52 protein-coding genes and 1 tRNA gene (1 of these 53 running past the window's edge) are annotated in these 57,671 nt (G+C 59.5%); 25 read left to right on the plus strand and 28 right to left on the minus strand.

From position 1 onward, the window contains the following. Positions 1–2 precede the first annotated feature (2 nt). The 9 genes from HRF49_08220 to HRF49_08260 form a co-directional block, all read right to left on the minus strand. Positions 3–410, minus strand: coding sequence for a carbon storage regulator (locus HRF49_08220; protein ID MEP0814632.1), 408 nt, complete (start codon positions 408–410; stop codon positions 3–5). Between the two features lie 46 nt (positions 411–456). After that, positions 457–939 (minus strand): flagellar assembly protein FliW, encoded by a 483-nt coding sequence (locus HRF49_08225; protein MEP0814633.1) that lies wholly within the window; start codon positions 937–939, stop codon positions 457–459. 4 nt (positions 940–943) lie between these two features. Then, entirely contained in the window at positions 944–1,375 is a 432-nt protein-coding gene (locus HRF49_08230; protein MEP0814634.1) for a hypothetical protein, read from the minus strand. A 3-nt stretch (positions 1,376–1,378) separates the two neighbouring features. Then, on the minus strand, positions 1,379–4,108 hold the full coding sequence (gene flgL / locus HRF49_08235; GenBank protein MEP0814635.1) for a flagellar hook-associated protein FlgL: 2,730 nt from the start codon (positions 4,106–4,108) through the stop codon (positions 1,379–1,381). A 6-nt stretch (positions 4,109–4,114) separates the two neighbouring features. Then, positions 4,115–5,947, minus strand: coding sequence for a flagellar hook-associated protein FlgK (gene flgK, locus HRF49_08240; GenBank protein MEP0814636.1), 1,833 nt, complete (start codon positions 5,945–5,947; stop codon positions 4,115–4,117). Positions 5,948–5,981: 34 nt separating this feature from the next. Further along, entirely contained in the window at positions 5,982–6,494 is a 513-nt protein-coding gene (locus HRF49_08245; protein ID MEP0814637.1) for a flagellar protein FlgN, read from the minus strand. Further along, on the minus strand, positions 6,472–6,768 hold the full coding sequence (flgM, locus tag HRF49_08250; GenBank protein ID MEP0814638.1) for a flagellar biosynthesis anti-sigma factor FlgM: 297 nt from the start codon (positions 6,766–6,768) through the stop codon (positions 6,472–6,474). Before flgM ends, HRF49_08245 begins: the two co-directional genes overlap by 23 nt. A 3-nt stretch (positions 6,769–6,771) precedes the next feature. Then, positions 6,772–7,182: a rod-binding protein gene (locus HRF49_08255; GenBank protein MEP0814639.1), complete on the minus strand. Its 411-nt coding sequence runs from the start codon at positions 7,180–7,182 to the stop codon at positions 6,772–6,774. A gap of 70 nt (positions 7,183–7,252) precedes the next feature. After that, entirely contained in the window at positions 7,253–7,591 is a 339-nt protein-coding gene (locus HRF49_08260; protein MEP0814640.1) for a cupin domain-containing protein, read from the minus strand. A gap of 70 nt (positions 7,592–7,661) precedes the next feature. Here HRF49_08260 and HRF49_08265 point away from each other — a divergent pair, with 70 nt between their 5' ends. The 12 genes from HRF49_08265 (at position 7,662) to phoU (ending at position 19,119) form a co-directional block, all read left to right on the plus strand. Then, the gene (locus HRF49_08265; GenBank protein MEP0814641.1) at positions 7,662–8,072 is read left to right on the plus strand and encodes a twin-arginine translocase TatA/TatE family subunit; all 411 of its coding nucleotides are present in this window, start codon (positions 7,662–7,664) and stop codon (positions 8,070–8,072) included. Further along, positions 8,065–8,811, plus strand: a complete 747-nt coding sequence (gene tatC, locus HRF49_08270) for a twin-arginine translocase subunit TatC (protein MEP0814642.1) — start codon at positions 8,065–8,067, stop codon at positions 8,809–8,811. Before HRF49_08265 ends, tatC begins: the two co-directional genes overlap by 8 nt. Before the next feature lie 161 nt (positions 8,812–8,972). Continuing rightward, on the plus strand, positions 8,973–9,704 hold the full coding sequence (locus HRF49_08275; GenBank protein ID MEP0814643.1) for a hypothetical protein: 732 nt from the start codon (positions 8,973–8,975) through the stop codon (positions 9,702–9,704). Positions 9,705–9,731: 27 nt separating this feature from the next. Then, positions 9,732–10,631, plus strand: coding sequence for a sigma-70 family RNA polymerase sigma factor (locus HRF49_08280; protein MEP0814644.1), 900 nt, complete (start codon positions 9,732–9,734; stop codon positions 10,629–10,631). A 67-nt stretch (positions 10,632–10,698) separates the two neighbouring features. After that, entirely contained in the window at positions 10,699–12,015 is a 1,317-nt protein-coding gene (locus HRF49_08285) for a COX15/CtaA family protein (GenBank protein ID MEP0814645.1), read from the plus strand. An 86-nt stretch (positions 12,016–12,101) separates the two neighbouring features. Continuing rightward, positions 12,102–12,788: a response regulator gene (locus HRF49_08290; protein ID MEP0814646.1), complete on the plus strand. Its 687-nt coding sequence runs from the start codon at positions 12,102–12,104 to the stop codon at positions 12,786–12,788. Next, the gene (locus HRF49_08295) at positions 12,785–14,581 is read left to right on the plus strand and encodes a PAS domain-containing protein (protein MEP0814647.1); all 1,797 of its coding nucleotides are present in this window, start codon (positions 12,785–12,787) and stop codon (positions 14,579–14,581) included. Before HRF49_08290 ends, HRF49_08295 begins: the two co-directional genes overlap by 4 nt. A 207-nt stretch (positions 14,582–14,788) precedes the next feature. Further along, positions 14,789–15,763, plus strand: a complete 975-nt coding sequence (locus tag HRF49_08300) for a PstS family phosphate ABC transporter substrate-binding protein (GenBank protein MEP0814648.1) — start codon at positions 14,789–14,791, stop codon at positions 15,761–15,763. A gap of 89 nt (positions 15,764–15,852) precedes the next feature. After that, positions 15,853–16,776: a phosphate ABC transporter permease subunit PstC gene (gene pstC / locus HRF49_08305; protein MEP0814649.1), complete on the plus strand. Its 924-nt coding sequence runs from the start codon at positions 15,853–15,855 to the stop codon at positions 16,774–16,776. After that, positions 16,777–17,640: a phosphate ABC transporter permease PstA gene (gene pstA, locus HRF49_08310; GenBank protein ID MEP0814650.1), complete on the plus strand. Its 864-nt coding sequence runs from the start codon at positions 16,777–16,779 to the stop codon at positions 17,638–17,640. After that, entirely contained in the window at positions 17,634–18,431 is a 798-nt protein-coding gene (gene pstB / locus HRF49_08315; protein MEP0814651.1) for a phosphate ABC transporter ATP-binding protein, read from the plus strand. Before pstA ends, pstB begins: the two co-directional genes overlap by 7 nt. Positions 18,432–18,444: 13 nt before the next feature. Beyond that, positions 18,445–19,119: a phosphate signaling complex protein PhoU gene (gene phoU / locus HRF49_08320; protein ID MEP0814652.1), complete on the plus strand. Its 675-nt coding sequence runs from the start codon at positions 18,445–18,447 to the stop codon at positions 19,117–19,119. Positions 19,120–19,132: 13 nt separating this feature from the next. On the opposite strand, the gene HRF49_08325 is transcribed toward phoU, so the two are convergent. Beyond that, positions 19,133–19,411, minus strand: a complete 279-nt coding sequence (locus tag HRF49_08325; protein ID MEP0814653.1) for a hypothetical protein — start codon at positions 19,409–19,411, stop codon at positions 19,133–19,135. A gap of 185 nt (positions 19,412–19,596) precedes the next feature. Here HRF49_08325 and HRF49_08330 point away from each other — a divergent pair, with 185 nt between their 5' ends. The 5 genes from HRF49_08330 to HRF49_08350 all read left to right on the plus strand — a co-directional run bounded on the left by HRF49_08330 (position 19,597) and on the right by HRF49_08350 (position 25,505). Beyond that, a complete protein-coding gene (locus HRF49_08330; protein MEP0814654.1) occupies positions 19,597–21,096 on the plus strand; it encodes a hypothetical protein in 1,500 nt (499 codons plus the stop codon). 1,077 nt (positions 21,097–22,173) lie between these two features. Continuing rightward, positions 22,174–24,627 carry an AAA family ATPase gene (locus HRF49_08335; GenBank protein MEP0814655.1) on the plus strand — a complete coding sequence of 818 codons (2,454 nt, stop codon included), beginning with the start codon at positions 22,174–22,176 and terminating at the stop codon, positions 24,625–24,627. Between the two features lie 28 nt (positions 24,628–24,655). Further along, complete coding sequence (locus tag HRF49_08340) at positions 24,656–25,114, plus strand: PIN domain-containing protein (protein ID MEP0814656.1); 459 nt, start codon at positions 24,656–24,658, stop codon at positions 25,112–25,114. A 6-nt stretch (positions 25,115–25,120) separates the two neighbouring features. Further along, positions 25,121–25,288, plus strand: a complete 168-nt coding sequence (locus HRF49_08345; protein ID MEP0814657.1) for a hypothetical protein — start codon at positions 25,121–25,123, stop codon at positions 25,286–25,288. A gap of 25 nt (positions 25,289–25,313) precedes the next feature. Continuing rightward, positions 25,314–25,505, plus strand: coding sequence for a hypothetical protein (locus HRF49_08350; protein MEP0814658.1), 192 nt, complete (start codon positions 25,314–25,316; stop codon positions 25,503–25,505). Here HRF49_08350 and HRF49_08355 read toward each other — a convergent pair. The 4 genes from HRF49_08355 to HRF49_08370 form a co-directional block, all read right to left on the minus strand. Beyond that, on the minus strand, positions 25,502–26,974 hold the full coding sequence (locus HRF49_08355; GenBank protein MEP0814659.1) for a right-handed parallel beta-helix repeat-containing protein: 1,473 nt from the start codon (positions 26,972–26,974) through the stop codon (positions 25,502–25,504). The genes HRF49_08350 and HRF49_08355 overlap by 4 nt on opposite strands. Positions 26,975–27,064: 90 nt before the next feature. Next, entirely contained in the window at positions 27,065–27,967 is a 903-nt protein-coding gene (locus HRF49_08360; GenBank protein MEP0814660.1) for a 2-hydroxyglutaryl-CoA dehydratase, read from the minus strand. Then, positions 27,964–29,232, minus strand: coding sequence for a 2-hydroxyacyl-CoA dehydratase (locus tag HRF49_08365; GenBank protein MEP0814661.1), 1,269 nt, complete (start codon positions 29,230–29,232; stop codon positions 27,964–27,966). The genes HRF49_08360 and HRF49_08365 overlap by 4 nt, the downstream gene beginning before the upstream one ends. Before the next feature lie 328 nt (positions 29,233–29,560). Beyond that, the gene (locus HRF49_08370) at positions 29,561–30,352 is read right to left on the minus strand and encodes a hypothetical protein (protein MEP0814662.1); all 792 of its coding nucleotides are present in this window, start codon (positions 30,350–30,352) and stop codon (positions 29,561–29,563) included. 286 nt (positions 30,353–30,638) lie between these two features. Here HRF49_08370 and bshC point away from each other — a divergent pair, with 286 nt between their 5' ends. After that, positions 30,639–32,261, plus strand: a complete 1,623-nt coding sequence (gene bshC / locus HRF49_08375; GenBank protein MEP0814663.1) for a bacillithiol biosynthesis cysteine-adding enzyme BshC — start codon at positions 30,639–30,641, stop codon at positions 32,259–32,261. Between the two features lie 39 nt (positions 32,262–32,300). Beyond that, complete coding sequence (locus tag HRF49_08380; GenBank protein MEP0814664.1) at positions 32,301–32,696, plus strand: hypothetical protein; 396 nt, start codon at positions 32,301–32,303, stop codon at positions 32,694–32,696. Between the two features lie 212 nt (positions 32,697–32,908). On the opposite strand, the gene HRF49_08385 is transcribed toward HRF49_08380, so the two are convergent. From HRF49_08385 to HRF49_08405, 5 genes are all read right to left on the minus strand, one after another. Further along, positions 32,909–33,373 (minus strand): hypothetical protein, encoded by a 465-nt coding sequence (locus HRF49_08385; GenBank protein MEP0814665.1) that lies wholly within the window; start codon positions 33,371–33,373, stop codon positions 32,909–32,911. A 133-nt stretch (positions 33,374–33,506) separates the two neighbouring features. Next, the gene (locus HRF49_08390; GenBank protein MEP0814666.1) at positions 33,507–36,659 is read right to left on the minus strand and encodes an efflux RND transporter permease subunit; all 3,153 of its coding nucleotides are present in this window, start codon (positions 36,657–36,659) and stop codon (positions 33,507–33,509) included. After that, positions 36,656–37,921 carry an efflux RND transporter periplasmic adaptor subunit gene (locus HRF49_08395; protein ID MEP0814667.1) on the minus strand — a complete coding sequence of 422 codons (1,266 nt, stop codon included), beginning with the start codon at positions 37,919–37,921 and terminating at the stop codon, positions 36,656–36,658. Before HRF49_08395 ends, HRF49_08390 begins: the two co-directional genes overlap by 4 nt. Positions 37,922–37,959: 38 nt before the next feature. Continuing rightward, complete coding sequence (locus HRF49_08400; protein MEP0814668.1) at positions 37,960–39,477, minus strand: TolC family protein; 1,518 nt, start codon at positions 39,475–39,477, stop codon at positions 37,960–37,962. After that, positions 39,474–40,070 (minus strand): TetR/AcrR family transcriptional regulator, encoded by a 597-nt coding sequence (locus tag HRF49_08405; protein ID MEP0814669.1) that lies wholly within the window; start codon positions 40,068–40,070, stop codon positions 39,474–39,476. The genes HRF49_08400 and HRF49_08405 overlap by 4 nt, the downstream gene beginning before the upstream one ends. Positions 40,071–40,502: 432 nt before the next feature. On the opposite strand from HRF49_08405, the gene HRF49_08410 reads away from it, so the two are divergent. Further along, a complete protein-coding gene (locus tag HRF49_08410) occupies positions 40,503–43,001 on the plus strand; it encodes a PKD domain-containing protein (GenBank protein MEP0814670.1) in 2,499 nt (832 codons plus the stop codon). An 83-nt stretch (positions 43,002–43,084) separates the two neighbouring features. On the opposite strand, the gene HRF49_08415 is transcribed toward HRF49_08410, so the two are convergent. From HRF49_08415 to plsX, 6 genes are all read right to left on the minus strand, one after another. After that, positions 43,085–44,212, minus strand: a complete 1,128-nt coding sequence (locus HRF49_08415) for an NAD(P)/FAD-dependent oxidoreductase (GenBank protein ID MEP0814671.1) — start codon at positions 44,210–44,212, stop codon at positions 43,085–43,087. A 77-nt stretch (positions 44,213–44,289) separates the two neighbouring features. Continuing rightward, positions 44,290–45,534 carry a beta-ketoacyl-ACP synthase II gene (gene fabF, locus HRF49_08420; protein ID MEP0814672.1) on the minus strand — a complete coding sequence of 415 codons (1,245 nt, stop codon included), beginning with the start codon at positions 45,532–45,534 and terminating at the stop codon, positions 44,290–44,292. Between the two features lie 39 nt (positions 45,535–45,573). Further along, positions 45,574–46,332 carry a 3-oxoacyl-ACP reductase FabG gene (fabG, locus tag HRF49_08425; protein ID MEP0814673.1) on the minus strand — a complete coding sequence of 253 codons (759 nt, stop codon included), beginning with the start codon at positions 46,330–46,332 and terminating at the stop codon, positions 45,574–45,576. A 14-nt stretch (positions 46,333–46,346) separates the two neighbouring features. After that, entirely contained in the window at positions 46,347–47,342 is a 996-nt protein-coding gene (gene fabD, locus HRF49_08430) for an ACP S-malonyltransferase (protein ID MEP0814674.1), read from the minus strand. Further along, on the minus strand, positions 47,339–48,334 hold the full coding sequence (locus tag HRF49_08435) for a ketoacyl-ACP synthase III (protein ID MEP0814675.1): 996 nt from the start codon (positions 48,332–48,334) through the stop codon (positions 47,339–47,341). Before HRF49_08435 ends, fabD begins: the two co-directional genes overlap by 4 nt. A 15-nt stretch (positions 48,335–48,349) precedes the next feature. Further along, the gene (plsX, locus tag HRF49_08440) at positions 48,350–49,399 is read right to left on the minus strand and encodes a phosphate acyltransferase PlsX (GenBank protein ID MEP0814676.1); all 1,050 of its coding nucleotides are present in this window, start codon (positions 49,397–49,399) and stop codon (positions 48,350–48,352) included. Positions 49,400–49,650: 251 nt separating this feature from the next. Between plsX and lepA the strand changes: the two genes are divergently transcribed. Beyond that, entirely contained in the window at positions 49,651–51,462 is a 1,812-nt protein-coding gene (lepA, locus tag HRF49_08445) for an elongation factor 4 (GenBank protein MEP0814677.1), read from the plus strand. Between the two features lie 21 nt (positions 51,463–51,483). Beyond that, positions 51,484–51,786: a hypothetical protein gene (locus HRF49_08450; GenBank protein MEP0814678.1), complete on the plus strand. Its 303-nt coding sequence runs from the start codon at positions 51,484–51,486 to the stop codon at positions 51,784–51,786. Between the two features lie 229 nt (positions 51,787–52,015). Here HRF49_08450 and HRF49_08455 read toward each other — a convergent pair whose 3' ends face one another. Beyond that, on the minus strand, positions 52,016–52,417 hold the full coding sequence (locus tag HRF49_08455) for a DUF393 domain-containing protein (GenBank protein ID MEP0814679.1): 402 nt from the start codon (positions 52,415–52,417) through the stop codon (positions 52,016–52,018). A 339-nt stretch (positions 52,418–52,756) separates the two neighbouring features. Here HRF49_08455 and HRF49_08460 point away from each other — a divergent pair, with 339 nt between their 5' ends. Continuing rightward, a complete protein-coding gene (locus tag HRF49_08460) occupies positions 52,757–53,200 on the plus strand; it encodes a YbhB/YbcL family Raf kinase inhibitor-like protein (protein MEP0814680.1) in 444 nt (147 codons plus the stop codon). Positions 53,201–53,224: 24 nt separating this feature from the next. Here the strand turns inward: HRF49_08460 and HRF49_08465 are convergent, their stop codons facing one another. After that, on the minus strand, positions 53,225–54,577 hold the full coding sequence (locus HRF49_08465; protein MEP0814681.1) for a hypothetical protein: 1,353 nt from the start codon (positions 54,575–54,577) through the stop codon (positions 53,225–53,227). A gap of 282 nt (positions 54,578–54,859) precedes the next feature. Further along, positions 54,860–54,932: transfer RNA gene (locus HRF49_08470), tRNA-Val, on the minus strand. 177 nt (positions 54,933–55,109) lie between these two features. Between HRF49_08470 and HRF49_08475 the strand changes: the two genes are divergently transcribed. Both HRF49_08475 and HRF49_08480 read left to right on the plus strand, forming a co-directional pair. Further along, positions 55,110–55,766 (plus strand): cytochrome c3 family protein, encoded by a 657-nt coding sequence (locus HRF49_08475; protein ID MEP0814682.1) that lies wholly within the window; start codon positions 55,110–55,112, stop codon positions 55,764–55,766. After that, positions 55,763–57,671: the 5' portion of a TAT-variant-translocated molybdopterin oxidoreductase gene (locus tag HRF49_08480; GenBank protein ID MEP0814683.1), read on the plus strand. Its footprint extends 1,154 nt past the window's final position; only the first 1,909 of its 3,063 coding nucleotides appear in the window; its start codon is at positions 55,763–55,765; its stop codon lies beyond the right edge, outside the window. Before HRF49_08475 ends, HRF49_08480 begins: the two co-directional genes overlap by 4 nt.

Below are 57,671 nucleotides of genomic sequence, written 5' to 3' on the forward strand. Positions count from 1 at the left end.
GGTTAAGTCTTGGAGTCGGGCAATTCCGGCACATCGCCGTCCCCCGTCAGCGCGGCCTCGCGCATCTCTTCCGCGATCTTCTCGTACACCTCTTCCCGCAGAATCTGCACGTGCTTTGGCGCGCGCAGCCCCAGCTTGAGAACGTCGTTCTTGGCCGAGACTATCATTATCCCGATCTCCGCGCCCAGCATCACCCATGCGTCCGTGTGAACCTCGATCTCCACCCGCGGCCAGGGCGCGCCCGGAGACGCAACCGGCTTTACGAGCGGCACGTCCGAGGGCGGAAGGTAAACGGGCAGCGGGGTCGCGATTTCCAGCAGCGCGCGCCCGCCGCCGCTTTCGAGTGCGGTCAGGAGCACAGCCGGACCGATACGGACCCGCTCGCCAACTCTCCTTGTCAGAACGAGCAACGCGGCACCGCGGCCATTATAGGGCGGGACGCGGGACGCGTCAAAATCACGCCCGCTTGGCCTCGGGGACGAGCGAAAGGTCGGGCGCGCGGCCGGACTCGGCCGCGGCCGCGAACAGCCGGTGCTTGGTCTCGTACGGTGAATCGTCCATCACGAACTGGTAGCCGACGCGGCGGATTTTGTTCAGCACGAGCGGGCCGAGCAGGTTCACCGTACTGTCGGTGAACTCGGGCGCGATGTTGACTATCCCCAAAACGAGCAGGTCGCTTACCGATGCGAATTCGGATTCCATGACGCGGTCGAGCTTGACGTTCACCTCGTAATCCGGGAAGAAAAGAAACGGCTCGACGACGAAAAAGCACAGCCGCGGCTCCTCCAGCGACTGTAGCCACATGAACGGCGCGAGCTTTTCCTCGCGGTAAATCGCGTATCGCCGGTACTCCGGAAAGCCGATCAACCCGAACGGGAAATCGAAGATGTCCTCCGGAGCTATCGTTATCTCACCGAATCGCGCAGTCTGGAATTGCATGGCGTTATGTCCCCCCGGCCGCGCGGCCGTAGCTGATTTCAATTGCGCCCGGATGGACGACGATGCGCGCGGGCGTGAACTCGATATTTATCGCCGGCGGCGAAAGCGGGATAAATCCGGAACCGACTGGCGCGTCGCCGGGCATGTCGAAAAGCCTTTCGGACGCGATTTCCGCGAACGCGTCCGGATTGTCCGCCGGGCGCGCGAACAAGTCGCCTTCCCGCGCGACGCGCGCGACACCCGATAGGAGCGCGGATTTGGAGTCGTCCCGACGGAACGCGACCTCGTCGTGCCAGCCGCGGTAGCCTGCCTCCGCGCGCGGCTTTGTCGAATCCACGGAGATGCGCGTGCGCGCGTTCTCGATCTCGATGCGCGCGGGCGTTGTCCTCACCTTGAGGGCGACAATCGCCGTGCCGTTTGTTCCGGTTACGTTCAACTTTTACCTCAGGAAATCGAACAGCGTGGACTGCAGGATGCGCGCCCCCGCGGAGAGCGCCGCCTGCAGCACGTTTTCCTGCTCCTTCAAATGGATAATAACTTCGGTGAGGTCGGCGCCCTGGACGCCGAGCTTGACCTTTTGCAGCTCCAGCGAAAAGCTGTCGCTCTGGTCGAGCGCGAATTCCAAGCGCCGCACCGCGCTGCCCGCGCGCGACCGGAAGTCGAGCGTCGTGGTGAAGTCGCGGTCCACTTCGCCAAGCCGCGGCTCGGATAACAGATACACGCGCTCCTCGTCCACGAGAAACGACGAGAACTTGGACGATAGCGGAAGCACCGTTCCGGAAAGCGACTCGAACGCATCGTCGAAAACGGCGCGCGAGCCGCCGCGCGGATCGAACGCCTTGATGCTAATCGAAGGAACGGGCTGGTTGGAAATGTTCTCGACTTGAATGCGCCCGTCGCCGGTCACGGAAACCACAGCGCCAATGCCGAGGAAATCCGAAAGCTCCGCTGCGAGGTCGCCGAGCGTCGTGAATTTCTGGACGTAAAACCTGCGCGTGTTCGCTCCGGACGTGAATTCGATTCGGTCGCCGGGCGCGAGACCCAGCAATTCGCCGTCCGAATTCTGCAGATCCACGAGGAGGCTTTTCTTGTAGCCGACCGTCAAAAGGTCATCGCGGATTTTGAGAAGCGTGTCGAGAAGGTTGGCCGACTCGATAATCGTCCCCTGCCCGTCCGAGCTTCCCGCGCCCGGAGTCGTCGGCCCGGCCAGTCCCAGGTTCGCGAGCGTGCCCGGAAGCACGTCGGCGAGGACCAAATCGGACGCGTCCACGCGGCTGCCCTTCGCGAGCGTCTGAATTTGAATGAAGTCGAACCCGCCGATGTTGACGACCGCGGCCTCCACGTTGTTCGCCAGCACGTCGTTTGAAAGTATCTCGCTGTTGATCGCGGCGGCAAGCGCGGCTGCGGTCGCGTACGCGCCGGCCGCGATCGTAATCGCCTGGGGCGCGGGATCGCTGTAATCGCCGCTGGAAAACGGTGCGAGGTCAATGCTGAACGTGTCGTCCACGCCCGCGGTGATCGTCAGCCCCGGAGGAAACGGCGCGGTCGAAAGCACGAACGCGGGGGAGGGGGTGTTGACTATCCCCAGCGCGGCCAGAGTGCCCGCGTTCACGTCGGAGAAAGCCAAATCCGTCCCCAGCACGTCCGCGCCGGTTTTGACCGTTTCGAATGCGAGCCGCCCGCCCTCGTCGTACGCCTCGACAAGCCCCGCGAGCCTGCTGTCGCGTATGCTCGCGTTGATGCTGTCAACTAAATCGGCCAGCGTCGCGACGGAATCCCCGTCTATGTCTATGGTTACCGGATCGAGGTCGGCGCCGTCGAAGTGCGCCGAGGCTCCGAGATCTATCGCGAACTTGTCGTTGCCGTCCGTACCTGCGCTGTCCGCCTGCTCCGGGCCGCCCGCCAAAGTGAGTCCCAGCAAAATGCTTGCGGTGTCCAGATTGCCCTGCGAGTCGAAACCACCTACAACCAAATCGCTCGCGGTAATCGCCGAGCCGCTCTCGTATGTTTCGATTTCGATAGCGCCCGCGTTTTCGCGCACGATTATCTTGTTCAGGCCGAACGTCGCGTCGACGCGCTCCTGAATCATATCCGCAAGATCCGCTACGGTCGAGTAGTTTCCGCGGACCAGGTTAACCGACAGCCGCTGTTCCTCGTTGTTGTTGGCCGCGCCTGACAATCCGAGTACGAGCCTGTCGTTCGAGTCGTCTATCGTGATTCCAGGATTCGGCGGCGAAGGGAACGGCGCCAGCACCGCGCCCGTCTTTATGGCTCCCTGCGAGTCGGTAATCGGAAGCGCGGGCGCGGCGGACGCGATGTTGAACGCGCCTCGCGGCATCAGTCCGAGATACTCAAGGATTTTGCCGCCCGTGTCTTCGAGCCTTATTTCGCCGCGCGCCGACAGCGATTCGAGCGTGAGCACGAAATTGGGCTCCATCTTTGCGACGACGCCGATGTCGGGCGTGGAGTTGATCCTGTCCTTTATTTTCTGAAGCGTATCGGTCGCCGAAACCGAAATCGTCTTCCCGTTGATGCGGAAAAATCCGCTGTAGCCCAGCGCGCCGCCCGATACCGCCCGCCCCGTGCGCGTCTCGGTCTGGGAAAGGAAAACGTCTTTTCCGGTGAAGTTGACGTCTATGTCGGTCATATTGCCGATGTTGCGCGCGATGACTCCCTTGTCGCCCGCGTAGTTAACGTCCTCGACGAACGAGCCCGACGCGGAAAGCGCCAGCTCAAACGGCGGCTTGAGCGTCTGGTATCCCGCGTAAAGATAACGCGCGTTGTAGTCGGCGTTCGCGAGCGTGACGACGCCGCGCACGATTTGGTCTATTTCAAGAGCGATGGCGCGCCTGTCGTTCGCGGTCAGGTGCGAGTTCGCGCCCTGCACGACCAGCTCGCGCGCGCGCTGCATATAGTCGCCGACCGAGCGCAGGCTCTCGTCCAGGTAGCTCATCCGCGATCGCCCGTCTTCCATATTCCCGCGGTACTGCTCGAGGTGCATAAGTAGCGTGTCTATGTTCAGCACCTGGCCCGCGCCGGCGGGATCCTGGCCGAACCGGTCGAATTTGTTGCCCGTCGATACCTGCCGCTGCAATTCCGCAAGGCGCGTGTCGAGGCCGCGTAGCTGGGAGAGAAAGTTGTTGATCAGGATACTCTGCGTGATTCTCATCCGCCGCTACCTCCCCACGATCCCCATGCCGTTGATTATGCGGTCGAGCACCTGGTCGAGCGAGCTTATCATCCGCGCCGCGGCTTCGAGAGCGCGCTGGAAGCGGATCATGTCCACCGCCTCCTGGTTCAAGTCCACGCCCGCAACGGCCTCGCGCCGGTTGTCCACCTGCTCGATAATCAGCTCCTGGTTGGAAGAGATACGCGTCGCCTCCTGGACGCGGACGCCGAGACCGGTCACGACGCTTCTGTAGTAGCCGAAAATCGAGTCGCCCTCGGCGAACTCGGCCTGGTTTTTGAGATCGGCCATCGCGAGCGCTATCCGGTTGTCTCCGGGGCCGGAGAACAGTCCGTCGTCGGTGCCCTGCGCCGCGCCGATCACGTTCAGGTTGCGCTCGATCAGCGGATTGAGCCTTATCGTTTTCGCAATGTTTATGAAAGTCGGATCCTGCGGAACCACCACTTCGCTTGTCGGGACGAGTCCGAGCGAGGACAGGAAATTGGAAGTGCCGGCTTTTGCGCTTATCGCGTTGTAAAAGCCCAGCTCGGAATTGGGATCGTTCACGTCGGGCGGATTGTGCAGCGAGAGCCGCACGATGTCCGTACCCAGCACGTTTTCGAGGCCGCCGCGCACGCGCGCGTCGGTCGCGTTCGATATCCGGTTCAATATGTCGCGCAGCGTCGTCGTGCTTCCCGAGCGGACTTCATCCTCGGTGATCTGGATGCGCGCTTTGCCTATAAAGAAATCGCCGGACGTGACGCCAAGCTCGAACAACGTAGTATCTAGGCCGGTCGCGGAAGGAATCGCGGTCAGCCCGTCCAGCCTGCTTGTAACAACATCCACGAAATAGTCGCGGCCCGCGATGCCGTCAAGCCCGAAGCCCTGCCGGTGCAGTTCGTTGACGCGGTTCACGACCGCGCTCACCGCGACGTTGAAGTCGTGGCGCACCGCGGAAAGCGCCTCGTCGCGGAATTGAATAAGGCCGGCCAGTTCGCCCTGCCGCAGGTCGAGGTCGAAGCCGCTGTCGAGCTTGACGTTCACTTTCTCGCCGATGAGCGTCGCTTCGCTTTCCAACCTCAGTTTCGTCGAAAACCTGTCCTGAACGAGAGGATGGCCGGCCACGCTTACTGTGTAGAACCCCTGCGGATCTTCGTGAACGTTGATATTGATGAGCCGCGATAGCTTTGAGATGATCAGGTCGCGCCTGTCGCGCAGGTCGTTCGCGTTCTTGTTTCCCGTACCTTCGATTGACGCGATTTCCGCGTTCAAATCCGCGATTTGGCTTGTGAGGTTGTTTATTTCGGTGACTTTGGTCTTGACGAGGTCGTTGACGCGCCGGAATTCTTCGTCGAACCGGCCGTCCATATCGCGGATCGTGTTGATCAGAGTCTGCGACACTTCGCGCAGATTCGCGCGCGCGCTTTGGCCTTCCGGCTCGAGCGAAAGCACCTCCCACGCGTTCCAGAACTGCTCGAGGACGTTGGCGAAACCGTTCTGACCGGGCTCGTTGAAAATGCTTTCGACGCGCTCCAGGCCGTCGCGCAGCACTTCGATGCGCCCGCCGACTCCGTTCTCGCGCCGGTAAATCTGCTCCAGGAATTGGTCGCGGATTCGGATGAAAGCGTCCACCGTTACGCCGGTGCCGACCTGCCCCGCCCCCGTTCCCATCAGCACGCCCGGCACGGGAAGCGGAGGAGACGCGACCTGGACGACGCGCTGGCGCGAGTAGCCTTCGGTGTTAGTGTTCGCGATGTTGTGGCTTACGGTGTCGAGCGCGCTCTGCGCGGCGGTCATGCCGCGAAGGGCAGCTTCAATTCCGAGATACGTTCCGCGAATCATAAAAAACCAGTTGCAGAGTTATCTAGTTGCCGGGCTACGCCTTGCGGTCCACCAGGTTGCGCCTGAGACCTTCGTACTCGAAGCCGCCCTCGGCGCCGTAGTTGGGATGCTCGGTCGTGATCGTGACCATGCGAAGGATCTGCTCCGAGTAAATGGCAAGGTTGCGCGCCAGAACCGCGTTCGAAAAGTTCACCTCGCGAACTTCCGACATTTTCGCTGCGAGCTTTTTGCCGAGGCTGGCAAGGGGATGGCCGGTCGCGGCGTCCGCGCCGGCCAGAATCTCCGAAAGCGTCGCGTCGTCGTCAAGCCCCAGTTTCACCGCGATGAACGTGGTCAGCGCGTATCTGTCGCGCTCGCGTTCTTCCAAGCGCGCCAGCGCCTTCTCTTCCGAGGCGATGAGCGGGGGCAGCCGATCCAGCCGCGATTCAAGCAGCAACGCGCGCTTTTCTTCGAGTATGTCCTTGAGCCTCCCGGCCAGAACCAGGAGATCGCGCAGGATCGTTTCAAGGCGCGCAAATTCCGCGCTAACCGCGTTTGATGTCGTCAAAGTAGCCATTCTCGTCGAGCCCGCGGGCGACAGCCTCCTCGTCGATTCGGTATTCGCCCCGTTCGAGCTGCGACTTGATCTCCGCGAGCTTCTCTGCACGCGTCCGAGGATCCGTCGGCGCGAGATTTTGCGAAAGCCTGGCTCTTGCATTGTCGCTAATCTCCACCTTGTCCGGCCCGACCTTGGGCGCGCCGCTTGGGCGCGCTACCTCGGATGCTCCGCGCAGTCTCGCGTTCACAATGCTGAAAAGCCGCTCGATACCGGGAATGCGCATACCTCACCTCTCTCCCGCGGGCCGCGGGAACGCCCGCCCGGGAAAAGCGCCCGCGCCAAGCACAGCACGCACGCCAATTCCGTTATCGGCGGGAACGCGGTATTCCTTAGATAATCCGGAGCGCATTATAGCCTTCTCAACCGCTTCCGCGATACCCGTACCCGGTTTGGAGCGCGCCATGCGCGCCGCGACTTCCTCGAAGAACATATCCTGGTAGAAATCGCTGGCCAGATTGTTGCCGAAAAGCCCGCTTTTCATCACCGTTGCGCGCATCTGCTTGAGCAACATGGCAAGCAGAACCTGCTCGAAATCCAGCGCGGCTTCATGCGCGCGCTCGTCCTCGCTCTTTTCGCCCGAAACCGGGCCGCGAAGCGTATCCAAGTAAGTTAGGGACGCGCCGCTCAGGTCCATCAAAGCGGTTATCGGACGACGGACGCGCGGTTTGAGCCTTCGAGTAAAACGGGGATACATCGGGCGCCGGCGGTTACTTCTTTGGCGCGCTGTCCTCTATCGTTATAAGGTTGCTCGTTTCAAGCATCATTATGATCGTCCGCGTATCAGCGACGATCCTGTGGATTGTCCACGCGGGCACGATTCCTATATCGCCCGTGTTGAATTCCTGCGTTCCATCCTCGGTTTCGAGCACGAGCGAGCCGCGGTGAACAAGAAATAAAGTGTCGTGATCGTGGTGGTGCCAGGGAAATTCGCCCTCGCACTCCATCATCTTTAGCGAGAAGCCGTCCACTTTCGCGAGTGTTTCCGGCACGTAGTTGCCGCGGAGCGAGTTGATCGCGTCCCGGAGGTTGAATCTAACCAGCGTCATCTTGCCATCCCTGTCTGCATCCGAGCCGTCCCGGATTATATCACCGCGGCGCCTGTTATAATTTGCGCCGGTGTTCAATATAGGCCTGGGCGAGCTGCTCGTCGTCTTCCTCTTCGCGTTGATTTTTTGGGGCCCCGGCTCTCTGCCGGAAATCGGCCGCAACCTGGGCAGGTTCACGCGCAAAGTGCGCGACTTCGCGCTGGACGTGCGCGCGTCGCTTGGCCCCGCAACGAAGGAGTTCGACGAGCTGCGAAGCACCGTGGACGAGATACGGAATCCCGTCGCTACGTTCGCGCGCGAGGTGTTTTCACCCGAATCCGGCGACTACCGTCCGCCGAAGCGCAAACAGGAGAACATAAAGGCGGAAGCCGCGGACGGCGCCGCAGAAGAAGCTTCCTACTCCGATGCCGCATCCAAGCCCGCCAGGCCCGCGCGCGAAGCCGAGCCGATTGACGACTACCTGGGGAGCGGCGATGGATAGCCCGGAAATCGAAAAAACGGGCGGCGAAACGGGATGCTGGCAGGAGATGAAGCCGCATCTGGTCGAGCTTCGAAACCGGATACTGGCCACGATCGCGTTTTTCGCGCTGGCGTTCGCCGCGGGATTTTACTATGCAGAATTCATTTTCGATTTGTTGGTTTACCCGCTTCCGGAAGGGCTGCGGCTGAACTATTTCGGAGTGGCGGAAGCGTTTTTCACGGATGTCAAATTGGCCGCGGCCGCGGCGCTGATTGTATCCACGCCCGTGTTCCTGTTTCACGTATGGCGGTTCGTCGAGCCGGGGCTGAAGCGGCACGAAAAAAGGATCATCCTGTCCACAGTGCCGTGGGCGATGTTCCTTTTCGTCGCCGGCGGCGTGTTCACATACTTCGCGGTTGCGCCGGCCGGGCTTAAAATCCTTTTGGGATGGGGCGCCGACAGGTACGATCCCGTGCTGTCCGTCGGACGGTACACCAGCTTTCTAATCGGATTGTTGCTCGCCGGAGCGCTGCTTTTCGAGCTGCCCGTCGTGCTTGTCGGACTTGCCAAACTCGGCTTCGTCACAAGAGCCAGCCTGATAAAGCATTCGCGCACCGCGGTTGTCCTGATTCTGATTCTGGCAGCCGTGCTTACGCCTTCCCCCGACGCGTTCACGATGCTCGTCCTGTCCGGGCCGATTATTCTTTTATACTTCCTAAGCGTGCTTTTCGTGGGCTTTGTGAAACCCGCCGGGGAATGATTCGGGTTGCTGGAACAAGAGCACTTTTGTCACGTCATATAGTTTGCGCGATGTTATCGGCGTCGCGCGGGTAGTAATCTAGGCGGAACGCCGATTTAACGGCATTCCGCGGACCGAAAGGACCGCGGACGCGGATTCGGCGGCTTCGCGGGGAGCAAGGAATGCGCAAAGTACCAATTGTTGCTTTGTTTTTGATGGTTTTTGCCTTCGCCGCGCCGGGTTGGGCGGCGTCCACAGGCGAAATCACGCTCACGCTCGACTTTTCGGGTCTGTCGTCGCATATGACCAAGCTTTTCGGGATGATGGGAGCGGCGCCGCCGCCGGAAGCGGATTCCGGCCGGCCCATCGCGGTCACGTTCAACGGCCATATCTTCATCCAAGGCGACAACCTGCGCATAGCGTTGGCCGATCCGACGGGCGCGTCCGCGGGCGCGGTTCCGGCGATCGAGATAATGGTCAACAAAAGCGACAACAAGCTGTACTTTTACTATCCCGACACGCTAAATGGGGTCGCCGTCGACCTAGGCCAGGCGGAGAGCTCCGGGCTGGCGGAAAGCGGCGCGCTTACCGGCAACCGCAATTACCGCGACCTGCTTGGAAACGTGAACGCCAAGTCCGTGGGCAAAGAAACCATCCTCGGCCACGAATCCACCGGATACGCGTTCAAAATCGCGCGGGAAGGCGGCCGGACGGTAATGGTGGATATGTGGGTGGCGGACGATCTGGGATTCCCGATCGCGGTCCGCACGCGGTCGGATATGTTCAACATGACCTGGGAAGTGAAAAACCTGAAAACGACGCCCGACAAAGGCGTCGGATTTTTCCGCCCGCCCCAGGATGCCGCGTTAAGGCAGGATTCCGCAGCGTCCATTTTGGGGATGGCGGGCATGTGACGGAAACGGGGGCGGGGGTTGGAGGAATTGAACGACAGAAATTCCGGCGAAGTGCGGGACAAGGACGAAGCCGTCCTTGAGAACGCTCTGCTTCAGTACCTGAATTACATCAGCTCGATCAACCTCCTCACAAAAGACGAGGAATACCGTTATCTGAACATCTATCACAGTCCGGACAGCACCGAAGAGGAAAAGCTGGCCGCGCGCGAAGCGCTGATAAACGCGAACTTGAGGCTGGTCGTAAGCATCGCCAAGCGCTACCGGATGCTCAACGTGCCGATGACGGATTTGATAGGCGAAGGCAATCTGGGGCTTATCCGCGCCATCGAAAAATTCGACACTAGCACCGGCTTCAAGTTTTCCACCTATGCCACTTGGTGGATCAAGCAGCGCATACTGCGTTACATAACAAAGAATCAAAGCCAAATACGCGTACCGGAACATGTGCTGGACATAATGCGCAAGCTGAACCGTGCGACGTACGACTTTCGCGCAAAGTATCAGAGGGAACCTACCACCGCCGAGCTTTCCGCTGCGTCCGGTTTTTCGCCCGAAGACATAGAGAAATACACGAACCTCGTTCCGTACGTTCAAAGTCTCGACTCCGGATTCGAGTACAGCGACGGCGGCCAGGGCGACGACCAGCGCGACCTTAAGGAGCGCGTCTCTTCCGGAGAAGACCTGTTCTCGGATGCGATGACCGCGCTTGAAGTGAAGGCGCTGCTCGACCGGCTTGAGCCGAAGGAGCGCCACGTCGTGATGCGCCGGTACGGACTGGAGCCGAGCGGCGAAAAGAGCCACGGGCCGGTTTTCACGCTGGAGCAGATCGGCGGGGAGCTGCATATGAGCAGGGAGCGCATCCGCCAGATCGAAGCCAAAGCGATACGCAAACTCAAGCAATACGCGAGGCAGATAAAGCGGTATTGATTGCGGCGGATTGTGGGATAATGCAGCGGCTGTTGTTTTTCGCGCCCGGCGCGCAAAGGGAGTAAACGTGACTTCAACCGCCGCGAGGCGACATTTCGTGGACGTGATCGCGATCGGCTTCGGCGCGACCGCGGCAATGTGGGCGGCCGGATATCTCTGCAGGCTGCCGGCCGTGATGGCGCCTGCGTGGTTGCTTTTCGCGATTTTCGTTGTATGCATCTTCGCGGGCGGCTATGCCGCGGGCGCGTGCGCGGGGCGCGGGATTTGGGGAGGCGCGGCATGCGGCGCGGTGACAGCTCTCTTCAACCTGCTCATAATCGGCAGCCTGATTTCCGATGCCGATACGTCCGGTCTCGCGCCCTCCGCGCTAATCTGGATTCCCGGCTCGATCTTGGCGGGGGCGGCAATCGCGGCCATCGGTGCGACGGCCGCATCCCGCAAGGCGCGCACGGCGGCGCAACGCGACGCGCGAAGCTGGACCGGCGCGTTCGCGAAAGCTCTTGCGGGAGCGACGTTTTTGCTGATCACGATGGGCGGCGCGGTCACCTCCGCGGACGCGGGTCTGGCCGTCCCCGACTGGCCCAGTTCGTTCGCGTACAACATGTTCCTCTTCCCGCTGTCGCGAATGACAGGCGGGATTTATTTCGAGCATGCGCACCGGCTTGCAGGCATGCTTGTGGGGCTCGGCTCGATTGTGCTTTTCGCTTTAGTTTTGATTTACGAGCGGCGCGTCTGGATTAAATGGCTTTCGCTCGCGACGTTTCTGCTCATTTCGGCGCAAGGTTTGTTGGGCGGGCTGCGCGTAATCGAAGGTATGGAACCCGGAGCGGCGGCCAAGTCCGCCGCGGAGCGCGCCGACGTCTGGATGGCGCTGGGACATGGAATCCTGGGCCAGCTTATCTTTGGACTTGTCGTGGCGCTTGCGGTTTTCCTTTCGGATGCGTGGCTGAACCAAGGCCTGAAAACAGCGGCGCGTTCCGCGCGCGCGGATCGCGCGATCACCGGCTGGCTCATTCCGCTGGTAATTCTTCAAATCGCGTTCGGCGCCGTATTACGCCATGTCGCGGGCGGTCTGCACATTCATATCACTGTTGCCGTGATCGTCGCCGTCGTCGCGGTCATGGCAGGCGTCCGCGCATGGGGGATATACAAGGATTCGCCGATCCTGCAAAAATCCGGCCTGGCGCTTGCGCACACGCTCGGATTGCAGCTTCTGCTTGGAATCGCGGCGCTGATTTTCACCGCGGACATCCCCGGCAGCGCGTTCATCGACGGCGGCAGAATTATCGTGCCGACAATCCACCAGGCGGTCGGCGCGCTCCTTTTGGCGCTTTCGGTGAACCTCGCGCTTTGGACGCGCAGGCTTCTTGCCGATCCGTCATAACACAAACCTGGCCCGCGCCAAACGAAAACTTAATACGTCCTGCACAAAATGGAAATCCCATCTCCGTTTTGAAAGAGGGCATACGAATGGCCAAAAAACAAATCCTTGTCGTGGACGACGAGGAAGACATTCTCGAGCTGGTGCGATACAATCTCGTCAAAGAGGGATACGCGGTGCAATGCCTAAAATCCGCGGAAAGCGCGCTGTCATACGCGCGCGCCAATCATCCCGACCTGATTTTGCTCGACATAATGCTGCCCGGAATGAACGGCCTGGACGCATGCCGGGCGCTGAAAAGCGATCCCTCAACAGCGAAAATACCGGTGATAATGCTCTCCGCCAAGGGCGAGGAGGCCGACATCGTGGCCGGACTTGAACTCGGCGCGGAGGATTACATCACGAAACCGTTTTCGCCGCGCGTGCTTGTCGCGCGGCTGCGCGCGGCGTTCAGGCGGCGCCTGATGGAGGCCGAAGGAGCGGACAAAGTGATTAAAATCCACGGATTGGTCATTCATCCGGGCCGCCGCGAGGTCGCCGCCGGCGACCGGAAATTCGACCTCACCTTCAGCGAGTTCGGCATCCTGCACTTCCTCGCCTCCCGTCCCGGCTGGGTGTTCACGCGCTACCAGATAACCGACGCTGTGCGCGGCGACGAGTACGCGGTCACCGACCGCTCGGTTGACGTGCACATCGCAGGATTGCGAAAGAAACTCGGCGAATACGGAAACCTCATCGAAACCGTGCGCGGCGTAGGATACCGCTTCAAGGAATGACCGTGCGAAAAAAGAAGCGCCTTCTGCGGCATCTTGTCACCTTTTATTTTGTCGTGATCGCCGCGTCGGTCGCCGCGCTGTCGCTGTCCTACTCCGGAACTTACCGCAAGGCCTATCTAAGCAGCCTTTCGTCTTTCCTGGAGGAGCGGGCGCGGTTCGTCGAGGCCGAAATAGAGGGCGAGGGCGGCTTCTGGGACGAGCCGTCGCACGTAGACGCTTTGTGCAAGCGGCTGGGCGAGCTTACGGTTTCGCGGATAACGGTGATTGACAAGAACGGAAAGGTGATGGGCGATTCCGACGCGGATCCCGAAACGATGGACAATCACTCGCTTCGGCCGGAGGTGTCGGCCGCGCTTGCTGGCGGCACAGGTAGCTCGGAACGGTTTTCGCGAACCATCGCCGAGGAAATGCTGTACGTCGCGATTCCGCACGAAGAACGCGGCGAAGTGCGGGCGGTCGTGCGCGTCGGGATGCCCGTGACCGCGATTACCCGGACTCTTGGCGCTTTGAACCGCAACTTGCTTGCAGCCGGCGCGATTGTGGCGCTGCTTGCCGCTGCGGCAGGGCTTGTATTCTCGCGCCGCACGGCCGCAATCATTCAGGAAATGCGGGACGGCGCGGCGCGAATCGCGGAAGGCGACCTTACGCACCGCGTCGCCGTGCCGGACGTGCTGGAACTCGCATCCCTGGCGGACGCGGTCAACAGTTTGGCGGAAGAGCTTGGCGCGAGGCTTGCAAAGGTTTCGGAGCAAAAAGCGGAGCTCGAAGCGGTGATGTCGGGGATGAGCGAAGGGGTAATCGCGGTGGACGGGTCGGAAAAGATCATCCGCATAAACGCGGCCGCTGCCGGACTTGCCGGAATCGATCCTGCATCCGCAGCCGGAAAATCCGTCCCGGAAGCGATCAGAATAACCGCGATCCAGAAATTCATTTCGCGCGCGCTGGGCGCGCGAACCGCGATCGAGGAAGAGTTTACGCTGTACGATGGGCGGGAAAGGCATTTCAGCGCGCACGGCTCGCCGCTTCACTTAGCGGGCGGCGCGCATTCCGGAGCAGTGGTTGTGCTCACCGAAATCACGCGGCTTAAAGAGATGGAGAAAGTTCGCAAGGATTTCGTCGCGAACGTTTCGCATGAGCTCGGGACGCCAATAACGGCGATAAAAGGATTCATCGAGACGCTGCGGGAAGGCGCGATCGAAGATCCCGAGGCCGCGTCGCGATTCCTGAAAATAATGGAAAGGCAGGCGGAGAGACTGCATTTGATATCCGACGACCTGCTGAAGCTCGCACGCATCGAGCAGCAGGCCGACGAAGGGCGGATTGCACTTTCCAAAATTAAGATTCGCGATATTCTGGAAGACGCCAAAGATTCCTGTGCCGCGCTGTCGTCGGAAAAGGGCATACCCATTGTCATCAAGTCCGACGAAGAAATCGAAATCGAAGCGAACGCGCCGATGCTTGTTCAGGCGGTTGTGAACTTGATCGACAACGCGCTCAAATACTCGGGCGCGTCCGAGCCTATCGTCGTATCCGCAACACGCATCCGCGATTGGATCGAGTTGTCGGTTGCCGATAAGGGCTCGGGAATATCGAAGGAACACCTGCCGAGGCTGTTCGAGCGATTTTACCGGGTAGACCGCGCCCGCAGCAGGGAATCGGGCGGAACCGGTCTGGGGCTGGCGATTGTCAAGCATGTCGCGCTTGCCCACGACGGAATTGCGGAGGTTGAAAGCGAGCTTGGAAAGGGAAGCAAATTCACGATAAAGCTGCCCGCAAGCCGAACGAAAAATTAATCTATGCGATACGCCGTCTTAATTTGTTCTTAACACAGCGCTTGTTTCATGCGGCCGGCGCGAGCGGCATCGGATCGCGGCGCCGGAGGAAATCAGATGAAGGAATTCAGGCATTTCATTTCGCCTGCCGTTTTAATGTTTGGGCTGTTTGTTTCGGTTTTATCGGGCTGTCCGAGTTCGTCGGGCGGCGGCGACGAATCGGCGGATATGAAATCCGGCGGCTCGCAACCGGCCGCTACGGGAAGTTCGGAGACGCTCGATATTTCGGGTAAGGTCACGGCCGACGGCTCAAGCACCGTATATCCCATAACCGAGGCGGTCGCCGAGGAGTTCCGCTCGAAGGCGCCAAATGTGCAGGTGACGGTCGGAATCAGCGGCACGGGCGGAGGATTCAAGAGATTCTGCGCGGGCGAAACCGACCTGCAGAACGCTTCCCGCCCGATCAAACCGGAGGAGGACGCCAAGGCCAAGGAAGCAGGCGTCGAGTATATCGAGCTGCCGGTCGCGTACGACGGATTGTCCGTCATCGTCAATCCCAAGAACGACTTCGTAGACCACCTGACCGTGGATGAGCTGAAAGCAATTTGGGGGCCGGGCAGCACAATCAAGAACTGGAAAGAAGTCCGCAAGGGATTCCCCGATTCGCCCCTGCATCTGTTCGGCCCCGGTACCGACAGCGGCACCTTCGACTATTTCACCGAAGTGATCAACGGCAAGGCCAAGGAAAGCCGCCCGGACTACACGGCGAGCGAGGACGACAACGTGCTTGTTCAGGGGGTCGCGGGCGACGTGGGCGCGCTTGGATATTTCGGATTCGCGTACTACGAGGAAAACGCGGACAAGCTGAAGCTGGTTCCGGTGGACGGCGGCTCCGGGCCGGTCACACCTTCAAAGGAAACCGTGATGGACGGCACTTACAAGCCGTTATCCAGGCCGTTGTTCGTTTACGTAAACGTCGCGAGCCTGGACAAGCCGGAAGTCAAGGAGTTTGTCCAATTCTACCTGACGAACGCGAAGGAGCTGGTTTCGGACGTGGGATACATCCCGCTGCCCGACGCGATTTACGCGGCGGCCGCGCAGCGGCTTGCTTCCAGAACAACCGGCACCGTATACACGCAAGGCGAAGGCGGAGGCAAGTCACTCGCCGAGCTTTACGGAGTGGCGGGCCAAAACAAATCGTAGGGGAGCGGTTTGCCCGCTCGCGCGCATAAAGATGGGCGGGGGCAAACCCCGCCAGTACATTTAATTTCAACCTTGCGCCAACGAAGGAAATGAAATTGGACAAGTCCGTCGCGGCATCGCTTTCGAAACGGGGACATGCGAGACTAAAGGAATGGTTGATCCAGGCCGTCCTGTTCCTGTGCGCGCTTTTGTCCGTAGCGACAACCGCCGGAATAATCCTCGTGATGGCGGACGAGACATTCCAATTTTTCCGCGAAGTGCGGATTGCCGAGTTCCTGTTCGGCACAGAGTGGCATCCGCTGTTCGCCCCCGCCAAGTTCGGCGTGCTGCCACTGGTCAACGGCACATTGCTTGTCGGCGTCGGCGCGGGGATATTCGCGATGCCCATCGGGCTGTTCACCGCGATTTACCTGTCGGAATACGCGACATCAAAGATTAGAAGCTGGCTCAAGCCGGTGCTCGAAATCCTCGCGGGCGTACCGACCGTCGTGTACGGATACTTCGCGCTCACTTGGGTAACGCCCGCGCTGCAAAAAATAATCCCCTCGACCGAAGTTTTCAACGCGGCGAGCGCCGCGATCGTAGTCGGGATAATGATCCTGCCCACCGTCGCTTCGCTTTGCGACGACGCGTTCCACGCGGTGCCGCGTTCGCTTCGCGAGGCCGGTTACGGCCTGGGCGCGACCAAATTCGAAGTTTCTCTCGGAATAGTCCTTCCCGCGGGGCTTTCGGGCGTGCTCGCGAGCTTCGTCCTCGCGTTCTCGCGCGCGATTGGCGAGACGATGGCGGTCGTAATGGCCGCGGGCGCGACGCCGAAGATGACGCTCAATCCGTTCGAGTCCATCCAGACGATGACCGCGTACATCGTGCAAATCAGTCTGGGCGACACGCCCGCGGGCACCATCGAATACAAAACGCTGTTCGCGGTCGGAATGCTTTTGTTTCTGATGACGCTCGCCATGAACCTGGTCGCGAACTGGATATTCCGCAGGTTCCGGGAGGTGTACGACTAGATGCTGCGCGACAACATCGCCAGGCGGCGGATGATCGGCGCGATTTTGCACGGGCTGTTCCTGGCCTGTACGCTGGCGGGCGTGATTTTTCTCGTGATTTTGCTGTGGCAGGCGACCGCGCCGGGATGGAGCCACCTGAACTGGGATTTCCTGAACAACTTCCCTTCGCGCAGGCCGTCGCAGGCCGGAATCAAAGCCGCGCTCGCGGGCTCGCTTTACATGATCGCGATCACGATTTTGCTTTCGGTTCCCATCGGAGTCGCAGCCGCTATTTATCTCGAGGAATACCAGAAGAAGGGCTTCGTCAACACGCTGATAGAAATAAACATCGCAAATCTGGCGGGCGTGCCGTCCATTATATACGGACTGCTGGGGCTCGGACTTTTCGTTCGCTGGATGGCGCTCGACCGCAGCGTGATTTCCGGCGCGCTGACCATGACCATCCTCGTGCTTCCCGTGATCATCATCGCGGCGCGCGAGGCGCTGCGCGCGGTGCCGGATTCGCTGCGCCAGGCCGCGTTCGCGCTGGGCGCGACGCGATGGCAGACCGTGCAGCACCACGTGCTTCCCGCGGCGCTTCCCGGCATACTGACCGGCGTGATTCTTTCCATATCGCGCGCTCTGGGCGAAACCGCGCCGCTGATCACGATAGGCGCGCTGACTTACGTCGCGTTCGTTCCGACGAAGCTCACGGACGGGTTCACCGTCCTCCCGATACAAATATTCAACTGGGCGTCGCGCCCGCAGAAGGAATTCCTGGAGGTCGCGTCCGCGGGTATCATCGTCCTTCTTGCGGTGCTGCTGTTGCTCAACTCGGTGGCGATACTCATCCGCCACAAGTTCGAAGGCGGCAAAAAATGGTAAATGAGGCGACCAACGCAAACGGAAACGGCGCGGGCGAGAACGGCGCGGCCGTGCTGTCCACGCAGAATTTGTGGATCAGGTACGGCCAGAGCGCCGCGGTCAAGAACGTGACGCTTTCCATCCCGAAGCATTCGATCACCGCGATAATCGGCCCGTCCGGCTGCGGCAAAAGCACGCTTTTACGCGCGTTCAACCGGATGAACGACTTCATCCACGGCGTCTCGATGGAAGGCCGGGTCGAGTTCCTGGGCACGAACATATACGACAAAGCTGTTGATCCCGTCGAGGTGCGCCGCCGCATCGGAATGGTTTTCCAGAAGCCGAATCCGTTTCCGAAATCAATTGCCAAGAACGTGTCCTGGGGGCCGATGATTAACGGCTACAAGGGCGACGTGCGGGAGCTTGTAGAAAGCTCGCTTAAACGCGCGGCGCTTTGGGACGAGGTGAAGGACAAGCTTGAAGAATCGGGGCTTTCGCTTTCCGGCGGCCAGCAGCAGAGGCTTTGCATCGCGCGCGCGATAGCGATGGAGCCGGAAGTTATCCTGATGGACGAGCCGTGCAGCGCGCTCGATCCGATTTCCACGACGCGTATCGAGGATCTGCTTATCGAGCTAAGAAAAAAATATACGATAGTCATCGTGACCCACAACATGCAGCAGGCCGCGCGTATTTCGAAGTACACCGCGTTCATGTACGAAGGCGAGCTTGTGGAGTACGGCGATACGAAGAAAATATTCACCAAGCCGGACGAGAAGAGAACGGAAGATTACATCACGGGAAGGTTCGGCTAGGCCGGAGGCAAACATGATGGCGATACACCTGCAGCGCGAAATTGAAAAGATAAAGAAGCAGCTTTTGCACCTCTCGGCGCTTGTCGAAGAGGACTTCAACAAAGGCGTGCGCGCGTTCGAAACGGGCGACACCAAGCTGACCGGCGAGGTCGTGGCGGGCGACGAGGAAATAGACCGGCTGGAAGTGGAACTCGAAGAGAACTGCCTGAAGATACTCGCTCTTCACCAGCCCGTCGCGATAGACCTGCGGTTCATCATCGCGGTGCTGAAAATCAATCCCAGCCTCGAGCGCATCGGGGATTTCGCGGTGAAGATCGCGCGCGCGGCCGAGTTCACGCAGAAGTACGGACGCGACAAGAACTTCAGCGACTTCGTCCAGATGGCGGAGATGACCCAGCGCTCGCTCAAGCGCAGTTTGGACGCGCTGGTCAATCTCGACGCGGCGCTTGCAGAGGAAGTGCGGCGGGAAGACGCGGAAATCGACAGAATGAAATTCCGGCTGAACGACCGCATCCGCGAGGAGATGAAACTGGACCCCGCGCAGATCGACTTTTACGTGAAACTTCTGGGAGTGTCGCGCTACTTCGAGCGCGCGGCCGACCACGCAAGCTCGATAGCCGAAGACGTGATTTACCTCGTCAGCGGCGAGATCGTGCGCCACCAGGACGAAGCGCCGGGCGAGGGGTAGTTACCGCGTTTTTTCAGTGCCCATGCGCGTGGGCGGCTTCGTCCGGCGCCGCGTCCGCATGCGCGTGCCCGCCGCCCGCGGCCGCCGCCGCGAATCCGATCAGCCTGTTCATTTCCGCTCCTTCCGGCGATTCCGCCGTTCCGTCAATTGCATCCGCCCTGCGAGGAAAGCTGCACCTTCCATCCGCAGGACAAATAGGCTTACCCGCCGCGCCTGCTTCGCCCGCCCACCGGACGCGCTGCCCGCGCAAGTTCCAGGTGTCGCGAGCCGGAAAATCGGGTATAATCCCCATGGATCACCCAAGGAGGGTTTTCCGATGACGGGAGATTCTGAGCTTTCCTTCATCCGCCGCGGCGCGTGCGATACGGCGCCCCGGACGCGGCGTTTCGCCCGGATTCAGGCCAATAATCCGCCGAAAGCACAAATAAAACATCTCCCGCTTCGTTTCCAAGTCGCTTTTCAAGGGAGGTTTATGCAATGAAGCGCTCCAAATCAAATGATTATTTCCTCGCGCTTTTCGCTTTCGCCGCGATGCTGTGCGCTTCCTGCGGGGGCGGGGGAGGCCCCGCGCCTGGGCCGGGACCGCAGCCCGGTCCGTCCTATCCGCAGGGCATCACAAACTTCGGAATCAGCCCGGCGCGCGCATCCTATTTTTCGGGAGAGATACTCACGATAGGCGTGCGAGCCGTGGCGCTGGATGGCGGAACGCTGAGTTACGCGTGGTCGCTTGGCGGCTGGGCGGAAATCCAGGGCGATCCCGCGAAAGACGCGATTCAGGCGAAGCTGGTCGGCGAGCCGGGTTCGTACAAAGGAAGCGTAACGGTGACCGAAGTGCGTGAGGGAAAGACCCCGCGCACGGCGTACTGGGAATTTTTCGTGACGATTTCGGGAACGATGCCCGCGCCGGAGCTTTCCGGCGTGTCCGCAGCGCCATCGAAGGACGTTTATTACTTCGGCGAGGCTGTCACGTTTTCCGCGGTAGGCGCAGAGCCCAATAGCGGCGGAGAGCTTACGTACGAGTGGGATTTCGGCGAGTGGGGCGGCTCCGACTCCAATCCTACGAACGCGGTCGAGGCGGTTTCGCTTTTGCGGGCTGCGGGCGATTTCGTTTGCACGTTGACCGTAATCGAAACGACGCTGGGACACGCGCAAACGACTGCGTCCGCGGAAATCGCGATCCGCATCGAGGAGCCGCCGTCGGGCGCGCCCATCGTAAGCGAAGTGCGGCTTGAAGGCGGAATGCTGGTCGCGACTTACAGCGACCCGGACGGCGACGCGGTGAGCGTTGCTTGGGAGGCGGACGCGGGATGCGTATTCCCGAAGAGCGAGACGGCGAACGAGGCGAGGGCGAGGTTCCTGCCGTGGCTGGCGCCGGGGCCGTCGCGGGTGACAGCTACGGTGACGGACGAATTCGGGCTGTCGGATTCGGAAACGATCACGGTGCTGTACGACAAGGAGCTGGCCAATCCGATCGCGGAGGACAGCTTGTTCATCTGGCCGCAGAAGCTGTTGGTAGAGGCGGGAGAGGAAATCTACGTCGCGCTTTTCGTCAACGGCAATGAGCAGCCGATCGCGGGATTCAACATACGTATAATTGTCAATCGCGATCTCGCTTCCGGAGCGTACATATTGGAGCCGCCGCCAAACGATCCGGGCTACGCGTATCCGATGGCGGCGTATCCCGCGTTTTGGCTGCCGCCGCCGCTGTATCCGCAGCCGGAATATGTGGATTTGCGCGTCGACTTCAACGAATTCCAGCAGGTGCTGTTCGGTCCCGGCTCGCAGGGCTGCCTTGCGTTTGCAGCTTTCCGAATCGGCGAGGAGCTGACGCCCGGCACGGAAATATCGTTCGACCTCGATGCCGCAAACACGTACTATTGGGACACGCTTGAAAACGAGTACGCGTTCGGCGCGCTCGGAAAAGACTACGACGGCAACGGCAGCGTGGAAAGCGAGGTGGTGATGAGGGTGAGGTAGGAGGGGATGCCTGCACTCTATTCATAAAGGAAACACAACTCATTGACGCAAATCCTTCGCCGGGTAGCCGGCGGTTAACGACGGGGTGTCGAAAATGAAAACAAGCATGAATTGCTTGGAGTCATTATTTTGCCCGCACTTGCTTTGATTCTCTCCGCGTGCGGGCAAAGTGGCAATCCGCATAGCTCCGGCTCGGCGGAAGGTCCGCAAATAGAAAGCATCATTAGTACGCCCGAGCGCGACGTGTATCAGACGGGCGAACTTGTGGTTTTTGACGTCGTGCCGAAATAAGTAAACGAAGGTTGGATCAACGCGGGCTGGATTTTTGGCGACTGGGCGGAATATGAGGAAGATCTCTGGGGATATGGCTTGGTTTCTCCGGACCATGTAACTCCGGGCACTCATCCGGGAACCTTCAACGCGGCTGCGGTTTTGGTTCAATCGTTCGATTACATTTGGAACAAACCCGATGTAACCCTGACGAAATCCGTTCCCATTACAATCGGCGCTCCTCCTGAAGGAGCTCCGCTGGTCCGGATATTTGTTACGACGGCAATACCAATCTATTTGCAGCAGAGTACACGTACACAGGCAATGGAGAAAACACCGTGGTTTGGACGGCGACAGACGGAGCGATTGCCCCCACAGGCCTTGAAGAGGGAAAGGCCTTTGCGGAGCTGTCACCTCCAGGAGGACGTGATAGCCGCTGGCCCTTAACGGACATTACGATAACTATTTCAAATGAATCCGGCCTGGCAACATCCCGTACGGAAAGGTTTGGCGGCCAATCAAGAGGAATTCAGTTTCAGTAATAATCCCCAAAACTCCGAATCTTGCCGCCTGATCCGAAGGAAAAAATGGCGATGGTGCAATTTGACGCTATCCAAAGACAATAAACCCAAATTGCTCCATTCTTCACAAGCAATATCTGACAGCAATAATATCAGATTATCTTAGCGTAACTATATCAATATCGCTCTTTCCGTGGTATAATCATTCGGTTGCGGCAGGGCGTCGCCTTTCCGCGTCCGGAGATTTGGGATTTGCAAACCACAAATTTGGGGTGTCAAGATGAAAATAAAGTGGGAACTTTTTACGGAGAAGGCGCGGGAGGCGCTCGAAACCGCGCAGGAGGTGCTGGCCCGGCTTCATCAAAGCCAGCTCGACACCGAGCACATTTTGTACGGCCTTACGTATGTGGAAGGCTCGATTATGGACGGAATTTTCGCCGCTGCAGCGAAACTTGCAAGCGGAAAAGAGGCCGAGGCGCTGGAACCCGCAAGGGCGAAGGAAAAAATCCGCGCCCTCGTCGTGCAAAGCCAGGTGCTTGACAACGTGACGAGCGGCGACACGACGCAGATTTACATCACGCCCGACGCGGCCGCGGTGCTTTCGGGCGCGGAGGACGAGATGGACGCGCTCGGCGACAAATTCGTCGGCACCGAGCATATTCTTCTGTCGCTTATCGAGCGGCGGCACACGCGCGCGGCCGCGCTTTTGCGCTCTCTCGGCCTCGACCGCGAAAAGGTTCTGGCGGCGCTGAAGGAGCTGCGCGGCGCGCACACTTTGGATTCCGAATCCGGCGAAGCGCAATACAAGGCGCTCGAAAAATACACAACCGATTTGACCGAGCGGGCGCGCCAGGGGCGCATTGACCCGATCATCGGCCGCGACGTGGAGATAGATCGCGCCGTGCAGATCCTCGCGCGGCGCACCAAGAACAATCCGGTGCTGATCGGCGAGCCGGGCGTGGGAAAAACGGCGATCGCGGAAGGGCTTGCGCTGCGCATTTCGGAGGGCAAAGTGCCCGAGGTGCTGCGCGACAAGCGCGTGCTCGCGCTTGATTTGGGCGCGCTCGTCGCGGGAAGCAAGTTCCGCGGCGAGTTCGAGGAAAGACTCAAAGCGGTGATGAACGAGGTCAAGGCCAAGCGCCGCGGCGTGATTATTTTCATAGACGAGCTTCACACTGTGGTGGGCGCGGGCGCGGCCGAAGGCGCGATGGATGCTTCCAACATCCTCAAGCCAGCGCTCGCGCGCGGCGAATTGCAGTGCATCGGCGCGACGACGATAAAGGAATACCGCAAGCACATAGAAAAGGACGCGGCGCTGGAGCGGCGGTTCCAGCCGATATTCGTGGACGAGCCGTCCCCGGACGAGGCGAAGGCGATTTTGCGCGGAATACGCGACAAGTACCAGGAGCATCACAAGATAACCATCAGCGAAGAGGCGATTGATGCGGCGGTGGATTTGTCCGTGCGCTACATCAGCGGGCGGTTCCTGCCCGACAAGGCGATTGACCTGATAGACGAGGCCGCGGCGCGCGTGCGCATTGATTCGACCGGCGCGGCCGGAAAACTCCGCGCGCTCGAAGCCGAAATCGAAAAATTGAACCAGGAATCGCGCGAGGCGACTCTTGCCGCCGCATACGAGAAGGCCGCGCAGATAAAGCAGAAGCTTATCGGCCTGGAATCGGAGCTCGCCGCGGAGCGCGAGCGGATTTCCGGCGAGGAAGCGGACACGACGGTGGACGCTGACGACATCGCGAAAGTCGTCGCGCAGTGGAGCGGCGTCCCCGTCGAAAAAATGAGCGTCGAAGAAGGCGCGCGCTATCTGAAGATGGAAGAGGAACTGCACAGGCATCTGATAGGCCAGGAGCAGGCGGTGAGCGCGGTAGCGGAGACGATCAGGCGCGCGAAAGCCGGCCTGTCCGACCCGCGGCGCCCGCTGGGCAGCTTCCTTTTCTGCGGGCCGACCGGCGTGGGCAAAACCGAGCTTGTGAAGGTGCTCGCGGAATTCCTTTTCCAGAGCCGAGACGCGGTCGTGCGTATAGACATGAGCGAGTACGGCGAAAAGTTCTCCACGACGCGGCTTGTGGGGGCCCCCCCCGGCTACGTCGGATACGAGGAGGGGGGGCAGCTCACCGAGGCCGTGCGCCGCCGGCCGTACTCGATAGTGCTGCTCGACGAAATCGAAAAGGCGCATCCGGACGTGTGGAATGTGCTCCTGCAGGTGCTGGACGACGGGCGGCTGACCGATTCGAAGGGCGTCACGGTAGATTTCAAGAACACCGTCATCGTCATGACGAGCAATATCGCGTCGGACGAAATTGCCGCGTTCACAGCGGACAAAACCGAGGAGCAGCTTGACGCGAGTTACCCGATACTCGTTTCGCGCGTGATGGATCGGCTCAAGGACACGATCCGCCCGGAATTCCTTAACCGGATAGACGAAATTGTGGTGTTCCATACACTCACGCGCGGCCAGGCGGCGGACATCGCGCGGCTGCAGGTGGCGGAGCTTGCGGCGCGGCTTGCCGAGCAGGGGATAACACTGGAAGTAACGGACGCGGCGTACGCGGAGCTTGCGGAGCGCGGCTACGACGCGACGTTCGGCGCGCGGCCGATGCGGCGGGTGATCCAGCGCGACGTCGCGAACGCGATCGCATCGAAGATGATAGCGGGGCTGGTCGCGAAAGGCGCGAAGGTGCGCGTCGACGCGAAGGACGGGGAACTGGTCGTTTCGGCGTCATAACCGCCCGCGCAAGGTGTAAAATTGCTGCGTGGCGCGCAGAATCCGGCCGCTTCGTGTGTACGTGGACACCTCCGTCTTTGGCGGAGTGTTCGACGCGGAGTTTGAGAGGGCGAGCAGGGAATTTTTCAAGCAGGCTCGCTCCGGGCGATTCAGGGCGGTATTGTCAGGCATTGTAATATCGGAACTTGAAAACGCTCCGCCAAATGTCTTTGAATTGTATAGGCAAGTGGCGTCGCAATCCGAATTTGTGGATTTGACACAAGATGCCGAAACGCTGGCCAAATCCTATATTCTGGCCGGAGTAGTGGGTAGAGGCAGATTGATTGACGCCACGCATGTTGCCATTGCGACCGTTGCTGGATGCAACGCAATAGTGAGCTGGAACTTCCGGCACATCGTTCATTTGGAAAAAGTGGCTCTTTACAATGCAATCAATCGAATTCACGGGTATCATGAAAAATCGAGATACGTTCTCCGCGCGAGGTGATCAAGTATGGCGACTAAATCGGACAAGGCCTTCGACTGCGTCAAGATGAAGGACGCGGCGCAAAAGGCCGTGCAGAAGCAGATAAAGGGATTGTCACAGAAGGAGCGATTGGCGTTTTTCAACCGCAAGGCTGAGGCCGCGAGGAAGCGGCAGGCTGGATTGCGAGAAAGGTGATGCGCTGCTTTGGAGATTTTTCGGCATGACAAAAGGGATTTCAAAACCTGAATATAAGCATGATATTCCATCCGATCACGACGAGCCGAACGACGCGGCGCAGGATGACGCGGCAAACGTGCTGAAGGGTGAGCCCCAAGAAGTGCGCATCGCCGCGCTCAACCGCAGGGCGGCCGCGGTGATGAAAACGAAGGCCAAGCGGAAGAAGAAGCGCTAGCCAGCTTCCTCGTACGCGCCGATGTCCGGCCCCGCTCCTTGCGGGCGCGGTGTTCCTTCCAAATCGTCCGCGGGAACCTGCGCGACGCCGCCCACCGAGCCCGCGTCGATTCCCGGGCTGCCGGGGAGCAGATGATAGTCGCCCGGCGTACCCCAGCCGCGCATCGCGAACTCCGGCTCAGCGCAGATATTGCCGAATCCGAGCAAATCAAGCTCCGACGGCAGATACTCCCGCCCGTTCGCCTCGACGACGGGGAGCGACGGGTCGCCGCTCCTGTACAGCAGGCAGTGGTCGAAAACGGGCGCAACCGCCGGGCCAAGGTAAATCGTGCTGTACCCGTGCGCGATTATGCAATTGCGGAATCTCACGTTGATTGGCGCATGCAAATCGTACTGCATGTATACGGGATAGTTCCCGCGCTGGACGTTGTCGTCCACGGTCACGTTCACGAATTCGAAATCGCCCGGCTCGATGGAGTCCACTACGATGCTGGCCCACGGGCCGTTATCCGGGTCGCCGTCGCCGCATCCGTAGATGAGCACGTTTTCGACCCGCGTCCCCCCTCCCCATAGCTTAAGCCCGTCGCAGCGGTTGTTCGCAATCACCGTGTGGTGCACGTACGTGTTGCGGGATTTCGAGTCCACGCCGTCGCCGCGGCCGTGCGAAAACGTGCAGTGCGAAATCTCGACCGGCCCCTCGGATTCCTCGATTCCGAATCCGTCCGGCCTGTCCCACTCCGAGAATTGGTCTCTCCCCTGCCAGTACCATCCGACGTATTCGACGTTCGTGTTCCGGATGACGACGCGCTGCCAGCCCTTGCCGCCCGCCGAGTCCGGCGCGTTTATCGCGCTGCCCGCCGTGCGCGAAATCGTGCAGCCCTCGATCAGCGAATCGGTGAAGTCGCCCGCGCAATTTATCGCCGCCTCCTCGACGTGGTGGATATACAAATTCCGAAGCTCGATGTGGCCGCTCGGCGCGCCGCCCGCGGAGCCGCCCGCCTCCACGCCGCCGCGGAACCCGCCGGAATACGGATCGTCAAGCATGCTCGTTATCTCGAAATTCTCGACGCGGATGAACGACTTGCCGCCAAGCTCGACCGCCGCGATAAGGTTGTTGCGCCCGACGAGCGCGGGCCGGTCGTTCGGGTCCTCGCCGCGGATCGTTATCCACGCGCCGGGCGTCCCCGATGCTTCGGGCGTGATCATGTCGTCCCAGTACTCGGACATGAAATACACGCCCTTTTTGACGATAAGCGTATCCCCCGGCTGGAGCAGCTTGGACGCGTATCCCGGACTGGCGAACGGCTTGTCCGCCGTGCCGGGATTTTTGTCGCTGCCGGACGGGGAGACGTAGAAGGTGCGCGGGGAAGGCGCGGCGAGGGCAAAGTCGGCCTTCAAATTGCAAAGCAATGTGGTCAATCCTAAAAGCGCAATCAGCGCCCACGTTAAATCGAATCGTTGTCTTGTCATTCCGGCACCTTGGCACCTGCAGGCCAAAATTAAAGGGCAGGTCCAATTAGATTACCAAAAGCAGGAATGGACGCTCGCCGACCACTTGCATCAGATTGTCCTCGCCACAATCGCCGAGCCGAGCGCACCAATCAGTTCGGGATCGGCCGGAATCCGGTGATTGCATTTCAGCCTATCCCCGACGGACTTAGCAAGCCGGGCGTTGCGTGCGCCGCCGCCGGAGAAGACGACGACGCGTTCCATCGGCACCGCGCCTGACGGCTGCGCCACTCTTGCCGCGAGCGTCGCGATGCGCTCCGCGGCGGACTCGATAAGCGCCGCGGCTATCGCGGACTTCGGCGTTCCGCGCGAAAGCAGGCTTATCACCTCCGATTCCGCGAACACCGCGCACATATTAGAGATGCGGACGGGAGGCGATCCGGATTTCCGCGCCGATGTGGAATCTGACTCGCCTGGACAGACGGCCGCGCCGGATTCTATTTCGACGGAGGCCGGTATGGCTCCGGCTTCCGATACTTCGCACGCGTCAGCCCCGTCCGCGAGCGCGGAAAGTTCGCCGACAGGCACGCCAAGCGCTTTCGCCATCACGTCCAAAAACCTGCCCGTGCCCGCCGCGCAGCGGTCGTTCATCTGGAAGTTCAGCGGCCTCCCCCCCTCCCCCAGCCGGATCGCCTTCACGTCCTGTCCGCCGATGTCGATGACGAGCCGCGCATCCGGGAACAGGAAATGCGCGCCCCGGGCGTGGCAGGAAATCTCGCTTACGGTTTTATCCGCATCGTGCACAAGGTCGCGCCCGTACCCCGTCGCGACGATGCGCGCGGGCGCGCCCTCGGGAAAAAGCTCCGCGCGCGCCCGCGCGATATCCGCCGCGTAATCGCCCGACACCGGCGCGATGTAGCTTCGCACCGCGCCGCCGCTCTCTCCGGCAACCACGCCCTTCACCGTCGTCGATCCGATGTCGAGCCCCAGATATTCCAATTCCGTACCAGTCACGCGAGTGTCTCCAGAAACGCCTTGACCCGCGTTTCAAGCTGGCCCGCGTCGCCCATCGAGTAGTCCGTCTCGATGTGCATCACCGGCACTCCGGCCGCGTCAAGCCGCTCGCGCAAAAGCTCGTGCTCGATGTTGTAGCAGTGGCAGAAGCTAAGCGTGTAGTCGATCACGCCGTCCGCGCGCCATTCGCGCGCGTAGTCCGCGATGTTGTCGAGCCGCTCGGTATTCGGCGTGAAACACGCGCACGGCGTTTTGACGTAGCGGTCGGCAATCGCGACGAGCATTCCTTCGATCGTTTTCACGTTCTCGTCCACAAGATTCGTGAAGTACCGCGTCCCGGTGCAGGATTCCTCGCAGACGACCTCCGCGCCGGAAGTTTCGACGACGTGGTGCATCTTCCAATTCGGAATCGCCATCGGGCATCCCGCGAACACTATCCGTTTCGCGCCGTCCCTCGGCGCGGCCGCGGCTTTCACGCGCTCGTCGAGCTCGTTGCAAAGCTCGTTCACCTTCGCGGTGAAGCGCTTGATATCGTCGTAGAACGCGATCTGCGAAACCAAAAGCGCGTCCTTTCCGCTTATCGGCGAAGGGACGTTTTTGCGAAGTTCGTACAGCCGCGCCAGCGCCCTGCGCTTTTCGTTGACGAGGCTGATTCCTTCGGCGAGCGAATCTTCGGTTATCTTTCGCCCCGCGGTTTCCTCCAGCTTTTCCTTGAGCGCGATAATTTCATTCAGCCAGATGCCCTGCCTGCGATTCGACACCTTCTGCGGTGTTTCCATCACGTACATCGGAACTTCGCGGCCCAAAATCTCCCACGCTTTCTTTTTGCCGTCGCAGGTCGTCTCGCCGATAACGATGTCGCAGCTTTCGAAATACGGGCAAAGCCGCGCCAACTTGAATCCGACAGCGCTCTTGACAAGCGGGCAGATGTTGCGCGGAAGTACGCGTTCGCCGTCCGCGGCGGGAAAGTCCGTCCCCGCGCACAGCCCGACGCACTCCCCGCCCGCGGCGAGTATCAATTCCTCCGGGACGAAAACGCAGAACGTGCCCGCGACGAACCCGCCCGCCGCCTTGTGGTCAGACAGCTCTTTCACGCGAAGCCCGTGGACTTCGCTTATCACGAAATCGAAATAGCCCATTCCCGCCGGGCGGTTCTCCTGCGAGAGATAGACCGCGGGATAGAACCGGCCGAGCAGCGCCATAAGCTCGTCGTGGCGCTTCAAATCTAGGCCGAGGCCGGCCCACATTTCCCTGTAATCGGACATGGTTTCCTCCTTATCCGGAAGTAATCATTCGGAATTGTCCGGCGCGCCACGAAACGCTGCCATCGCCGGGATGCGGAGGAACGGTAACGCGGTAGAATGCGGGAAGATTATCCGCAAGCAGGCGAGCGCCGGGATGGAATTTGCGCGCAAGCCCTGCGCGCCCGGATGACGCCTCACCACTTGCCAAAGAAACGGCGGACTCCCATCTGCGCTCACCTCCTTTGGGTGAGATGGGAAAATGCTAGCGCCAAGCCGTGCGCAAATGCAACAAGCATGCCGTCTCAACTGATAATAAGCCTATTATTGCCCTAAAATGGGCCGCTCAAATCTATTTGGCAGATGCTCCTTTCGCAGGAGCCTTATCCGGCGCGGGCTTTCCCGCCGCCGGTTTCTCCCCCTTGTCCACGACGGAGATTCGCGCCACCGCGTCCCCCGCGAATCCGATAATGTAAACGTACCTGTCCATCGGAATCACGACCGAATCGGATTCGACCGACAGAATCATAGACATCGGCTGGGCGATTCCCTTTGCTAGGTTCGGATTGGCAGCGGAGGATATCAGCGCGTCTATAAGCGAGTTCGAATCGCCCTGTTTGCCGGGATACCCGCCCAAAACGGCCTGCGCGTCCGCCTTCTTCATCCCGAGCGCGATTTTGCCCATCGAGGTTGCCGCGCCTTCACCGCCTTCCGGAAGCGTCACGGTGACCGCCGCGGCGCGCCCCAGCATTGCGCTCGTTTCGCAGATTTCGACAAGCTCCGGATGACCGCCGCTCTTGTAACGGCGCACGCCGCCCGGAAGAACTTCCGGCGGGACAGGCGAGCCACCAGAGGGCTCCATCGCAAATCCCGCACTCCCGATTGCCTTTTCCAGCTTCGCCGGATCGATAGAGTCAACCTTCACGCCCGCGATTTCAAACGCGACCGGCAGCGCGGGCGCTTCCGGCCTGGGCGCGGCGGGCTTCTTTTTCAGCTCGGGCAACGGCCCCGCCGGGCGCGCGGGCGGCGGCTTGCGGATTTCCAACTGCTTGGCCGCGTCTTTGTTCGTCTTCAAAAAGACGGCCATTCCAACACCCAGGACGATCAAAAACGTAACGAAACCGACCAGTAAGTTCTTTCCCAACTTGGATGCTCCTTGCCCCGGCGCGAACGGGCGCGGGGAGAATATTGTAACAACATGAGGCAACACTCAAAGCTGACATGGACGGATTTCGTTTGGCTTTGTTGACGTGCGGGTTCGGGCAACCCTTCGCCGCAATTCGGCGCGTCGTTCAAGACAAGTCATGCCCGGATCAACCAGCCAAAAAAAAGCACGGGCAATAACAGGTTAAAGGCTTTACGGCGACGGCGAGGCGCTAAAATGCTCCGCTCCGGCGCGAAACCGGATTTCGCGGGGTATTTAGCTGGTCATGCACGTTCCTTTTTCCCGCCTAGGCGGTTACAAGCGGCTGTTTATTGATTACGCGGAGGACTTCGCTAAGGTGTCCGGGTTTTACCGGATGAACCCGCGCGATCCCTCGTCGTTTTCCGCGCGGCTTTCCTATCTCGATGGAAAGCAGTTCGCGCGAGCGCAAGTCGCGGACGTGCTCGCGGAGCAGAATCGCGGATGGGGCGCGGCGGATGCGGCGATAGCGAATATCGACGCGCTGCGCGATCCGAAAACCTCGGCCGTCGTCGCGGGCCAGCAGGCCGGGCTTTTCGGCGGGCCGATGTACACGCTGCTCAAGGCCGCGTGCGCCGTTCGCTGGGCGCGCGGGATCGAAGCGGCCAATCCGGGGCGGCGCGTCGTGCCCGTCTTCTGGATCGCGTCGGACGACCACGACTGGAACGAGGTCAAGCGCTTCCACTGGATCGGCGCGGACAATGCATTACACCACTGCGAGTATTCGCCGGAAACGGACATTTCGGGGCGGCCTGTCGGAGCGGTTGAAATCGACGCGCGGATAGCGGGCGCGTTCGAGTGCTTCTTCGGGACGAATCCCGAAACGGAATATACATCCGGGCTGCGGCGTGAGCTTGAGGGCGCGTACCGCGCGGGCGCGACGATGGCGGACGCGTTCGCGAAGCTGATCAGCGCATGGATGAGCGATTATGGATTGGTCGTATGCGATCCGATGGATGCGCGGCTGAAGGCGATTGGCGCGCCGGTGTTCGCAAGGGCGATCGAGGCGCGGGACGCGATTTTCGCCGGAGTCGCGGAGCGTAACGCCGAGCTTGAGAAAGCGGGATACCACGCGCAGATCGGGCTGCCGCCTGACGGGACGAATTTGTTCGTCATCGTGAACGGAAAGCGCGAGGCGCTGCGGACGGCGCGAGAGGGGTACGTAACCGAGAGCGGCGCGGAGTTCGGCGCGGCGGAGCTTGCGAAGCTTATAACGGACGAGCCGGAGCGCATCAGCCCCAACGTCGTAGTGCGCCCCGTGTACCAAGATACGCTTTTCCCGGTCGCCGCGAGCGTAGTAGGACCGAGCGAGCTTTCGTATTATGCGCAGATTACCGGCGCGTACGGCGAATTCGGATTGGAACCGCCGGTCTATTTGCCGCGGCATTCGCTGACGGTCATAGAGCAAAAGACTCAAAAGATCCTCGGTGAAATCGGTTGCGAGTGGTGGGAGCTGGGCGGCGATCCCGACGAGGCGATCAAGCGAATCGTGCGCAGCAAGCTGCCGCAGGATCTGGACGAGGCGTTCAACAGGTATCGCGTTTCCACAATACTGGCCGGCGTCGAGCTTGAAAGGAAGGTCGTCGAGTTCGAGCCGACGATGGAGAAGCCGATGCAGAAAATGGCGGCCTCTCTGCACCACTACGCGGACGACATCGAAAAGAAAGTGCGCCAGGCGTACAAGCAGAAAAACCAGGTATGGGTCGAGCGCGTCGGGCGCGCGGCCGCTTCGCTGTTCCCCGAGCGCGGATTCCAGGAGCGGTTCGCCGGGCCGGTGTACTTTCTCAACAAGTACGGGGGGGGAGTGATCGAGCGCGTCGTAGCCGAGATGAATCCGGCGGAGCTGGGCCACCACTGGTTTGCGGTATGACGACTGGAATTGAGAGCAGAAAACAAACAGGAGATAACAATGTCGGATGAAACAAAGAAAACCTTCCCCGTTCTTGGCGGCGAGTTCGCCGCAATCGTGGACATCTGCTTTAAGACGGCTGAGGAGCACGGGTTTCACGCGGCGCGGATGAGCCAGGACGCGAGGATCGCGCGCAACATGACGGTGCTGGCGCTTTTCACGAGCGAAATAGGCGAGGCGATAGAGGCGATGCGCCACGTCAAGCCGGACAGCTACTTTTCGGACATGCACAAAAAGGACGGATATTACGAAGAGCTTGCCGACCTGTTCATCAGGTTCTGCGACCACCTGGGCGAGCTTGCGGCGGAGGATCCGTCGTTCGATTTTTCGAAGGTGCTTTTGAAGAAGATGGAGTACAACCTTTCCCGCCCGAAGATGCACGGGAAGGGGGTATAACAAAATATCCGGCTCAATTCGCCGGCGGGTGTGGAATATTGCCGAGCGGGCAATCAACGGTTCGGGCGCAAAGGCATCGGCAGTTCAAAGGCGCGTCGGCCCGGCAGTTATTCTATATTCCGCCGCTTAAGCAAACGCCCGATGGACGCCTAATGTCATTTCCGAATTTGCAATAGGCAAGACGTTTACCAGTTGTCCTGTAATACCCCCCCCTAATACTCCACCTCGATCGTCACAACCGTCCCTTCCTTGTAATCCTCTGTCACACGGATGTACACGCTCCGGTACGCGCCGCCGGTGAACGTCACGCCTTCGAGTATCCTGCTCGGATTGTCGTCGGAATGGTAGCCCTTCGATTCGAGGTCGCCGATGTGGAATCGGATTATTTCCTCCGTGCGCGGTGGATTTACCGCGTACACAACCTTTCCACTCGTCCTCGAGTCCACGACTTCCTTCAACACGTATTCCGCCGGGAAATCCAGCTCGCGCTCGATGTTGCGCGGAATCTTGAGCGGCTTTTCCGAGGCTCCCCGGTCGCCGGAAACATTGGATTCCCCTCCCGATGCCGCGCCCGCATCGCCGCCGGCTTCGCGCGAAAATCCGCCGACCGATTTCGGACAGGCCGAAAACGCCAACGCCGCCAAAACAACCACAAAAATGACAACCAAGCGGAGCATATTCTTATTTTACCCCAGCCGCGTCAGGGCAATAGGAATGGAGTTAAGGAGTTTTTGAGTTATTGAGTTAAAACCATGTCCAAAGACCGCAACTCAAAAACTCGATAACTCAAGAATTCAAAAACCGGCTTGCTTATTCCGACCCGACGCGCTTGCGGAACCGCGTGGTTATGTCGTCCGAAATCGTGTACGCGACCGGGATGACGACCAGAGTCAGAAGAGTGGAAAGCACCAGCCCGCCGATTATCGCGATGCCCATCGGCTGGCGGAAGCCGCCGCCTTCGCCGTAGCCTATCGCGACGGGCACGAGTCCCAGCGTCGCTGTGAGCGTCGTCATGATAATCGGGCGCAGCCTGCGCTTGCCCGCCTCGACCAGCGCGGTGAACCTGTCCTTGCCCTGCGCCATGAGCTGGTTCGTGTAGTCGATCAAAAGGATCGCGTTTTTCGTGACGAGGCCCGTGAGCATCACGATTCCCATAAAGCTCATCAGGTTGAAGGAAGTTCCCGTAATGAATACGGCGACGATTGCGCCAACGACCGCCAAGGGCAGCGTGAGCATGATGTTGAACGGATGGACGAGCGAGTTGAACTGGCTCGCCAGAACCATGTACACGAAAAGGATGCCCAAAATCATCGCGAATCCGAGCTGCTGCACCATTTCGATGAAGAACTTGGCCTCGCCCGCGAATTCGAGCTTGGTGTCCGGCGGAAGCTGCGCGGTCTTTACCGCGGCAAGGAAGTCCTTGCGAATGTCTCCGACTCCGCGCGGGCTGGAGGGATCTATGTTGCACGAAAGCTGCACCGAGGATGTCCGGTTGTAGCGCTCGCGCGCCACAACTCCAGGTCGGACGTATACTTCCGCCAAACTGGACAGCACGACGAACGTTCCGAGCGCCGGGCTGTAAACAAGGATGTTGCGAAGCTTGTCCACCGTGTCGGAATCCTCCGGCGCAAGATACATTGTGATGTCGTATTCCTCGCCGCGTTCGCGAAACGTGCCCAGCTCCGTTCCCTCGATGTATCCGCGCAACGCCGCAGCAAGCCCCACCGGCGTCAATCCGGCGTCCGCCACTTTCCGGATGTCCGGATTGATCGCAAGCTCCAGCTTGCCTTTCTTGTTGGAGGCGTCCACATCCACCGTGCCGTCAACCTCGTCAAGCTTCGCCGCCAGGATCTCCACCGCTTTGTCCAGCCGCGTTCTGTCCGGATTTACCACGAACACGCTGAAGTCGGTTTGTCCGCCCTCCCCGCCGGATGCCGCGACCTTTACCGTGGCGCCGGGAATGCCGGAAAGCAGCTCCGCAAGCCCGGAAGCAATCTCGTACGAATCAGGCCGCCCGGTGTCTTCCGGAGTGAGCCTCAAGGTGATCGCCCCGCGGTTTTTGCCGGCGGACGTTCCGAAGCCGGCCTGCACTTTGCCCAGCGAAGCGAATTTGGTTACGATGTATTTCCCGTACTCCCCGCCTGAAAGCCTGTCCTCTATTTCCTTCACGACCCGCTCGGTCGCGGCAAGGTCCACGTCGGGCGAGAGCTCGATGTCCACCGCGACGAATCCGGTGTCGAACCGGGGGATGAATCCCGATGTGAGCTTCGACGCCAGCGCCATGGCGAACACGAACGACAGCGTGGAAATCCCGATGACGACGTTGCGGCCGGTGGGGCCGATCCATAACCGCCCGATTCGTATGACGGGAAGCTTGTATGTAAGCACCCAGCGGATCAGCCGCTCGTAGCCCGCCTCCAGAGGCAGGTACAGCCGCAGAAACACCTTCGAAATCCAAAGCCGCCTGCGTTCGATTTCCTCATGCGTGATTCCGACGCGGTACGAATAGGCCATCACCACGGGAATGAGAGTCAGCGCGACGACGATTGATATGAGCATCGAAAACGCGACGCCCAGACCGAACTGCCGGAAGAACCGGCCCATTATCCCTTCCATGAATCCGATGGGGATGAAGACGGCGACGATGGAAAACGTCGCGGCCAGCACAGCGAGCTGGACTTCCATCGCACCCTCGGCCGCGGCGATTTTGGGCGGCTTGCCCATCTCCAGGTGGCGGTATATGTTTTCGGCGACCACGATTGCATCGTCAACCACAAGACCCACCGCGACCGCGAGCGCCAACAGGCTCATGAAGTTGATGGTGAAATCCGCCCACATGAAGAGCGCGAACGTCGCGATTATCGAAACCGGCATCGTGAGAAGCGTCGCGAACGTGACGCGCCCGCTGCCGAGGAAAAGAAGCACGACTATCGTCGCGAGAATTATCGCTATGATAATCGTCAGGTAAATATCGTCTATCGACGCGGCGATGAACCTGCTTTCGTCCGACGCGAGCGTTATCTCGATCCCCGCGGGAACCTGGCTTGCCAGCTCATCCATTCGTGCTTTAACTTTTTCCGCGACGTCGACCGTATTGGCACCGCTCTGCTTTTGAATCGCGATTCCGACGCCCGCTTTGCCGTTCACGCGCGCTTTGGATTCCTGCTCCTTGCTTCCGTCCGTTATCCGCGCGATTTCGGCCAGCCTGAAATTCCTGCCCCCCGCGGAAATGATGGTCTCGCCGATCTGGCTAAGATCCGCAAACTGGCTCGTCACCTTAAGCGACAAGTCCTGGCCGCCTTCCGCAAGATTGCCCGCGGGGAAATCGAAGTTGGTCTGGCGCAGCGCCATCGCGACAGCGTCCGGGCCGATTCCCATCCCTTCCATCCGCGCTTTCGACAGTTCGACGCGGATCTCGCGTTCCGCGCCCCCGATTATTTCAATCGAAGCGACGCCGCGGATTCGTTCGAGCTGCTTTTTGAGGTTTTTGTCCACCCAGTCGCGCAGCGCGACCTCGTCCATGCTGTCGGAAGTTATCCCGTAGTTGATTATCGGCTGGGCGTTGAAGTCCAGGCGGGAAATCACCGGATCTTCCGCGTCCTCTGGAAGGCTGTTCTTTATCAGGCCCACTTTCTCCCGCACTTCGGTTGCCGCGTCCTCTATTTTCTTTTCGAGGACGAACCGCACGACCACGAACGAAAGACCTTCCTGCGAAGCGCTCGAAATTTCGTCTATTCCGTCTATGCTCGAAACGCCGTCTTCGATTTTTTTCGAAATGAGGGTTTCGACCTCTTCCGGACCTGCGCCGGGATAAACCGTCATCACCGTGACGACGGGGAAATCAATCTCCGGAAACATGTCCACCGACAGCTTGGAGCGCGCGGTCAGCCCCACCACGGTGAAAAACAACAAGAGCATTATCGCGAAAATCGGGTGTTGGATGGATATCCGCGGGAGACTCACTTCTCGCCTCCGTTCACCTTGCGCACGTCCACCTTTTCGCCTTCCGCAACAAGGTTCTGGCCCGCGATTATCACCTGCTCGCCGCCCGTCAACCCGGACACGATTTCGTACTCCTGCTCGCTCGCAGCGCCGAGCTTCACATTTACTTTGGCGGCGGCGCCGGTCGGAGATACGATCCAAACGAACGGCTCTTCGCCCGGCGATTGAACGCATCTGCGCGGGAGCGCAATCACTTCGCCCGTAAGCGCGGTGGTGAACCGCACTTCCACAAACGAGCCTACTATCAGCTCCGCGTCGCCCGCCGATACCTCGATTTTTCCCATTCGCGTGCGCTCGTCGACCGAAGGATGCACCTTCAATATGCGGACGGGAACCTCTGTCGAGCCAAGATGCAACCTTACCTCCGACGATCTGGACGCCTGATCTATGAGCGTCGCGGGGACGTCCACTACCACTTTTCTTGCGCCGCTACCCACTATGTCGATCAGCGGGTTGCCCACGCCAGCGTGCTCACCGACTTCCACATACTTGGCTCCAACCACGCCGTCGAACGGAGCGCGGATGACGGTATATCCCAAATTTGCATCCGCCATCGCGACCTGGCTCTTCGCGGACTTGACAGCAAGCTCCGCGAGCTGCACGTCTTCCTTGCGCGCGCCGGTTTTGGCCATTTGAAGCGACAGCTTGGCGCTTTCGTACGCGGCCTTCGCCGCGTCGCGCTGCGCGAGCGCGCCGTCCAGCGCGGATTGCGGAACCACCCCGTCGTCAAACAACTTCTTCTGGCGCGCGTAATTTTCCTCCGCAGTGTCGTGGGCGGTTTTCGCGGCGGCCGTTTGCTCTTCGAGCTGCTTCACCTGCTCCGGGCGCGCGCCGGTTGTCGCGATTTCAAGCTGCACCTTGGCCATAGCGAGCGCGCTGTCCGCGGCCTGCTTCTGCGCGGAAAGGCTGGACGCGTCGAGCCTTATGAGCGTCTGTCCCTTCCTTACCGCGTCTCCGACGTCAACCGGAATCGCATCGACGTTGCCGCCGATGTTGCACGACACCGTCGCCATTTTGTCGGCCTCCACCGTGCCCGTGAGGATTACGGTGTCGGAAATCACCTTCCTTTCAGGCGTGACGACTTCGACGGCGGTCGGGGGCTTGGCCGCGGCTTCGCCCTTTTCCCCTCCCTTGCATCCGGAGATGATCGCAAGCGAAGAAAACGCGATTGCAACCGCAATCCATCTTGAAACAAGCGGCAGGATACGTTTTTTATTGTTCATTTTAGGTTCATCGTAGACGCGGCTTAAACGCCGCGCTCCTAGTGTATGACCGGAAAACTCTCCTTCTTGTCGGCGCGTTCATCGGATTCGGCACCCTCGCCGTCCGCAGGCTTTGCGAGTCCCGCTTCTTCCAGCGGAAGAACGTACGCCGCGACGATCGCTTTCTCCTCGTAGCGTTCATAGCCGATCGCCTGCTTTATCGCGTCGTAAGCGAGATAAATCGCTGCCTTCTTCGCGAAAAGATTGTATTCGGCGGAGAGATATTGCGTGCGGCTGTCCATCAATTCCAGCGTCGTCGTCACGCCTTCCTTGTAACCGACAGTCGCCATTTTCAGGCCTTCCGTCGCGGCTTCCAGCGTTTTTTTGGCGGTGTCGTAAGTAAGCATCGCAACTTCGAGGTCGTTCGAAAGCTTTTCCAAAGTGTTCTGGTAGCTCTGTCTGAATTGATCCTTCTTTATCGCCAGAATGTTTTTCTGCACCTGTAGCCTTTCCACGTTGTTTTTGGAATCGCCGAAATCGAAAAGGCGGAAGTTGAGATTCACGCCGATGGTGTAGGTGTTGTCCTCCGCGAAGTTGTTGCCTTCTTGACCCTGCCATTGGGCGAAGCCGGAAAGCACCGGCCAGTTGCGCGCCGCGCGCATCTGTGAATCGAGCGACTGCATGGACAGATCGAATTGGTGCATTTGATAGGCGCCGTCGAGAAACGCTTCGGGGAATCCCGGCATTTCGGTGTGCTCGATTTCCGCGATTACAAGCTCGATTTGGTCCAGTTCCTTGGAAGACAGCAAAAGCTCCTGCGGGCCGCTTGCCATTCCCATGGCCAAATAGAGATTCTTGAGCGCGTTCTTCTTGTCGTTTTCAGCCTGCAGCAGCTTTTCGGCGGCCAGCGAAACTTGGACTTCGGCCTGAATCACCTCGAACCGCGGTGCGACCTTGTTGTCGTACCTGAGCTGCGCGTTGCGGAGCTGTTCGTCGGCAAGCTCCTTCGAATCCTGTGCGACTTCGTGTCCTTTTTGCGCAAGCAGGGCGGCGAAGTATGCCTGGGTGACGCCTTGCCTGACGCGGTCCTTGAGGATGCGCAGCTCCTCCTTGCGGGCGGCCAGCTCGAAGCGAACCGCATCCGACGCGTCCGGAACTCCGAATGAATATGCTCCGGCGATCTTTGCGCCCCAGTTTTTCACTATATCGTCCTGCGCCTGAAACCCGCCGCCGGTTTCGCCGCCGGAGTCATCCCCGCCTTCTCCGTCTCCCGAACTGCCGCCGAAATTTATCGTGTTCACGGGCGTCGTATATTGAGCGCCCGCGAAAACTTCCAGCTTTGGCATCACGCCCAGCAGGATGCCTTCGGCCTGCAATTCCAGGCCGCGGATTTCCTCCTCCTTCGCCTTCACATCGTAATTCCGCTCCAGCGCAAGCGCGATGCACTCCGAGAGCGTGGTTTCCGGTTCGGCGAAATCCTCCGCGTATACCGCAGGGGCGGCGAGCAAAAACAACGCGAGGGCGCCGGCAACCGCGGCGGGCGCAAGCGCTGCCGCGGCGAACGCGGGGAATTTCATAGCGGCTTCTCCTTCATCCATTCGTGCTGCGGCAGGATGACGTCCACCAAGAATACCGCGTATTTCTCAGGCGGGTATTCCTTGACGAACTCCTCGAAATCGGGACGGGCGATGTAGCCGAACACCGCATCCAGCAGCACTTCCGCCAATAATTCGGACGGGCGCTTCAACCCCTTGTGCCCGGACTTCTGCGCTATCGAATCTATCAGTTTTTGCAGGTAAGCGCGGCCGGAGTTGCGGATCGCGAGCACGCGCTCGCGGTGTTCCTCCGGAATGGCGGCGGTGTAGCTGCGGAACGACAGGATTCCCTGCCGGTGCTCCACGAACGCGGCGAGCCAGAGTTGAATTGACAACCGCAGGCGCATCATCGGCGAAGTGATGCCGGTAAGCTTGATTTCCGTCTGCTCTATCGCCATCTGGTGCATGAATTCGACCGCGGATATGAACAACTCGGTCTTGTCCTTGAAGTAGAGATAAATCGTCCCCTTTCCAAGACCCGCCGCTTCCGCCACTTCTTCCAGCTTGGTTTGATAAAAATCCTTTTGCGAAAACACGTGTGCAGCGGCGAAAAGTATCTTTTGGCGCGTCGTCATCCCCTCGATTTGGGGCATGCTTGCGCGCGACTTATGAGCGTCGCCGTTCGCGCCCGGATGGACGCCGTGCGGCGGCTCGGAGCCGGCCACGACCGGCCCTTTTGTATGCTCAGACATTTAAACCTCCTTGCCGGGAGAGCCCTGACTGACCCATCGGTCAGGGCGATTGACTATACTACCCCAACTGCGGCGGATTCATTTATCGCGGGGGGAATTCGTCCAAAATATACCCATATCAAGACCGCCTGGGCGGTTTTGCCCGAAAGCGCCGACCGCGGCAATCAGCACATATTTTCGAACGTTTGCGGGTATAATTCATCAGCTTTTCTCATTCCGTTTGCGTTTCGGGAGAATGCGATGGGAAACATCGGAGCAGCCGCCCCTTCTTGCCGGGGCATACGGGGAAATTGTTGCGGGAAAATGCGGATTGCCATGCAGTGCTGGCTGCTGCTGTTTTCACTCGCCTTTTGCTCTTGCGCCGGAAGGGATTTTCGCGCGCCGGATGAAACAGCGGCACGCGATTTCCGCATGGAGCTTGCGGCATTGCCGACACCCGAAGGCGTGAATCCGGAGCTGTTCGACGTATTGAAAGACGGACTTGAATCCAAGTTGAACAGCCTGGAAGAGAAATCCGCGGCTTCTGTGCCAAAGGATCAAGGCGGCAAAGTGAACACGCTGTTCTTCGATCCGGAATCGAACCATCTTACCTGGGACTATGCCAACAAGGGCGACTATGACCTTTCGGGAGAAGTCGGCGTATCGGACATTACGCCGATCGCTTTGAATTTTCTCGCCCAGGTGACGGACGGAAAGGGCAACGATCCACTCGAACGCTGGATTGACGGCGATTTGTCCGGCGAAGTGGGAATTGGAGACATCACGCCGATCGCCATCGGCTTTCTGAACTCGGTGACTGCATACGTGATTCTCACATCCGAATCTCTGACGGGGCCGTTTTCGCCGATCGGTCTTCCGGTGCCGTTCGGAGATCCAGGTCGGTTTCCAAAGCAATACTCGGTTCCGCTTCCCGAAGGAGCGCTGGGATACGTGGCGGTGGCGGCTGTGGACCAATTCGGAAGCCGCGGCTTGATCAGCAACGTAGTTGACGTCGAAGCCGCCGGCCCGCCTGTTGTAATCGGAGTTTCGCCGCAGTCGGGCGGGGCGGGCTATTTTGTGACATTCCGGGCGACGATGGCGGGAGCTCCGCCATTCACATTCGAATGGGACTTCGGAGGAGGGGCGACGCCCGACACCTCGACCGCGGAGGAACCTTACGTCCAGCTTGGAGCCGCCGGAGTTTACAGCGGCAGGGTGACCGCTACGAATATGTACTCGTCGGATTCCTACGATTTCGAATACACCGTGGAGCCCGTACCGCCGACCATCAATTGGGTGGATCCGATAACCAGCGGACAAAACCGGTACGTCACTTTCACGGCGGACGCGGACGGCAGCCCGCCCCTGGAGTTTTCGTGGAATTTCGGCGAAATGGGAACTCCTGCAACCAGTTCGGACGAATCGCCGATGGTGTTGGTGGGAGACACGCCGGGCACATTTCAAATTGCACTGACGGTGACCAACGCTTACGGCGAGGATGTATTTCCGGTGGATTTCGAGGTGACCAACGTCGCCCCGTCCGCCAAGGGAGCCGCACAGCCTCCGGGCGGCGTGCCGCCGGTTTCGGTAAACTTTTCGGACGCCGGTTCATCGGATGCGGACGGGGAAATCGTGAAATGGGAGTGGGATTTCGGAGACGGCGCAGGCTTTCAGGATTTCAGCGGCACGCAAGGCTCCGAGATTCACGAATACGCGTCCGACGGCGACTATACCGCGACATACCGGGTCACCGACGACGACGGCGCGACGGACGAGGAGCAATTCACGATAAAAGTCCAAGCCATACCATCCGGTTTCTGGGAGTGGGAAACGGTCTCTTCAACCGGAAGTTCGTTCGGAACTTGCGGAGGCATCTCCGTGGACGACGATGGTATTCCTTGGCTGACCTTCACGTTCATCAATTCCAGTCAATCCGACTTCAAAGTGGCCGGGAAAACGGGAGATTCCTGGCAAATATGGACTCTTGACTCGGCGGGAACGGGCAATCAGTACTTCGGCGAAGCAAGCGCGATAGGAATCGATCCCACCGGAGCGCCGTGCGTCGTATTCAAAGCCTTCAACACGTCCGTAATGTACGAACGATGGAACGGCGCTGTCTGGCAGGAGGAAATCGTTACGCCTGGAAACTACGCGCCCGGGTACGACTTTTTGTTTAACGCGCAAAACTATCCGTCTTTTCTGACAATCGACAAAACCGAGTACAAGATTTTCGTGACATACAAAAGCGGCGGCTCGTGGCAGGACGATTTGGTTTCGGAAACGGGATGGATTCGCAATCCAGCCGCGCTCGCGTTCGAATCCGACGGAACTCCGCACGTAGTGTACAACAACGACAAGGATGACGAATCTTATTACTCGTATTTCAGCGGAACCGCCTGGCAAACTTCAAGCATCACCGACGCGATAGGCGCGACCGAAGTAAGGGGAATCCAGGTGGATTCGGCGGGACGCGCGCTGATCGCGTACGGCGGAGGCGACAACGATCCGGCAATGCATTTTGCTACAAGGCAGGGCTCGAACTGGTCGGTCGAGGACATTCCGACCGAATTCAAGGGATTCACCGCAACGCGCATCGAACTGACAAAAGAAGGCTACCCGTGTCTGCTCGCAATCGGCGTGCCCGCGTCCGGTTTCAGATTCCCCTGTTTCTTCAAAAAACACCTCGGAATTCTGTGGTATTACGAAGCTGTGCCCTGCCCCTCGTCGCATGCGGGACAACCGGACATAGCGCTCGACTCGTCCGGAAATCCGCACGTGTCCTTCCTTGCGGAGTCTACGCGGGAAGCCCGGTACGCGCACTGGTCGCCGGATTAGCTTGGCGGGATCGGCTCGATTCGGCCGCGATCAAGGCCAAAAATCCCCGGCGGCAGCGGCAATCCGGAAAATTTAAAGAAAAACTACTTTTTCGCGAACGGGATGTCGAGGTTGCTTGAATGTCCGGGAAAAACGCTGGCTCCGGGATTGAGGTACGCGTACGCGAAGTTGACCGCGACCGCCGCCTCGCCCTGGCCGGTAGTTATCAGCTTGATTTTGCCCGGATGGGTCACGATGTCCCCGCAACCGTAAACGCCTTCCATTGATGTAAGCATCTGCTGATTGACCGAAAGCGCGTTGTCCTTTATCTCGAATCCCCAGCTTCGCAGAAAGCGCAGATCCACCAGGAATCCCATGCAGACGACGATATCGTCCACTTCCAACAAGTCTTCCTCGCCGGTTTTGTTGTTGAAAACGAGCGCTGCGCGGACATGATCCTCGCCCAGAATCGATTTGAGCTCCCAGAACGTGCGCACTTCGACCGGGCCGCTCATCATCCACGCGACAGTGGCTTCGTGCGCGCGCCACTTGTCGTGGCGGTGGATAAGCGTAGTCTTCTTCGCGATCTTGCCGAGCTCGATGGCCCAATCCACGGCGCTGTCCCCCCCCCCGACAATAAGCACGCGCTTGCCGTTGAATCGGGATTTGTCTGTTATTACATAGTGGACACCGTGCGCTTCGAATTTTTCGGCCTCCGCGAGCTTCAGCTTCTTGGGCATGAAAGCGCCGGCTCCAAGCGCCAGAATAACTGTCTTGGAATAAAACGACCTGCCCGTCTGGCTGGACAACTTGATAATCGATCGCGGCCCCGCGGCCGGATCCTTCGATCCGTCATGCATCGCGAACCGCGCTCCACCGGCGGGGGAAGCACCGTCCATGAGCGCGATTCCGCTCATGCGTTCCACGCCGATGATTTTCTCTTCAAGGTGCACTTCCGGGCCGAAACCGAGCGCCTGCTCGACGAGCGCCGCGGAAAGCTCCTTGGCGAGAATCTTCGGGAAGCCGGCGACGTCGTAAACGTATTTCTCCGGGTAAATGGAAGTAAGCTGGCCCCCGAGCTGGGGCAGGCTGTCGATTATCACGGTCTTCATCCCGCGCATGCCGGCGTAAAACGCGGCGAACAGCCCGCATGGGCCGGCGCCGACAATCGTAAGGTCGGGCGCGTCACCAAACGCGGGTGCAAAATCGGATGTGGTTTCGTGCAATTCCATCGGTCGAAACTAAAGCCGCCTGAACGCCGGCGACAACATTATATTTCCAGTCCCTATGCCATCGGTTCGGCGGCGATTTATTCCCCAGTCCAGCGCTTGAAAACCAGCACCGCATTCTGGCCGCCGAAGCCGAAACTGTTGGACATCGCATAAGTGAATTCGTGACGGCGCGCCGCATTGGGAACGTAATCCAAATCGCACTCCGGGTCCGGATTTTCGTAATTGATCGTAGGCGGAAGCTCCTGTCGGCAAAGCGCAAGGATGCAGGCCGCGCCTTCGATAGCTCCTGCGCCGCCCAGCAAGTGCCCATGCATGCTTTTCGTGCTTGATACGGGCAGTTTGCTCGCGTGTTCGCCGAAAACCGCCTTTATGGCGAATGTCTCGGTCGCGTCGTTCAGCTCGGTTGAGGTTCCGTGCGCGTTGATGTAGCCGATGTCGGACGACGAAAGATTCGCGTCCCGCAGCGCCGCGCGAATCGCAATCTGCGCTCCCTTGCCTTCCGGAGCAGGCGCTGTGATGTGGAAAGCGTCCGCGCTCGCGCCGTATCCGACGATTTCGGCGACGGGTTTTGCGCCGCGCGAAACCGCGTGGTCGAGAGTTTCCATCAAGAAAACCGCCGCGCCTTCGCCCATCACGAATCCGTCGCGCTTCGCGTCGAACGGGCGGCTTGCGCGAGTCGGCTCATCGTTCCAGGACGCGGTGACCGCGCGCATCGAGCAGAATCCCGCGACGCCGAGTTCGTCCACCGCGCACTCCGAGCCGCCCACGATGATTGCGTCCGCATTTCCGTAGCGCAGCGTGCGGTACGCCTCGCCAATGCAGTGCGCGCTGGACGCGCACGCCGATACGATGCTGAAATTCGGCCCCATCGCGCCGGTTTCCATCGCGACCACTCCGGACGGCATGTTTGCGATTGCGTTAGGAATGAAAAACGGGCTGATGCGACGCGGACCTTTCTCCACGAGCGTTTTGGTGTCTTTATAAAACGAGTCGAGCCCCCCAATCCCGCTCCCGATAAATACCCCGATTCTGTCGCGGTTGGAATCGTCAATCGAAAGGCCGGACTCCGCAAGCGCCATTTTGGAAGCAGCAACAGCGGCGACGATGACCCGGTCGTAGCGTTTCACGTTTTTGGGATCCATATATTTGGTCGCGTCGTAATCCGCAAGCTCCGCGGCTATTTTGGTGGGGAATTCCGCGCAATCGAAGTTTTGAATCTTGCGCACCCCGCTTTTTCCCGCGAAAATGGCCTCCTCGAAGGCGGCGACGCCTTCTCCGAAACAGCTCAAAATCCCGATTCCCGTTACGACGACTCTCGGCATGTTTCTCTCCCTTGCTCGCTGGATTTGCGGCGCGCGCCGCTATACCATCAATCCTCCGCCATTCACGCTCAAAGTTGCGCCGTTCACGTACGCGGAAAGCTCCGACAAAAGAAACAGCACGGCGCCTGCGACATCGTCCGGCGTTCCGAACCGCTTCATCGGAATGCGCTTGATGTAGTCTTCGGCAAGCTCCGGCTTTAGACCGCCGGTCATGTCCGTAGCGATTATCCCCGGAATCACCACGTTCGCGCGGATGTTTCTGCCCGCATACTCGGTCGCGACGCTCTTTATGAAGGCTGTTACGCCTGCCTTGGCCGCCGCATAGTTTGATTGCCCAAGGCTTCCTATCTGGCCGGCGATGCTCGATACGGCAACGATCCGGCCGAAACGCTTTTTCATCATTCCGTCCAGGCAAGCCTGAACTGTATTGAACACGCCGCCCAGATTGGCCGAAATGCCGCCGTTCCATTCTTCGGGCGTCATCCGGTGCGTCAGGTTGTCGCGGCGCAGCCCCGCATTGCACACAAGCAGGTCTATCGAGCCCAGCTTCCCGGCAATCTCCGCGACTCCGGCAAGCACCGCATCGCGATCAGCCACGTCGAATCGGACGGCGATCCCCTTTCCCCCGTCCGCGTTTATCGAAGCGACCACTTCCCCGGCCGCGCTTTCGCTCGCGTTGTAGTTGACCGCGACCGCGGCGCCCGCGCGCGCGAGCAGCCGCGCGCACGAAGCGCCGATGCCTCTCGACGCTCCGGTAACAAGCGCAACGCGCTCTGAAAAATCAATATCAACCGGCATTCTTTATCTCAAATTCAGGACTCCGGCGCAGCTCCGCCGGCCTCGGCGATCCTGTCCGAAATCCAGGCAATGGTAGCATCAAGCGTCTCCGGTGCGTCCACGGAAAGGCAGTGCAGATCCGCGTCGATCCGTTTCACAAGTCCGGAAAGCACCTTGCCCGGCCCCACTTCGAGCGCCGCGGACGCACCGAAGTCGCGCCAAAAGCGCGCGGCGATAGCGATCCACCTGACGGGGCTGACGATCTGCCGTACAAGCAATCCCGCGTACTTCGACGCATCCGGCGGATACGGCTCCGCATTCACGTTGGCAAGGACGAAGAACTCGGTGGGGCGAAATGCGGTTGCGCCAAGGAGCGGCGACATTCCGTCCGCCGCAGGAAGCATAAGCGAGCAATGGAACGGCGCGCTTACCGGAAGCCTTATCGCGCGCTTCGCCCCGGCGTCCTTTAGCGCCTTTTCCGCAAGCTCGACGCCCTTCGCCGAGCCGCTTATCACCCACTGGCCGGGGCAGTTGTAGTTCGCCAGTGATACCACTTCGCCGCTCGCAAGCTCCGTATCCCCGCAAATTTTTTCAATTTCCGCCGATTCGAGCCCCAAAATCGCGCTCATCGCGCCGCGGCCTTCCGGTACGGCTTCCTGCATCAGGCGTCCGCGCTCGTGGACGAGCCTCACCGCATCCTCGAAATCCAGCGCGCCCGCTGCGGCAAGCGCCGAATACTCCCCAAGCGAATGGCCGGCGGCAACCGCAATATTCGCGCCCGCGCTTTCAAGCCGCGGCGCGAGCGCGCGATACGCCGCGACGCTCACAGTCAAAATCGCGGGCTGCGTAATCGCCGTACGCTTCAGTTCCTCGTCCGGCCCTTCGAAGCACAGCTTGGAAATCGAGAATCCAAGCGCTTTGTCCGCTCGCTCGAAAACCTCGCGCGATTCCGGATACGAGTCGAAAAGCGTGCGGCCCATCCCGGTTTCCTGGCTGGCCTGCCCCGGAAACATCAGCGCGACTTTCATCAAGCACCCCACCGGAGCTGCGCGGCTCCCCACACGAATCCCGCTCCGAAAGTGAACAACACAAGCCGTGTACCCGCAGTGAGCTTTCCGTCGTCGTTCAGCTCGTCAATGCAAAGCGGAATGGACGCGGAGGTCGTGTTCCCGTAGCGCTGGATGTTGACGTACATTTTCTCCTCCGGCACGCCGATACGCTTCCGGGTGCTTTCGATTATGCGCGCGTTCGCCTGGTGGGGAATGAAGTAATCCACTTCTTCGACTTTGGTCCCTGTTTTCGCAAGGACGTTCTCGATAGTCTTGCCCATCATCCGGACAGCGCCCTTGAAAACTTCCTGACCTTCCATCTTGATGAAATGTTCGCGGGCTTCGACTGTTGCGGCGGACGCTGGTTTTACACTCCCTCCGGCTGGCTGGTATAGGTATTGCCACTGGTTGCCGTCGCCGCCGAGGTCGAATCCTTCGATGCCGAACTCCGACTTGTCAATACCTTCCAGCAGAAGTCCCGATGCCGCATCCCCGAACAAAATGCAGTTGCTGCGGTCGGTGAAATCGGCGATGGACGACATGACTTCGCTTCCGATGACCAGGGCATAGCGCCGCTCTCCGGTTGCGAGAATACCCCACGCGGAATACAGCGCCGTGATGAATCCGCCGCATGCCGCCTCGATGTCCCACGCCGCCGCGTTTACGCATCCCAGTTTCGCCGCCACAATCGTCCCGGTCGCGGGAAACACATAATCCGGAGTAACCGTAGGAATGATTACGAGACCGATGTCGGCCGGATCCACGCCCGATCGATCCAGAAGCTTTTTTCCGACCTCGATCGCCATCGTGGAGCAGGATTCGCCTTCCGCCCTGAAGCGGCGCTCCTTGATTCCGGTGCGCTGGGTTATCCACTCGTCGCTTGTATCCAGAAACTTGGCAAAGTCGTCATTCGTCATCACCTTTTCCGGAACGTAACGTGCGCTTGCACGCACTACAACTTTTTTGAGATTCATCAATTCTCCTTTCCTTCAGGCTTGGGCCTGCAAGGTAGATTTGGCTCGGAACGCCTCTTCGATGCGCGCGGAGCACCCGGTTTTGGCGAGCTTGAGAGCCTCGCGGATCGCGTTTTTTATGGCCACCGCGTCGCTCCTGCCGTGGCAAATCACGACATTGCCGTTCAGACCCAAAAGCGGCGCGCCGCCGTACTCGCTGTAATCCACGCGCTTCTTTAGAGCACGAAACGCCGCACCCATGAAAAGCTTCGCGGATATTCCCGCGAGCGGACGCTTGATTATTTCGTTTTTCAGAAGCCGGGTTATCGCTCCCGCCAGGCCTTCCGCGAATTTGAGGATGATGTTTCCGATGAAACCATCGCAAACCAAAATGTCAAGGTCGCCGTCGAATACCGTGTTTCCTTCGCGATAGCCGATGTAGTTGATTGAAGGGTCCGCTTTTAGCAGCGCGTGCGTTTCCTTTACAAGTACGCTCCCCTTGTAATCCTCGCTGCCGTTCGACAGCAATCCGACGGTCGGCTTCTCGCGTCCCCACACCTTTTCCGCATACACCGAGCCGATAACTCCGAATTCGTAAAGATGCTGCGGGCGGCAGTCCACGTTGCTGCCCGCGTCAAGAAAAAAGCAGGTTCGCCCGAGCGTGGGAAGCGGGCTGGCAATGGGCGGGCGGCTGATTCCCTGTATCCGCTTTAATATGAACAGCGCGGAAGTCATCACGAGCCCGGTGTTGCCGGCGGAAATGAACGCCGCATTGGTGATACCGGCGATCCGGCGCAGTCCGACATTGATGGTGGAATCGGGATGCTCTTTGTAAACCTGAACGGGACTCTCGATGCGGTCGGGCAGGCGGTGCGACGCATTCACGAATTCCAGCGAGAATCCGCCGGACGATTTGCCGATTATCTTGTCCGCGAATTCCGCGGTGCGCTCCTTGCTGTTCGAAACGAGGACGAGGTTGCAGCCGCCGTTGCCGTCGCACGACGCGAGCTTGACTCCGCGCAAAAGCTCCTCTTCGCCGAGGTCTGCGCCCGCAAGGTCAAGAACTATGGTCGGAGAATCAGACATCTGATAAGGCTGGAAATTATAGCCGAGGGCGCAAACGGCGGGCAACAAAGGTCGGGATTGAGAATGATTGACATTTGGGACATTAATTTATGCTATTGCGCCGGCTGGGGGGATGACCTTGCGGACCGGTACGCCATTGCAAGACGAAGGCGGGCCGCGTGGACGGCACCGCTCCGGATGGCCGGCGGCAAACTTCATTGATATATAATTCCCGTTCACGCGGCGCGGTTATTGCCGGGTGGATGCCTGACATGAAGATACCCGTCGAAAGAACGCGCAACTTCTGCATCATTGCGCACATCGATCATGGCAAGAGCACGCTCGCGGACAGGCTGATCGAAGCCACCGCGACAATCGACGCGCGCAAGATGAAGGAGCAGGTGCTCGACCGGATGGATCTCGAGCGCGAGCGCGGGATTACGATCAAAGCCCAGGCCGTGCGGATGATCTATCGCGCCAGGGACGGCCAAGATTACTTGCTAAACCTGATAGATACGCCGGGGCATGTGGACTTCGCGTACGAGGTCAGCCGCTCGCTCAAAGCGTGCGAAGGCGCGCTGCTTCTGGTGGACGCGGCCCAGGGCGTCGAGGCGCAGACCATAGCCAACCTGTACCAGGCGCTTGAAAGCGACTTGGAAATTGTTCCCGTACTAAACAAAATAGACCTGCCGGCCCAGCGCACCGACGAGGTTCTGGAGGAATTGAAACAAATTCTGGGCGTCGGCCAAGAAGAAACGCTTCGCGTCAGCGCGAAGTACGGCACGGGAGTGGACGACCTCCTGGAAGCGATAGTCGAAAGGATTCCGCCGCCGAAAGGCGATCCCGAAAAGCCGCTGGCCGCCCTGATTTTCGACAGCCATTACGACAGCTACCGCGGAGTGGTCAGCTACGTCCGCGTTTTCGACGGGCGGCTGTGCCAAGGCCAGCAAGTCGTCACGATGAGCAACGGCAAAAAGTGGGAAGTCGCCGACGCGGGCGTTTTCATGCCCGAAATGCTCAAACTGGACGAGCTTTCCGCCGGACAAGTGGGATACGTAATCCTTGGAATGAAGGAAGTGTCGCAGTCGCGCGTGGGAGACACCATCACGGATGCGGCGCGGCAGGTCGCCCAACCGCTGCCCGGATACAAGAAAATGACGCCGATGGTGTACTGCGGGCTGTACACCGCGGACGGTGAGAACTTCACCGATTTAAGAAATGCTCTTGAAAAGCTCTCGCTGAACGACAGCTCGCTGGCATACGAGCAGGAGTCCAGCGAGGCGCTCGGATTCGGATTCCGGTGCGGATTTCTGGGTCTTCTGCATATGGAAATCGTCATCGAGCGACTCGAGCGAGAGTACGACCTTGAGCTGATCGCGACTTCGCCCAGCGTCGTTTATCAAGTAACGACGACCGACGGCACGGTGCACCGGATAGACAATCCGGGGCGCTTTCCCGATCCGTCGAAAATCAAGCTTATCGAAGAGCCGTTCGTGGAGGCGGAGGTTATCTGCCCGGCGGCGCATTCGAGCGCCATAATAGACCTCTCAAAGAAACGGCGCGGGGAAATCGGAGGCATTGATTACCTGACGTCGAACCGGGTGAATTTGCGGTTCGAGCTGCCGCTTGCGGAGATAATCTACGACTATTACGACCAGCTCAAAAGCCTTTCGCGCGGCTATGCGTCGCTGGATTACCACTTCAAGGAATTCCGCAAAAGCGATCTGGTTAAGGTGGACATTCTTATCAACCAGGAGAAAGCCGACGCCCTGTCGTTTTTGTGTCATCGCAGCGTGGCGCACCAGCGCGCGCGCCAAGTCGTGCAGACGCTGCAGCGCACCATTCCGCGGCAGATGTTCCAGATTCCCATACAGGCGGCGATAGGCGGGACGGTTATAGCGCGGGAGAACATCTCCGCGATGCGCAAGGACGTGACCGCGAAATGCTACGGCGGCGACATCACGCGCAAGCGCAAGCTGTTGGAAAAGCAGAAGAAAGGCAAGCTGAAGATGCGTTCGATTGGCCGCGTCGAAGTGCCGCAGGAGGCGTTCCTGGCGGTGTTGAAGGTGGATAAGGATAAGTAATTGCAGTAAAATACCCATGCGGTGAAGAAACTGCTTACCTTGCTGCTTATCCTGCTTGCGGGCTGCGGAAGCAAATCAAGCCTTCCAGACAACGCCGATGACGGCCTGTATATAAACGGCGCCGCGGCAAAGACCATATCGCTTTACGGCGACTGCAAAAAGCCGAACGATAATATTTACGGGCCGAAACGGTTTAGCCGCGTTTACAGGCCCGAATTCCTAGCTTATGTCTATGGGCAAAAATTGACTTTGGATATAGTTAGAACGACTGAGCGATCCAGCTATCTCGAGGAATTCGCAGGCCGCGACAACCCAATATTATAATCGTATCGATTTTGGATGAAAATTGGATTGAATCAAGAACAATGGAACTAAAAGGGAATCTACGGCGTATGTCTACCGAAAAATATTCCGAACACTTCGAAATGAAACTGGAGAAAAATCGACGCTATGCGATACCAAGTCCTTACGAGCCCTGAGGACCATATTACGCGTTCGTGGAACGCGTTAATTGAGTTGGCACTTCGGATTTTCAGGAAATTTGCGCCGATTATTATTTGGTCAGCTTTCTAAGCCGCGCAAACACCGAATATCCCCATTCCGCAGCCTGCGCGATTACGGGCAGCGACACAATCGCCGCAAGCCACCTGTATTTGGGAATCGTCCGCCACACCGCCGCGAGCGCGCGCACTCCGGTCAGCACTCTTCCGCCCGGCTCGACCGCATGGATTTTGCTTGTCGCGGCCTCGCTGGATATGCCGGCCCGCGCAAGCTCGCCGCATCGCGCGTTCGCGTCCAGAAACGCAATCGCGTCGGAACCGCCCGACTCCCGCCGCATCCGCTCCGCGAACGCGCCGCATGCCGCGCACCGGCCGTCGTAAAACACCGTCAGCGTGCAGCTTTCGGCAGCGGCAGGCTCGGGCGCTTTTTCCTTCGGCGCAACGTTTCCATCCACGCGACTTGCTACCCGGCCTTCTTTCCTTCGATTGCATCGCCGGCGCACCCGCGTCGCGTACGCGATGATATCATGGAGATTCACTTCCTCGTTTCGAGGAGGAGGAATGCAAAGATGAAAATCGTGATTGGCAGACTGATTATCGCCGGACTTGCCGTGTCGCTGCTGGCAACGCTTTTTGGCTGCCCGAAACCGGACGCGGGCGGGGACGCGCAAACGCCCGCGGACGCTTCCGCTTCCGCGCCACCGATGCAGATCGAGAACGCGCCGCCGCCGGACAGCTTCCAGGCGCCCGGTGAGGCCGCGAGCAAGCCGGCACCTGCCGGAAAGGAGGAGGAAATGCGGATCACTTCAATCGCTTTCGAAAACGGCAAGGAAATACCGGTTCATTTCACCGCGGACGGCGAGGATGTCAATCCGCCGCTCGCATTTTCCGGAGTGCCCCCGGAAGCAAAATCGCTTGTATTGATAATGGACGACCCCGATGCGCCGATGGGCACCTGGGACCACTGGATCCTCTTTAACATTCCGCCCGACATCGGAGAAATAAAGGAAAAGGGCGTTCCGCTCGCGGCCACGCCGGGCAAGAACTCCTGGGGGCGTACCTGGTACGGCGGCCCGGCGCCTCCGAAAGGGACGCACCGGTATTATTTCAAGTTATACGCGCTGGACACGACGCTGAACCTGGAAAAAGGCGCGAGCAGGCGGGAGGTCGAAGCCGCCATGAAAGGGCACATTTTGGCCGAAGCCCAGCTTATGGGAAAATATTCAAAGAAAAGCTAGGCGCGCAAATCCAGTCACTTGCATTCAATCCAAGCAATCGGCGAACGCCCTTTTGAATGCCAGAATCGAGGACGCCACTCCGGTGGGAACAATCAGGCCTTCGTCCAGCGGGCTGGTATCGGCCAGCGACGCGATGAACAGGTCGCTGGACGCAACCTGCAAAACCCTCGCGTAGAATTCGTCGTAGTCGATCACCTGGGCGATCGCTTCGTTGCCGAGCCTTCGGATTTCGGCCTTGTTTCTTGCGCACAGCGCACGATAAAAATCAATTGTGACGGGTTCGCATCCGTATTCAAGCGCACGCGCGGATGCTTGATCGAACACCGTTTCGTCGCCGCGCACGGCTGCGGCGAACGCGGCCCACGCGAAGCTTACCTGCACGGCGCGCCTCGCCGATCCTTCGACACACAGGAAGCCTGCAAATTTGGGATCGCCCGCCGCGACTATGGCCGAATAAAACGAGCGAACCGCCTTTTCCCAGTCAGCCTTCGTCCTTGTGAGAAGGTAAATCTGGGATTTCATATACAAGTCGTACGCGTGGAACCAGCGGTACGATTTGAATTCCTGCCAGCGCAGATTGGCCGCAATGAGCTTGTCCGGGTCGGCCTGGAAAAACGCCGCTTTCGCCATTGCGTCAACCGCTCCCGCTTCCGTAGAGATGTTCAGGTTTGTGGCCATCGGCCATGAAAAATTGCGGAGCTGCACTCCGCCGGCAGGAGCGCCAAGCTCGTCCGGCATGGCCGCTTCAAAGCCGGTTTCAACAAGGTCGGTGACTCCAAGCGACGCATAAAAGCGGTCGCTGGCGACGATTTCAATAACTTTTTTGTAGTATTGCTGGTCGGATTCCAGCGATTCGATCGCGTCCACCGAAAGCAGCAGCATCGCCCGCCTGTCGCGCAGGGCCATCGCCTCGTAGAACGCCATCGGTTCGATGTGCGAGCCCATCTCCAGGCAGCGCATTGCGGAGGCCGCGAAGGTTTTGTGGTCGCCCCTTACCGCGGAAGCAAACGCGCCCCATCCGAACGCGGAGCGGATATTGACGAGGAAGTTTTCGTCCACTTCCGCCCTTAGACGGTTAATCTCCGTAGAAGATGCATCAATAAGCTCGCCGAGGGCTGCGGGAACAAGCTCCCAGTCCTCGCGCCGTCTCGACAGGATGTAAAGCTGGGAGGCAATGCACAAATTGTGCGCTTCGAAATACCGCTCGCCGCGGTGGCGTTGCCACATTCCGTGGATTTCGCGCATCCTGTCCGGATCGTTGTTTTCGAAGGCTTCTTTGAAAATCGCGTCCAGGCGATGATGGTCGTAAACCGTACTGACCGACTCGCTCTTTGGCCAGGGAAATCTAAATCCCGCGTTGTTATAAATTTTTTTCATTCCCTTCCGGCGCTTTTACCTAAGTACAAGCGCATCCAATTCCAAAACTACAACGTGCTCAATGCTAACGCGTCACGACTTTCATCCGCCACGGAGAAGCAGACGCCGCTTTGATTAACTCGGCCGGTTGCTTGCTTGGGCGGCATCCCGTGCCTGCGGCCTCCTTTCCCCCAACCGGAGATATTTTAACCCGGTTCGCCGGAAAAAGCAAGCCGCCCCGAAAATTCCCCGATGACTGGTGCCGAAATCTCCGATTTTCAGACCGCGAAAGGATTGTGCAAATGGGCGTTACTGGTTTCGAACCAGTGACCTCATGCGTGTGAAGCATGCGCTCTAGCCACTGAGCTAAACGCCCGCTTAACCGCATTTATTATAACACGAAATTCAAGAGCAAGAAATTTTCCAAAATCGCCCTCCGCAAGCGCGAAAACGCGATTGCGGAGGTATTTATGCTGGTTTGGTAAGAAATGAGCCATCGCCGCGTTCCGGTCGGCTTGACTAGATCGGACGGGGCGAATATCATCGGGATTTTATGGACTCCGGCGGACCGATTTTTCCAGCCTGGTTTGACAGGCTGGTTCGTATTTTTGGGCTGGTTTTCGTGGGCGGCGCGGTATATATCCTCGTCCTGTGGATATTCCTCGTCTCGCCCAAGACCACGCGCGTAGGCTACCAGCCGGAGCAGCCCGTCCCTTACAGCCACGCGCTGCATGCCGGCAAGCTGGGGATGGACTGCCGCTATTGCCACACCACCGTGGAGGAAACAGCGCAGGCCGCCATTCCTCCCACCCAGACCTGCATGAACTGCCACACCACAATCTGGAAAGACAGCCCGAAGCTCCTGTCCGTGCGCGAAAGCTATGCAACCGGGATGCCAATCAAGTGGGTGCGCGTCCATAACCTTCCCGACTTTGTATACTTCAACCACAGCGCGCACGTCACGAGGGGCATCGGCTGCGTCAGCTGCCACGGCCGCGTGGACAAGATGGAAACGGTTTACCAGAAGAACATCCTTACCATGGGCTGGTGCCTGGACTGCCACCGGAATCCGGAAAAGCATCTGCGTCCGAAAGAATTCGTCACTTCCATGGACTGGGTGCCCGAGGAGAACCAAAAAGACCTCGGCAAAAGGCTGGCCCGCGAATACAACATCAAACCAAGCACCGATTGCTGGACATGCCACCGATGAAAAACGAAAAAACCGGGCGTGAATATTGGCGCAGCTTGGAAGAGCTGGCCCTTACGCCCGCGTTCAGACAGTTCTACGAGCGCGAGTTCCCGGAAAACGCCACCGAAATGGGCGCGGGCGGGCGCCGCGATTTCCTGCGGCTTATGGGCGCATCGCTTGCGCTCGCTGGCATCGGACTTACATCCTGCAGGCTTCCAGAGGAGCACATCGTCCCCTACGCGCACCCTCCGGAGGGGCGGGCGCCCGGAATACCTCTGCAGTTCGCGACCGCGATGGAGATCGCGGGCTGGGCGTGCGGGCTTCTAGTCACGAGCTACGACGGCCGGCCGATAAAAGTGGAAGGCAATCCCGGCTATCCGATGGGCCGCGGCGCGACAAATTCGTTCCACCAGGCGAGCGTTCTCGAAATATACGACCCGGACCGCAGCAAGGGCGTGGTGAAGCGGGACGGCGGCAAGCCTCGCAGCATGAAATGGGAGGAGTTCGAGGAATGGGCTGAAGCTCATTTCGGCGCGATAAAAACCGCGCAGGGCAGGAATTTCGCTGTCTTGTCGGAAGCCAGCTCGTCTCCGACGCTGGATCATCTTAAGGGCGAGTTTCAGAAAGCGTTTCCGCTGGCAAAATGGTACGAGTGGGAGCCGATATCGCGCGACAACGAGCGCGAAGGCTCCAAGCTGGTTTTTTCGCGTGTTTTCCGCTCGCAGTACGCGTTCGACCGCGCGCGCTGCATCGTCAGCTTCGGCGACGATTTCATCTGGGGGCATCCGGCGTCGCTCAAATACTCGCGCGATTTCGCGCGCGGGCGCGCCGCGGACCGCGGCGACATGAGCCGGCTGTACGTATACGAATCCGCATTCACGATTACCGGAGCGAACGCCGATCACAGGTGGGCGATTCCGCCTTCCATGTTGGATTCGGCCGTACTTGCACTGGCGATAGAGATATTCACGGTGCGCGGCGTCTCGCTTCCCGCGGGCGCTTCCGCGCTTATGGGCGTGCTCAAGTCGCTGTCGGAAAAGGTGAAAAAGCCCGAAGGGATAGGGCTGGTCGCCGCAGATTTAATCTCGCACAAGGCGCGGGGCGCGGTGGTCGCGGGCGCGGGACTTTCGCCCGCGGCGCATGCGCTTGTAATGCTGATGAACGTCGCGCTGGAAAACAGCGGGCGGACCGTGGTTTATTTTTCCGACTCGAATCCCGGCAGAAAAACGCATGCCGAGGCGATCGCGGAATGCGCGGAGGCGTGCGGAAAGGGAGAATTAGAAACACTCCTTATTATCGGCGGCAATCCAGCCTACGACGCCCCCGCGGATCTCGATTTCGAAAACGCGCTTTCCAAGGTGCAAAACAAAATCAGATTCGGCATGTTCGAGGACGAAACGTCCAAGCTTTGCGACTGGCACCTCCCGCGCGCGCATTACCTGGAATCCTGGGACGACGCGCGTTCGTGGGACGGCAACGTTTCGGTGGTTCAGCCGCTCATCGAGCCCCTGTACGGCGGGCGGACGACATCCGAACTGCTTGCGCTGCTTTTGGGGTCGGATGAAACATCCGGATACGAGATGGTGCGCAAAACGTTCTCGCGGCTTCGTCCCGCTGTTCTTGATGTTGACAGGCTCTGGCGGCAGTCGCTGATAAACGGCATGGTCGGCGGCACGCAGGCCAGGCACGAACAGACCGAGCCGGGCGACTTCGGCCTTACCTACGCCGTACAGAATATTCAGGCGGGCTCGGAGGGCGGCGGTATCGAAATCGCGTTTTGCCAGGATTATTCGACATTTGACGGCAGGTTTGCGAACAGCCCCTGGCTGAACGAATTGCCCGACCCTATGACGAAGCTTGTCTGGGACAACGCCGCGCTGGTCGGCCCATCGTTCGCGAAGCAAAACAACCTGAAATCGGGCGATG

Source organism: bacterium (assembly GCA_039961635.1).
In the GTDB taxonomy this organism is placed as follows: Bacteria; 4484-113; 4484-113; order JAGGVC01; family JAGGVC01; genus JABRWB01.

Bases quoted from the DNA above. Each gene is read 5' to 3' on its own strand.
- flgK (MEP0814636.1), bottom strand. From the start codon at position 5,947: ATGATTCGCGGAACGTATCTCGGAATTGAAGCTGCCCTTCGCGGCATG.
- HRF49_08300 (MEP0814648.1), top strand. From the start codon at position 14,789: ATGAAATCCGGCGGCTCGCAACCGGCCGCTACGGGAAGTTCGGAGACG.
- HRF49_08435 (MEP0814675.1), bottom strand. From the start codon at position 48,334: ATGAATCTCAAAAAAGTTGTAGTGCGTGCAAGCGCACGTTACGTTCCG.
- flgM (MEP0814638.1), bottom strand. From the start codon at position 6,768: ATGCGCATTCCCGGTATCGAGCGGCTTTTCAGCATTGTGAACGCGAGA.
- HRF49_08295 (MEP0814647.1), top strand. From the start codon at position 12,785: ATGACCGTGCGAAAAAAGAAGCGCCTTCTGCGGCATCTTGTCACCTTT.
- HRF49_08260 (MEP0814640.1), bottom strand. From the start codon at position 7,591: ATGACGCTGGTTAGATTCAACCTCCGGGACGCGATCAACTCGCTCCGC.
- HRF49_08355 (MEP0814659.1), bottom strand. From the start codon at position 26,974: ATGACAAGACAACGATTCGATTTAACGTGGGCGCTGATTGCGCTTTTA.
- HRF49_08330 (MEP0814654.1), top strand. From the start codon at position 19,597: ATGAAGCGCTCCAAATCAAATGATTATTTCCTCGCGCTTTTCGCTTTC.
- HRF49_08395 (MEP0814667.1), bottom strand. From the start codon at position 37,921: ATGAACAATAAAAAACGTATCCTGCCGCTTGTTTCAAGATGGATTGCG.
- fabG (MEP0814673.1), bottom strand. From the start codon at position 46,332: ATGCCGGTTGATATTGATTTTTCAGAGCGCGTTGCGCTTGTTACCGGA.
- phoU (MEP0814652.1), top strand. From the start codon at position 18,445: ATGATGGCGATACACCTGCAGCGCGAAATTGAAAAGATAAAGAAGCAG.
- pstC (MEP0814649.1), top strand. From the start codon at position 15,853: ATGAAATTGGACAAGTCCGTCGCGGCATCGCTTTCGAAACGGGGACAT.
- tatC (MEP0814642.1), top strand. From the start codon at position 8,065: ATGGATAGCCCGGAAATCGAAAAAACGGGCGGCGAAACGGGATGCTGG.
- HRF49_08345 (MEP0814657.1), top strand. From the start codon at position 25,121: ATGGCGACTAAATCGGACAAGGCCTTCGACTGCGTCAAGATGAAGGAC.
- HRF49_08385 (MEP0814665.1), bottom strand. From the start codon at position 33,373: ATGCTCCGCTTGGTTGTCATTTTTGTGGTTGTTTTGGCGGCGTTGGCG.
- plsX (MEP0814676.1), bottom strand. From the start codon at position 49,399: ATGTCTGATTCTCCGACCATAGTTCTTGACCTTGCGGGCGCAGACCTC.
- HRF49_08325 (MEP0814653.1), bottom strand. From the start codon at position 19,411: ATGGGGATTATACCCGATTTTCCGGCTCGCGACACCTGGAACTTGCGC.
- HRF49_08405 (MEP0814669.1), bottom strand. From the start codon at position 40,070: ATGACGACGCGCCAAAAGATACTTTTCGCCGCTGCACACGTGTTTTCG.
- HRF49_08460 (MEP0814680.1), top strand. From the start codon at position 52,757: ATGCGGATCACTTCAATCGCTTTCGAAAACGGCAAGGAAATACCGGTT.
- pstB (MEP0814651.1), top strand. From the start codon at position 17,634: ATGGTAAATGAGGCGACCAACGCAAACGGAAACGGCGCGGGCGAGAAC.
- HRF49_08475 (MEP0814682.1), top strand. From the start codon at position 55,110: ATGGACTCCGGCGGACCGATTTTTCCAGCCTGGTTTGACAGGCTGGTT.
- HRF49_08290 (MEP0814646.1), top strand. From the start codon at position 12,102: ATGGCCAAAAAACAAATCCTTGTCGTGGACGACGAGGAAGACATTCTC.
- HRF49_08225 (MEP0814633.1), bottom strand. From the start codon at position 939: ATGCAATTCCAGACTGCGCGATTCGGTGAGATAACGATAGCTCCGGAG.
- lepA (MEP0814677.1), top strand. From the start codon at position 49,651: ATGAAGATACCCGTCGAAAGAACGCGCAACTTCTGCATCATTGCGCAC.
- flgL (MEP0814635.1), bottom strand. From the start codon at position 4,108: ATGAGAATCACGCAGAGTATCCTGATCAACAACTTTCTCTCCCAGCTA.
- HRF49_08350 (MEP0814658.1), top strand. From the start codon at position 25,314: ATGACAAAAGGGATTTCAAAACCTGAATATAAGCATGATATTCCATCC.
- HRF49_08410 (MEP0814670.1), top strand. From the start codon at position 40,503: ATGCAGTGCTGGCTGCTGCTGTTTTCACTCGCCTTTTGCTCTTGCGCC.
- HRF49_08380 (MEP0814664.1), top strand. From the start codon at position 32,301: ATGTCGGATGAAACAAAGAAAACCTTCCCCGTTCTTGGCGGCGAGTTC.
- pstA (MEP0814650.1), top strand. From the start codon at position 16,777: ATGCTGCGCGACAACATCGCCAGGCGGCGGATGATCGGCGCGATTTTG.
- HRF49_08365 (MEP0814661.1), bottom strand. From the start codon at position 29,232: ATGTCCGATTACAGGGAAATGTGGGCCGGCCTCGGCCTAGATTTGAAG.
- fabF (MEP0814672.1), bottom strand. From the start codon at position 45,534: ATGCCGAGAGTCGTCGTAACGGGAATCGGGATTTTGAGCTGTTTCGGA.
- HRF49_08415 (MEP0814671.1), bottom strand. From the start codon at position 44,212: ATGGAATTGCACGAAACCACATCCGATTTTGCACCCGCGTTTGGTGAC.
- bshC (MEP0814663.1), top strand. From the start codon at position 30,639: ATGCACGTTCCTTTTTCCCGCCTAGGCGGTTACAAGCGGCTGTTTATT.
- HRF49_08465 (MEP0814681.1), bottom strand. From the start codon at position 54,577: ATGAAAAAAATTTATAACAACGCGGGATTTAGATTTCCCTGGCCAAAG.
- HRF49_08275 (MEP0814643.1), top strand. From the start codon at position 8,973: ATGCGCAAAGTACCAATTGTTGCTTTGTTTTTGATGGTTTTTGCCTTC.
- HRF49_08400 (MEP0814668.1), bottom strand. From the start codon at position 39,477: ATGAAATTCCCCGCGTTCGCCGCGGCAGCGCTTGCGCCCGCCGCGGTT.